General features: G+C 67.2%; 62 protein-coding genes, 1 tRNA gene, 1 other RNA gene and 1 pseudogene (3 of these 65 cut by a window edge). 44 read left to right on the plus strand and 21 right to left on the minus strand.

All coding sequences use genetic code 11. The features are described 5' to 3' along the window. Nucleotides 1–52 carry the end of a helix-turn-helix domain-containing protein gene (locus ACQPYH_RS02310; protein WP_432885845.1) on the plus strand. Its footprint begins 437 nt before the window's first position, so the window shows 52 of its 489 coding nt (coding positions 438–489); its start codon lies beyond the left edge, outside the window; its stop codon occupies nt 50–52. A gap of 24 nt (nt 53–76) precedes the next feature. After that, complete coding sequence (locus tag ACQPYH_RS02315; protein ID WP_432885847.1) at nt 77–853, plus strand: GNAT family N-acetyltransferase; 777 nt, start codon at nt 77–79, stop codon at nt 851–853. A 95-nt stretch (nt 854–948) separates the two neighbouring features. Here ACQPYH_RS02315 and ACQPYH_RS02320 read toward each other — a convergent pair whose 3' ends face one another. Further along, the gene (locus ACQPYH_RS02320; protein ID WP_432885850.1) at nt 949–1,527 is read right to left on the minus strand and encodes a TetR/AcrR family transcriptional regulator; all 579 of its coding nucleotides are present in this window, start codon (nt 1,525–1,527) and stop codon (nt 949–951) included. Between the two features lie 37 nt (nt 1,528–1,564). Between ACQPYH_RS02320 and ACQPYH_RS02325 the strand changes: the two genes are divergently transcribed. After that, nucleotides 1,565–1,945, plus strand: a complete 381-nt coding sequence (locus ACQPYH_RS02325; protein WP_432885852.1) for a nuclear transport factor 2 family protein — start codon at nt 1,565–1,567, stop codon at nt 1,943–1,945. After that, on the plus strand, nt 1,942–2,142 hold the full coding sequence (locus ACQPYH_RS02330) for a heavy-metal-associated domain-containing protein (protein ID WP_432885855.1): 201 nt from the start codon (nt 1,942–1,944) through the stop codon (nt 2,140–2,142). Before ACQPYH_RS02325 ends, ACQPYH_RS02330 begins: the two co-directional genes overlap by 4 nt. Here ACQPYH_RS02330 and ACQPYH_RS02335 read toward each other — a convergent pair. After that, complete coding sequence (locus ACQPYH_RS02335; protein ID WP_432885858.1) at nt 2,124–2,678, minus strand: dihydrofolate reductase family protein; 555 nt, start codon at nt 2,676–2,678, stop codon at nt 2,124–2,126. The genes ACQPYH_RS02330 and ACQPYH_RS02335 overlap by 19 nt on opposite strands. Nucleotides 2,679–2,736: 58 nt before the next feature. Continuing rightward, on the minus strand, nt 2,737–5,298 hold the full coding sequence (locus ACQPYH_RS02340; protein WP_432885861.1) for a Tex family protein: 2,562 nt from the start codon (nt 5,296–5,298) through the stop codon (nt 2,737–2,739). A 146-nt stretch (nt 5,299–5,444) separates the two neighbouring features. Here ACQPYH_RS02340 and ACQPYH_RS02345 point away from each other — a divergent pair, with 146 nt between their 5' ends. From ACQPYH_RS02345 to ACQPYH_RS02355, 3 genes are all read left to right on the plus strand, one after another. Beyond that, nucleotides 5,445–5,828, plus strand: a complete 384-nt coding sequence (locus ACQPYH_RS02345) for a hypothetical protein (RefSeq protein WP_432885864.1) — start codon at nt 5,445–5,447, stop codon at nt 5,826–5,828. Beyond that, nucleotides 5,825–6,394 (plus strand): hypothetical protein, encoded by a 570-nt coding sequence (locus ACQPYH_RS02350; RefSeq protein WP_432885867.1) that lies wholly within the window; start codon nt 5,825–5,827, stop codon nt 6,392–6,394. The genes ACQPYH_RS02345 and ACQPYH_RS02350 overlap by 4 nt, the downstream gene beginning before the upstream one ends. A gap of 116 nt (nt 6,395–6,510) precedes the next feature. Beyond that, complete coding sequence (locus ACQPYH_RS02355; RefSeq protein WP_432885869.1) at nt 6,511–6,891, plus strand: hypothetical protein; 381 nt, start codon at nt 6,511–6,513, stop codon at nt 6,889–6,891. Here ACQPYH_RS02355 and ACQPYH_RS02360 read toward each other — a convergent pair. Both ACQPYH_RS02360 and ACQPYH_RS02365 read right to left on the minus strand, forming a co-directional pair. After that, nucleotides 6,871–8,349, minus strand: coding sequence for an MFS transporter (locus ACQPYH_RS02360; RefSeq protein ID WP_432885871.1), 1,479 nt, complete (start codon nt 8,347–8,349; stop codon nt 6,871–6,873). The genes ACQPYH_RS02355 and ACQPYH_RS02360 overlap by 21 nt on opposite strands. A 62-nt stretch (nt 8,350–8,411) precedes the next feature. Further along, a complete protein-coding gene (locus tag ACQPYH_RS02365; RefSeq protein ID WP_432885874.1) occupies nt 8,412–9,044 on the minus strand; it encodes a DUF624 domain-containing protein in 633 nt (210 codons plus the stop codon). Between the two features lie 76 nt (nt 9,045–9,120). On the opposite strand from ACQPYH_RS02365, the gene ACQPYH_RS02370 reads away from it, so the two are divergent. The 7 genes from ACQPYH_RS02370 (at nt 9,121) to ACQPYH_RS02400 (ending at nt 15,555) form a co-directional block, all read left to right on the plus strand. After that, a complete protein-coding gene (locus ACQPYH_RS02370; RefSeq protein ID WP_432885877.1) occupies nt 9,121–10,188 on the plus strand; it encodes a substrate-binding domain-containing protein in 1,068 nt (355 codons plus the stop codon). Nucleotides 10,189–10,226: 38 nt separating this feature from the next. Continuing rightward, entirely contained in the window at nt 10,227–10,640 is a 414-nt protein-coding gene (locus ACQPYH_RS02375) for a hypothetical protein (protein WP_432885879.1), read from the plus strand. A gap of 53 nt (nt 10,641–10,693) precedes the next feature. After that, entirely contained in the window at nt 10,694–11,104 is a 411-nt protein-coding gene (locus ACQPYH_RS02380; RefSeq protein WP_432885881.1) for a hypothetical protein, read from the plus strand. Next, entirely contained in the window at nt 11,101–12,288 is a 1,188-nt protein-coding gene (locus tag ACQPYH_RS02385) for a hypothetical protein (protein ID WP_432885884.1), read from the plus strand. Before ACQPYH_RS02380 ends, ACQPYH_RS02385 begins: the two co-directional genes overlap by 4 nt. 153 nt (nt 12,289–12,441) lie before the next feature. Beyond that, the gene (locus tag ACQPYH_RS02390; protein ID WP_432885886.1) at nt 12,442–13,716 is read left to right on the plus strand and encodes an extracellular solute-binding protein; all 1,275 of its coding nucleotides are present in this window, start codon (nt 12,442–12,444) and stop codon (nt 13,714–13,716) included. Next, on the plus strand, nt 13,713–14,651 hold the full coding sequence (locus ACQPYH_RS02395; protein ID WP_432885888.1) for a carbohydrate ABC transporter permease: 939 nt from the start codon (nt 13,713–13,715) through the stop codon (nt 14,649–14,651). Before ACQPYH_RS02390 ends, ACQPYH_RS02395 begins: the two co-directional genes overlap by 4 nt. Continuing rightward, nucleotides 14,644–15,555: a carbohydrate ABC transporter permease gene (locus tag ACQPYH_RS02400; protein WP_432885890.1), complete on the plus strand. Its 912-nt coding sequence runs from the start codon at nt 14,644–14,646 to the stop codon at nt 15,553–15,555. The genes ACQPYH_RS02395 and ACQPYH_RS02400 overlap by 8 nt, the downstream gene beginning before the upstream one ends. 247 nt (nt 15,556–15,802) lie before the next feature. On the opposite strand, the gene ACQPYH_RS02405 is transcribed toward ACQPYH_RS02400, so the two are convergent. Beyond that, nucleotides 15,803–16,345 (minus strand): TetR/AcrR family transcriptional regulator, encoded by a 543-nt coding sequence (locus tag ACQPYH_RS02405; protein ID WP_432885892.1) that lies wholly within the window; start codon nt 16,343–16,345, stop codon nt 15,803–15,805. Between the two features lie 268 nt (nt 16,346–16,613). Here ACQPYH_RS02405 and ACQPYH_RS02410 point away from each other — a divergent pair, with 268 nt between their 5' ends. From ACQPYH_RS02410 to ACQPYH_RS02420, 3 genes are read left to right on the plus strand one after another with little or no spacing between them, the layout of a single operon-like run. After that, nucleotides 16,614–17,336, plus strand: a complete 723-nt coding sequence (locus ACQPYH_RS02410; RefSeq protein WP_432885894.1) for a nitroreductase/quinone reductase family protein — start codon at nt 16,614–16,616, stop codon at nt 17,334–17,336. Between the two features lie 28 nt (nt 17,337–17,364). Beyond that, complete coding sequence (locus ACQPYH_RS02415; RefSeq protein ID WP_432885896.1) at nt 17,365–18,975, plus strand: LuxR C-terminal-related transcriptional regulator; 1,611 nt, start codon at nt 17,365–17,367, stop codon at nt 18,973–18,975. 52 nt (nt 18,976–19,027) lie between these two features. After that, nucleotides 19,028–19,834: a class I SAM-dependent methyltransferase gene (locus ACQPYH_RS02420; protein ID WP_432885898.1), complete on the plus strand. Its 807-nt coding sequence runs from the start codon at nt 19,028–19,030 to the stop codon at nt 19,832–19,834. Here ACQPYH_RS02420 and ACQPYH_RS02425 read toward each other — a convergent pair. The 5 genes from ACQPYH_RS02425 to ACQPYH_RS02445 form a co-directional block, all read right to left on the minus strand. Continuing rightward, entirely contained in the window at nt 19,810–20,559 is a 750-nt protein-coding gene (locus tag ACQPYH_RS02425) for a class I SAM-dependent methyltransferase (RefSeq protein WP_432885900.1), read from the minus strand. The two genes, ACQPYH_RS02420 and ACQPYH_RS02425, sit on opposite strands and share 25 nt — an antisense overlap. Further along, nucleotides 20,537–21,025 carry a nucleotidyltransferase domain-containing protein gene (locus ACQPYH_RS02430; protein ID WP_432885902.1) on the minus strand — a complete coding sequence of 163 codons (489 nt, stop codon included), beginning with the start codon at nt 21,023–21,025 and terminating at the stop codon, nt 20,537–20,539. The genes ACQPYH_RS02425 and ACQPYH_RS02430 overlap by 23 nt, the downstream gene beginning before the upstream one ends. Further along, nucleotides 21,022–21,744, minus strand: coding sequence for a RibD family protein (locus tag ACQPYH_RS02435; RefSeq protein WP_432885904.1), 723 nt, complete (start codon nt 21,742–21,744; stop codon nt 21,022–21,024). Before ACQPYH_RS02435 ends, ACQPYH_RS02430 begins: the two co-directional genes overlap by 4 nt. 63 nt (nt 21,745–21,807) lie before the next feature. Next, nucleotides 21,808–24,135 carry an FtsX-like permease family protein gene (locus ACQPYH_RS02440; RefSeq protein WP_432885907.1) on the minus strand — a complete coding sequence of 776 codons (2,328 nt, stop codon included), beginning with the start codon at nt 24,133–24,135 and terminating at the stop codon, nt 21,808–21,810. Then, nucleotides 24,132–24,839 carry an ABC transporter ATP-binding protein gene (locus tag ACQPYH_RS02445; RefSeq protein ID WP_432885910.1) on the minus strand — a complete coding sequence of 236 codons (708 nt, stop codon included), beginning with the start codon at nt 24,837–24,839 and terminating at the stop codon, nt 24,132–24,134. Before ACQPYH_RS02445 ends, ACQPYH_RS02440 begins: the two co-directional genes overlap by 4 nt. 139 nt (nt 24,840–24,978) lie before the next feature. On the opposite strand from ACQPYH_RS02445, the gene ACQPYH_RS02450 reads away from it, so the two are divergent. The 9 genes from ACQPYH_RS02450 (at nt 24,979) to ACQPYH_RS02490 (ending at nt 31,783) form a co-directional block, all read left to right on the plus strand. Next, nucleotides 24,979–25,773: a sensor histidine kinase gene (locus ACQPYH_RS02450; RefSeq protein WP_432885913.1), complete on the plus strand. Its 795-nt coding sequence runs from the start codon at nt 24,979–24,981 to the stop codon at nt 25,771–25,773. Continuing rightward, complete coding sequence (locus ACQPYH_RS02455; protein ID WP_432885915.1) at nt 25,770–26,438, plus strand: response regulator; 669 nt, start codon at nt 25,770–25,772, stop codon at nt 26,436–26,438. Before ACQPYH_RS02450 ends, ACQPYH_RS02455 begins: the two co-directional genes overlap by 4 nt. Beyond that, a complete protein-coding gene (locus tag ACQPYH_RS02460) occupies nt 26,428–26,967 on the plus strand; it encodes an AAA family ATPase (protein ID WP_432885918.1) in 540 nt (179 codons plus the stop codon). Before ACQPYH_RS02455 ends, ACQPYH_RS02460 begins: the two co-directional genes overlap by 11 nt. A 94-nt stretch (nt 26,968–27,061) precedes the next feature. Then, nucleotides 27,062–27,496: a VOC family protein gene (locus ACQPYH_RS02465; protein ID WP_432885920.1), complete on the plus strand. Its 435-nt coding sequence runs from the start codon at nt 27,062–27,064 to the stop codon at nt 27,494–27,496. Between the two features lie 15 nt (nt 27,497–27,511). Further along, nucleotides 27,512–27,922 carry a YciI family protein gene (locus ACQPYH_RS02470; protein ID WP_432885923.1) on the plus strand — a complete coding sequence of 137 codons (411 nt, stop codon included), beginning with the start codon at nt 27,512–27,514 and terminating at the stop codon, nt 27,920–27,922. After that, the gene (locus tag ACQPYH_RS02475) at nt 27,919–29,064 is read left to right on the plus strand and encodes an RNA polymerase sigma factor (RefSeq protein WP_432885926.1); all 1,146 of its coding nucleotides are present in this window, start codon (nt 27,919–27,921) and stop codon (nt 29,062–29,064) included. Before ACQPYH_RS02470 ends, ACQPYH_RS02475 begins: the two co-directional genes overlap by 4 nt. Before the next feature lie 32 nt (nt 29,065–29,096). Further along, the gene (locus ACQPYH_RS02480; protein WP_432885929.1) at nt 29,097–29,498 is read left to right on the plus strand and encodes a VOC family protein; all 402 of its coding nucleotides are present in this window, start codon (nt 29,097–29,099) and stop codon (nt 29,496–29,498) included. A gap of 292 nt (nt 29,499–29,790) precedes the next feature. Further along, a complete protein-coding gene (locus tag ACQPYH_RS02485) occupies nt 29,791–30,756 on the plus strand; it encodes a hypothetical protein (protein ID WP_432885932.1) in 966 nt (321 codons plus the stop codon). A gap of 67 nt (nt 30,757–30,823) precedes the next feature. Continuing rightward, nucleotides 30,824–31,783, plus strand: coding sequence for a hypothetical protein (locus ACQPYH_RS02490; RefSeq protein WP_432885934.1), 960 nt, complete (start codon nt 30,824–30,826; stop codon nt 31,781–31,783). Nucleotides 31,784–31,884: 101 nt separating this feature from the next. On the opposite strand, the gene ACQPYH_RS02495 is transcribed toward ACQPYH_RS02490, so the two are convergent. Continuing rightward, the gene (locus tag ACQPYH_RS02495; protein ID WP_432885936.1) at nt 31,885–32,478 is read right to left on the minus strand and encodes a hypothetical protein; all 594 of its coding nucleotides are present in this window, start codon (nt 32,476–32,478) and stop codon (nt 31,885–31,887) included. A 134-nt stretch (nt 32,479–32,612) separates the two neighbouring features. Then, a complete protein-coding gene (locus tag ACQPYH_RS02500) occupies nt 32,613–33,026 on the minus strand; it encodes an HAD family hydrolase (RefSeq protein ID WP_432894306.1) in 414 nt (137 codons plus the stop codon). 224 nt (nt 33,027–33,250) lie between these two features. Here ACQPYH_RS02500 and ACQPYH_RS02505 point away from each other — a divergent pair, with 224 nt between their 5' ends. Next, the gene (locus ACQPYH_RS02505; protein ID WP_432885939.1) at nt 33,251–34,141 is read left to right on the plus strand and encodes a tyrosine-type recombinase/integrase; all 891 of its coding nucleotides are present in this window, start codon (nt 33,251–33,253) and stop codon (nt 34,139–34,141) included. A 29-nt stretch (nt 34,142–34,170) separates the two neighbouring features. Here ACQPYH_RS02505 and ACQPYH_RS02510 read toward each other — a convergent pair. Further along, nucleotides 34,171–34,255: transfer RNA gene (locus tag ACQPYH_RS02510), tRNA-Ser, on the minus strand. 96 nt (nt 34,256–34,351) lie between these two features. On the opposite strand from ACQPYH_RS02510, the gene ACQPYH_RS02515 reads away from it, so the two are divergent. From ACQPYH_RS02515 to ACQPYH_RS02530, 4 genes are all read left to right on the plus strand, one after another. Continuing rightward, nucleotides 34,352–34,510 carry an RNA polymerase sigma factor gene (locus ACQPYH_RS02515; protein WP_432885942.1) on the plus strand — a complete coding sequence of 53 codons (159 nt, stop codon included), beginning with the start codon at nt 34,352–34,354 and terminating at the stop codon, nt 34,508–34,510. Between the two features lie 9 nt (nt 34,511–34,519). Beyond that, the gene (locus ACQPYH_RS02520) at nt 34,520–34,870 is read left to right on the plus strand and encodes an RNA polymerase sigma factor (protein WP_432885944.1); all 351 of its coding nucleotides are present in this window, start codon (nt 34,520–34,522) and stop codon (nt 34,868–34,870) included. Continuing rightward, nucleotides 34,857–35,261, plus strand: a complete 405-nt coding sequence (locus ACQPYH_RS02525) for a hypothetical protein (RefSeq protein ID WP_432885946.1) — start codon at nt 34,857–34,859, stop codon at nt 35,259–35,261. Before ACQPYH_RS02520 ends, ACQPYH_RS02525 begins: the two co-directional genes overlap by 14 nt. A gap of 120 nt (nt 35,262–35,381) precedes the next feature. Then, nucleotides 35,382–35,906, plus strand: a complete 525-nt coding sequence (locus tag ACQPYH_RS02530; protein WP_432885948.1) for a GNAT family N-acetyltransferase — start codon at nt 35,382–35,384, stop codon at nt 35,904–35,906. Here ACQPYH_RS02530 and ACQPYH_RS02535 read toward each other — a convergent pair. After that, nucleotides 35,883–36,698 carry a TIGR03620 family F420-dependent LLM class oxidoreductase gene (locus ACQPYH_RS02535; RefSeq protein ID WP_432885951.1) on the minus strand — a complete coding sequence of 272 codons (816 nt, stop codon included), beginning with the start codon at nt 36,696–36,698 and terminating at the stop codon, nt 35,883–35,885. The genes ACQPYH_RS02530 and ACQPYH_RS02535 overlap by 24 nt on opposite strands. Nucleotides 36,699–36,804: 106 nt before the next feature. Here ACQPYH_RS02535 and ffs point away from each other — a divergent pair. Both ffs and nadE read left to right on the plus strand, forming a co-directional pair. Next, an RNA gene (ffs, locus tag ACQPYH_RS02540) (signal recognition particle sRNA small type) lies at nt 36,805–36,901 on the plus strand. 28 nt (nt 36,902–36,929) lie between these two features. After that, nucleotides 36,930–37,748 (plus strand): ammonia-dependent NAD(+) synthetase, encoded by an 819-nt coding sequence (gene nadE / locus ACQPYH_RS02545; protein WP_432885953.1) that lies wholly within the window; start codon nt 36,930–36,932, stop codon nt 37,746–37,748. Here the strand turns inward: nadE and ACQPYH_RS02550 are convergent. The 3 genes from ACQPYH_RS02550 to ACQPYH_RS02560 are packed head-to-tail and all read right to left on the minus strand — an operon-like array spanning nt 37,741 to nt 39,507. Then, complete coding sequence (locus tag ACQPYH_RS02550) at nt 37,741–38,595, minus strand: alpha/beta fold hydrolase (protein WP_432885956.1); 855 nt, start codon at nt 38,593–38,595, stop codon at nt 37,741–37,743. The genes nadE and ACQPYH_RS02550 overlap by 8 nt on opposite strands. A gap of 34 nt (nt 38,596–38,629) precedes the next feature. After that, a complete protein-coding gene (locus ACQPYH_RS02555) occupies nt 38,630–39,028 on the minus strand; it encodes an SRPBCC family protein (protein WP_130445861.1) in 399 nt (132 codons plus the stop codon). 2 nt (nt 39,029–39,030) lie between these two features. Next, nucleotides 39,031–39,507 carry a MarR family winged helix-turn-helix transcriptional regulator gene (locus tag ACQPYH_RS02560; protein WP_130445862.1) on the minus strand — a complete coding sequence of 159 codons (477 nt, stop codon included), beginning with the start codon at nt 39,505–39,507 and terminating at the stop codon, nt 39,031–39,033. Nucleotides 39,508–39,670: 163 nt separating this feature from the next. Here ACQPYH_RS02560 and ACQPYH_RS02565 point away from each other — a divergent pair, with 163 nt between their 5' ends. Continuing rightward, nucleotides 39,671–41,296 (plus strand): long-chain fatty acid--CoA ligase, encoded by a 1,626-nt coding sequence (locus ACQPYH_RS02565; RefSeq protein WP_432885961.1) that lies wholly within the window; start codon nt 39,671–39,673, stop codon nt 41,294–41,296. A gap of 77 nt (nt 41,297–41,373) precedes the next feature. Here ACQPYH_RS02565 and ACQPYH_RS02570 read toward each other — a convergent pair whose 3' ends face one another. Then, complete coding sequence (locus ACQPYH_RS02570; protein WP_432885964.1) at nt 41,374–42,189, minus strand: nucleotidyltransferase domain-containing protein; 816 nt, start codon at nt 42,187–42,189, stop codon at nt 41,374–41,376. Nucleotides 42,190–42,247: 58 nt separating this feature from the next. On the opposite strand from ACQPYH_RS02570, the gene ACQPYH_RS02575 reads away from it, so the two are divergent. The 9 genes and pseudogenes from ACQPYH_RS02575 (at nt 42,248) to ACQPYH_RS02615 (ending at nt 52,063) form a co-directional block, all read left to right on the plus strand. Further along, complete coding sequence (locus tag ACQPYH_RS02575; RefSeq protein ID WP_432885966.1) at nt 42,248–42,886, plus strand: uridine kinase; 639 nt, start codon at nt 42,248–42,250, stop codon at nt 42,884–42,886. Between the two features lie 117 nt (nt 42,887–43,003). After that, nucleotides 43,004–44,533 (plus strand): annotated as a pseudogene (locus ACQPYH_RS02580) (DNA polymerase III subunit gamma and tau); the annotation flags it as partial. 2,165 nt (nt 44,534–46,698) lie between these two features. Further along, nucleotides 46,699–47,256 (plus strand): YbaB/EbfC family nucleoid-associated protein, encoded by a 558-nt coding sequence (locus ACQPYH_RS02585; RefSeq protein ID WP_432885969.1) that lies wholly within the window; start codon nt 46,699–46,701, stop codon nt 47,254–47,256. A gap of 1 nt (nt 47,257) precedes the next feature. Beyond that, complete coding sequence (gene recR / locus ACQPYH_RS02590) at nt 47,258–47,857, plus strand: recombination mediator RecR (protein ID WP_432885972.1); 600 nt, start codon at nt 47,258–47,260, stop codon at nt 47,855–47,857. Beyond that, nucleotides 47,850–48,494 (plus strand): DUF5063 domain-containing protein, encoded by a 645-nt coding sequence (locus ACQPYH_RS02595; protein WP_432885974.1) that lies wholly within the window; start codon nt 47,850–47,852, stop codon nt 48,492–48,494. Before recR ends, ACQPYH_RS02595 begins: the two co-directional genes overlap by 8 nt. A gap of 90 nt (nt 48,495–48,584) precedes the next feature. Then, entirely contained in the window at nt 48,585–49,100 is a 516-nt protein-coding gene (locus tag ACQPYH_RS02600) for a hypothetical protein (RefSeq protein WP_432885976.1), read from the plus strand. Between the two features lie 30 nt (nt 49,101–49,130). Beyond that, nucleotides 49,131–49,790, plus strand: a complete 660-nt coding sequence (locus ACQPYH_RS02605) for a hypothetical protein (protein WP_432885979.1) — start codon at nt 49,131–49,133, stop codon at nt 49,788–49,790. 21 nt (nt 49,791–49,811) lie between these two features. Continuing rightward, nucleotides 49,812–51,419: a serine/threonine-protein kinase gene (locus tag ACQPYH_RS02610; protein ID WP_432885982.1), complete on the plus strand. Its 1,608-nt coding sequence runs from the start codon at nt 49,812–49,814 to the stop codon at nt 51,417–51,419. Further along, nucleotides 51,419–52,063, plus strand: a complete 645-nt coding sequence (locus ACQPYH_RS02615; RefSeq protein ID WP_432885985.1) for an N-acetyltransferase family protein — start codon at nt 51,419–51,421, stop codon at nt 52,061–52,063. Before ACQPYH_RS02610 ends, ACQPYH_RS02615 begins: the two co-directional genes overlap by 1 nt. Here the strand turns inward: ACQPYH_RS02615 and dinB are convergent. Beyond that, nucleotides 52,060–53,253 (minus strand): DNA polymerase IV, encoded by a 1,194-nt coding sequence (dinB, locus tag ACQPYH_RS02620; protein ID WP_432885988.1) that lies wholly within the window; start codon nt 53,251–53,253, stop codon nt 52,060–52,062. The two genes, ACQPYH_RS02615 and dinB, sit on opposite strands and share 4 nt — an antisense overlap. Before the next feature lie 88 nt (nt 53,254–53,341). Between dinB and ACQPYH_RS02625 the strand changes: the two genes are divergently transcribed. Further along, nucleotides 53,342–54,481: the 5' portion of an MFS transporter gene (locus ACQPYH_RS02625; RefSeq protein ID WP_432885990.1), read on the plus strand. 72 nt of this gene lie beyond the right edge of the window; 1,140 of the gene's 1,212 nt are visible here — the first part of the coding sequence; it begins with the start codon at nt 53,342–53,344; the stop codon falls past the right edge of the window. Next, on the minus strand, nt 54,436–54,481 hold the 3' portion of the coding sequence (locus ACQPYH_RS02630) for a dihydrofolate reductase family protein (protein WP_432885993.1). The gene runs 521 nt beyond the window's last position; the window shows 46 of its 567 coding nt (coding positions 522–567); its start codon lies off the right edge, out of view; the stop codon is at nt 54,436–54,438. The two genes, ACQPYH_RS02625 and ACQPYH_RS02630, sit on opposite strands and share 118 nt — an antisense overlap.

A 54,481-nucleotide genomic window follows, 5' to 3' on the forward strand; every position in this document is an offset into this window, starting at 1 on the left:
GAGCCGGTTCCTCGACCTGCTCCAGCTCTCGCAACCCGGTCGCGGGCTGTGATCGGCGCATCGTAGGGTCCGGGTCATGGACATCGGTGCGCGGATCGCCGCGGCTCAGTTGACCGGTTCGGCGCGCTCGAAGCGGCAGGTGATCGCCGGGCCGCTGGCCGGCATGTTGCACGACGACGACGCCTGGTACCTGTCCGGCGTACTCGCGGCCGATCCCGGGCAACCGTTCGATCCGGACGAGATCCAGTGGGCGATCGAGACGATCCGGCAGGCGTTCGCCGCCGAAGGACGATGGGTACACGCGGAGTTCGTCGACGAGGCGAACCCCGGCCTGGCCGAAGCGCTCGAGGCGCAGGGGATGACGATCGTGTCGCACCTCCCGCTGCTGGTGGTCGAGCCTGGTGAACTGATCGTGCCGTCGTTGTCGGCAGGCACGACGGTGCACGTGGTGTCGTCCCCGGAGGAGCAGGCTGTGGCGAATGCGGTCGCCGCGGAGGCGTACGAGATGGACAGTGCCGACTTCGCGTACAAGCCCGACGCTGCGGACGGCGGTGCCGTCATCGTTTACGTGGACGACGTACCAGCGGCCACCGCGGCGTGGACGGCGGTCGCCGACGAGGTCTCGGAGGTTGCCGGTGTCGGCACTATCCACAGCCACCGCCGCCGCGGCCTGGGTGCCATCGCTACCGCCTATGCAACCCAGAAGGTTTTTGAGCTAGGCGGCGCAACCCTCGCCTGGCTAACCCCGGGCGACGATGGCGCCGACCGCGTCTATCGCCGCCTCGGCTACGCGCCGCGAGCGACCGCCGTACACCTGGGCGACCCCGGCGGGCATTTGTCCGACCTGCGCTGACTCCTCGCTAACGACAGGAGGTGGCGCCGTCTTCTGCACGTCCAGCGGCCGACTTGAGCCTGCGGTCGTCGCTCGCGGTCGACTACCTCCTGTCGTTAGCGCGCGGTAGGGGCGAGTAGTCGGGTGATGGTGGTGTTGAGGGTTTTGTTGGCGGTTCTGGTGGAGAGCTGGCCAGCGGCTGTGGATTCGCCGGCGGCGTGGCCCAAGGCGATCACGGCCGTGACGAGCCAGTCGGCCGGGAGTTCGCGGGTGATTTCGCCGGCGCGCTGACCTCGGCGGATCAGCCGGGCGAAGCGCTCGGTCACCGGGTCGTGCCGGTCGTCGGGGCCGGCTGTTTGCGGTACGTGCAGGAGTAGCGGGTGCTGCTCGAAGGTCCGCCAGCTCAGGTTGATGAGCCGCAACAGCTTGTCGAGCGCGGGGCCTTCGTTCAGCTCGAGAGCGTCGATCGCCTCCAGCGTCTCCTGAGTCAGCACGTCGAGGACGGCATTCAGCAGGACGTCGCGGGACGTGAAGTGGGCGTACACGGTCTGCCTGGTCACGTGGGCCGCTTCCGCGATGCGTTCCAGGCTCGCGTCGGGCTGCTCGTCCAGCAGGACCACGGCCGCGGCGAGGATCGCTGTCCTGCTGCGATCCGCGTCGGCGCGGCGGCGTCGTACCGGCTTGTTCTCTGACACCTTGTAAAGTTTACCCGAGCTGCTTATCTTTGACGGTATGTCAGAGTTAAGCGCACGGGAGTTCGTCGCGGACTTCTTCGGCTCGTTCACCCGGGAGGTCGTCGCGGGCGGCGACGCCGCGGAGGTCGTGGACCGGTACTACACGCCCGACATCGAACAGATCGCCGACGGCATCACGCTCGACCGGCAACGGCTGATCGACCACCTCCGCCCGATCCAGAAGAACCTGGTCTCCTGCTCGTACGACGTCCACGAGGCGATCCGCACCGACGACCGGCTGGCCGCGCGGTTCACGATCCACGCCGAGCTGCGCCGCGGACGGACGATCTCCACCGAGGTCTACCTGTTCGGCGAGCTCGCGTCGGACGGCCGAATGCGACGTACGACGCAGGCCACCCGGAACGTCAGCGCATCATGACGACGTTCCGCGTACTCGGGATGACCTGCGCGCACTGCGTCGGCTTCGTCACCGAAGAACTCGAGACACTGCCCGGCGTCGACGCGGTCACGGTCGATCTCGCGACCGGGATGGTCGCCCTGACTACCGATCGCCCCATCGAGCCGGCTGCGATCCGAACCGCCGTAGAAGCCGCCGGCTACGAGGTCGCGTCGTGAGCTGTGCGGCGGTACGTCAGGAGGGCGACGCCGCTGGGGAACGACGTACTGCCGGTCAACGTCACCCTCTGCGCTGAGCCGTCGGTGAACAGGCGTTGGCCGGTCGCGACCACTGACGGGTAGACGAACAGGCGGTACTCGTCGACCAGGTCGGCCGCGATCAGCTGGTGAGTGAGGTCGATGCTGCCGGTGCAGACGATGTCTTCGCCGGCGGTCTGCTTCAGTTGGCGTACCTCGTCCAGACCGCGGAGGATCGTGGTCGGCTCCCACTCCGGATCCTGCAGCGTCGAGCTCACGACGTACTTCTGCACCTGGTTCAGGTACGCCGAGACGCCGGTCGGGTCGTCCGTCTGTGCGGGCCAGAAGCCGCGCAGCTGCTCGAACGTCACGCGACCGGTGAGGAACGCGTCCGCTCGCGCCATCTGCTCGCGCAGCGCCTCGAGCACCTCCGGGCCGCCGTCGGCGGGTCCGAACCAGTCACCCGCCTCGATAACACCGTCGACGGTGATGTTCTGGGTGACGATCAGGTCGCGCATCAGGCTCCTCCTCGCTGGATTCACCTGGTACGTCGGACCCGGGCGTCACCCTTCGACATCAGCGGACCGTGAAACCCGCATTCCGGAACGCTTCGGCGAGCGACGTCTCGTCCATCGGGGTCTCGGACTGCTTGCCGCCGCGCCCTTGACCGCCCTGACCGCCCTGACCACCCGGCCCGCGGTTGCCGCCACGACCGCCTTGTCCGCCCTGACCGCTGCGACCGCCCTGTCCGCCACGACCACCCTGTCCGCCACGACCACCCTGGCCGCCGCGTCCGCCTTGACCACTGCGACCGTCCTGACCGCCCGAGCCGCCTGGTCCGCGACCTTGATCGCCCGAGCCGCCGCGTCCTTGACCGCCCTGACCACGGCCTTGTCCGCGTCCTGGACCGCCGCCCTGGCTTCCCGCTTGGCGTGAACCACGGTCACCCGTACGTCCGCCGCCGGCGCCTGGCTCGTCGTCCAGCCGCAGCGTGAGCGAGATCCGCTGGCGCGGGATGTCGACCTCGAGCACCTTCACCTTGACGATGTCGCCGGGCTTGACCACCTCGCGTGGGTCCTTGACGAAGTTCTTCGACAGCGCGGACACGTGGGCCAACCCGTCCTGGTGCACGCCGATGTCGATGAACGCACCGAACGCGGCCACGTTGGTGACCTGACCCTCCAGCGTCATGCCCGGCTTCAGGTCGGCGATCTTGTCCACCCCGTCGGCGAACACCGCGGTCTTGAACGCCGGCCGTGGGTCGCGCCCCGGCTTCTCCAGCTCGGCCAGGATGTCCGTGACGGTCGGCAGGCCGAACATGTCGTCGACGAAGTCCGCCGCCTTCAGCCGCTTCAGCTCGGACGACCCGATCAGCGACTTCACGTCGGACCCGGTGGCGTCGAGGATCCGGCGTACGACGGGGTAGGACTCCGGGTGCACGCTCGACGTGTCGAGCGGGTCGTCGCCGTCGGGGATCCGGAGGAATCCGGCCGCCTGCTCGAACGCCTTCGGGCCGAGCCGTGCGACCTCGCGCAGCGCCGTACGTGACTTGAACGGGCCGTTGACGTCGCGGTGCTGGACGATGTTGTCCGCCAGCCCCGGCGTGATGCCGGAGACCCGGGTGAGCAGCGGCGCGGACGCGGTGTTGAGGTCGACGCCGACCGCGTTCACACAGTCCTCGACGACCGCGTCGAGCGAGCGGGACAGCGAGTTCTCCGGGAGGTCGTGCTGGTACTGGCCGACGCCGATCGACTTCGGGTCGATCTTCACCAACTCGGCGAGCGGGTCCTGCAGGCGGCGCGCGATCGAGACCGCCCCGCGGAGCGACACGTCCATCCCGGGCAGTTCCTGCGAGGCGAACGCGGACGCGGAGTACACCGACGCCCCGGCCTCGCTGACCACAGCCTTGGTGAGCTTCAGCTCCGGGTGCTTGGCGATCAGCTCGGCAGCCAGCTTGTCCGTCTCACGCGACGCCGTACCGTTGCCGATGGCAATCAGATCGACGTCGTGGGCGGCTGCGAGTGCGGCCAGGGTGGCGATCGACTTGTCCCATTGGTTCTGCGGGACGTGCGGATAGATGACGCCGGTGTTGACCACCTTGCCGGTCGCGTCGACGACCGCGACCTTCACGCCGGTCCGGAAGCCCGGGTCGAGGCCCATCGTGGCGCGAGTGCCGGCCGGGGCGGCCAGCAGCAGGTCGCGCAGGTTGGCCGCGAACACCCGGATCGCCTCGTCCTCGGCGACCTGCCGCAAGCGCATCCGCAGGTCGATGCCGAGATGCACGAGGATCTTCGTCCGCCAGGCCCAGCGGACCGTCTCGACCAGCCACTTGTCGGCCGGGCGGCCCTGGTTCTCGACGCCGACCTTGCGGGCGATGGTCGTCTCGTACTCCGTCGGTCCGTCGACCTCCACGCCTGCGGGCAGCGGCTCGACCGAGACCGTCAGCACGTCCTCCTTCTCGCCGCGGAACAGCGCGAGGATCCGGTGCGACGGCATCTTCGTGAACGGCTCGTCGAAGTCGAAGTAGTCCGAGAACTTCGCGCCGTCGGTCTCCTTGCCTTCCCGCACGGCGGACGCCAGCCGGCCCTGCTCCCAGAGGCGCTCGCGCAGTGCACCGATCAGGTCGGCGTCCTCGGCGAACCGCTCGACCAGGATCGCGCGGGCGCCGTCGAGGGCTGCCTGCGGGTCGGGGACCTCGGCGTTCACGAACACCGCGGCCGCGGCGAACGGCTCGACGTCGGGGTCGGCCATCAGGCCGTCGGCGAGCGGCTCGAGGCCGTTCTCCCGGGCGATCATCGCCTTGGTCCGGCGCTTCGGCTTGAACGGCAGGTAGATGTCCTCGAGCCGGGACTTGGTGTCCGCGGCGAGGATCTGCTCCTTCAGCGCGTCGTCGAGCTTGCCCTGGCTCTCGATCGAGTCGAGCACGGTCTGCCGGCGCTCCTCGAGCTCACGCAGATACCGCAGCCGCTCCTCGAGCGTGCGCAGCTGCGCGTCGTCGAGCTCTCCGGTGACCTCTTTCCGGTACCGCGCGATGAACGGCACGGTAGACCCCTCGTCGAGCAACGCCACCGCCGCCCGCACCTGGTTCTCACCCACCTCGAGCTCATCCGCGATCCGCCGCTCGATCGACTGCACCACTGTCCGCTTCCCCTCTACCGACAAACCCGCCGAACATTCTGCCCCGGCCGGGCTCCATATCCTTCCCCATCCCACCCCCCACCCCGAAACCCATCCACTCACCCTGTGGACAACCCCATGCGATCATCACTCCGGGGAGGAACAACATGGGGCAGTTCAGCAAGTACGTGCAGAGCTATCACCCGCCGCTGCTCAACCGGGCGCTCCAAGTGGTGATCCCGCTGTGCTTCGTCGTCAAGGCAGCCGTCAACCCCACCCTTGAGAACATCCTCTGGGCAGCAAGCCTGGTCGTACTCATGCTCCCGTACGGCATCGCTCCCGTGGCGCACTCCGCCCGCATGGCAGCCCTGGACAGACGTCCCATCCTCAGCGTCGTCTTCGGGTTCCTGGTCCTGGGCGCCGGGCTCTACGCCATTCTCGTCGAGCTCGCCGGTTTGAGTCGCCTCACCAGCATCCTCATCGCAGCACCGGTGTCCCTGGCAGCCCCAATCTCCGGCGTCCTTCGCGAACGTCGTCGCAGACCGGCATGACCCGAAACATCAATTGGCCCGGCCGCGGTCCCACCTGGATCGGCGTACCCGCGCTCGTCGCGATGCTGTTCGGTGGACTGATGCTGCTCGAGCTGGACAGCCGGGTAAGCCTGAGTCGCGAGCTGCTCGCCGGCGGTGCCGAGAGCGTTGCGAGTTCGGTCGAGGTGGAGGTCGATCCGGGGAAGGGCAGCCCGCTCATCGGTGAGGTTCGAGTCGTCTTCGCCGCCCCCGAGCGGGGCCAGGTCCGGGCCGTCCTCAAGTACTGCGAGGACGATCGGCAAGGGATGCCCGAAGGAGTCCGACCGCCTGCGCCCGGCACTCGCTACGCGAAGCCTCTGCAGGTCCTCTACCGGCCGTCCGATCCGTCGACCGCGCTGGCTGCCGTCGACGCTCGCGAGTGGATCGGGGACAGGCGCACGCCACGAATCGGCTGGGGCCTGGTTGTCGGCGGATCGGCACTGGTTCTGCTGGCAATGGTGCTGCTGACCATCGGGGCCCGCCGACGGGGTCTGTCCTGGTGGCAGTGGTACACCGAAGGCAGGCTCGCAAGGACGGGGCCACAATGATCGGTGGATCAAGCCTGGCGCGGTCTGCTGCCGCGCTCAAGCGGCGGCACGAGAGGTTCGAACGGTGGACTCGGCGACGTCCCGGTCGGACGACGCGACTCTTCGCTACAGCAGGTGTGCTGTTCACTGTGTACGGGCTGACCGAGGCGAAGAACTGGCACGACGCTGCGTCAGGAGCCTCGCTGTTGGTGCTGTTGAGCGCCGTTGTCGTCGCACCGCGAGGGCTGTACGACGGACGCGCGGCCCCCTGGGCGGTTCGGCACAAGGTGCTGTCGTGGCTCCTGATGGCGGTGTTCCTGGGCGCCGGAGGCTTCTTGGCGGTGTCGGAGTTCGTGGGCGATTGGAAGTTCGGGCTGTTCGTGCTGATCCCGGTCGCCGCAATGAGCGTCGTCAGGCTGGTAGTGGATCACCGGAGGGCGAGCATGACCGAGGGGTCGGCGTCCGGAGTGGACGGCGACCCCTCGGGTGGGTACAGATCAGGCGGCTTCGAGGAGTAGCTCTTCCTCGTCTTCGGTCTGCTGCTGGGGCTTGGGTTGGCGCATGACGACTGCTGCGATGGCTACTGAGGCGGCGACGATGGCGGCGGCTACTGCGAAGGAGAAGTGGTAGCCGTCGGTCAGGGCCTGGAGGGTCGGCTTGGTGCTGCCTGCGGTGCGAGTGGCGGAGAGGGTGGCCAGGATGGCCAGGCCCAGGGCGGCGCCTACCTCGCCCATGGTGCCGATCAGGCCGGACGCCAGACCGGCGTCCTCGGGCTTCACGTCTGACATCGACAGGCCCATCAGTGCCGGGAAGCAGATGCCGCCGCCCAGGCCCAGCAGGACCAGCACCGGTAGTACGTGGACGAAGTAGCTGCCACCGACCGGAGCCAGGGTGAAGAGCGCCAGTCCGACGACGATCAGGGACAGTCCGGCGATCAGCGGACGGCGCGGCCCGAAGCGCATGACCAGCTTCTCGGAGTACTTCACCGACAGCAGCCCCATCACCACAGTGGTCGGCAGGAAGGCCAGTCCGATCTCCAGAGCGTCGTACCCGAGCACCCGCTGCAGGTACAGCGAGCCCAGGAAGAAGATGCCGAACATCCCCGAGCTGGACAGCGCCTGGATGAGGTTCGCACCGGTCAGCGTCCTGGAGCGGAAGATCCGCAGCGGCACCAGCGGGTTGGCCGCGGTCGCCTCACGGGCGATGAAGCCGGCCAGCAGTACCAGCGTCGCCGCAGCCAGCGCCAGCGTCCGCGGTGCGGTCCAGCCGAGCTCAGCGGCCGGCTTGACGATGGTGAAGACGCCGACCATCAGCGCCGCGGTGATCAGCACCGCACCCGGTACGTCGGTGCCCTTGCCGATCCCCAGGCCCTTGTCCTTCTCGATCAGCTTCACCGCGAGTACTGCGGTCAGTACGCCGAGCGGGAGGTTCACGAAGAAGATCCAATGCCAGCTGATCGCCTGCGTCAGGACGCCACCGGCCAGCAGACCGATCGACCCACCGGCGGACGCGACGAACGCGTACACGCCGATCGCCTTGGCCTGCTCCCGCGGCTCGGGGAACAGCGTCACGATCATGCCGAGGATCACTGCGGAGGTCAGCGCACCGCCGACGCCCTGGATGAACCGGGCGATGACGAGCATCTCCTGCGTCTGCGCCAGCCCACACAGCACAGAGGCGGCGGTGAAGACGACCAGTCCGGCGGTGAAGATGTTCCGCCTGCCGAGCAGGTCGCCCAGCCGGCCGGCCAGCAGGAGCAGGCCGCCGAAGGCGATCAGGTAGGCGTTCACTACCCACGCCAGTGAGGAGCTGGTGAAGCCGAGGTCGTCCTGGATGGCCGGCAGCGCCACGTTCACCACGGTCACGTCGAGCACGATCATCAACATGCCCGCGCAGAGGGTGTAGAGAGCCAGCCAGCGCGAGCGGCCGCCCTGCGTGGCCGGCGTAGTCGCCAGGGTGTCGGTCGTCGCGTACATCTCGAGGTCTCCTTGCAGTTCGTCGTTTTGGGCCTTACACCCATACGTCGAACTGGAGGAGCTCAGATTGACACGTCTTGAGAAGTTTTTTCGCGACGCTGCCGAGCCAGTGCGTACGCCGTGAGCGCCGGGACCAGTCCGGACCCGACGACGAGCAGTGTGGGCACCTGTGACGCCAGAGCGAACCAGGTGAGCAGTACGACGACCCCACCGGCCACCGGCAGCGGCCGACGCAGCAGGAACAGGTTGGCGGACCTGAACACCGTCTTCATGGTGGCGTCGTCGCCCGCCTGAGGCAGGACAGCCAGTCCGCACAGGTAGAGCCCGAGGATCATCCCGGTGAGCGGAATCAGCACTACCAGCGCGAACACGCGCGCCGGTCCGGACGCGAATGCCCAGAACGAGAGGCCGAACGCGAGCAGCACCGCACCGGCGTACAGACCGAATCCGGACAGCCAGAAGCGCTTCATCGCCCAGCGGAACTCCCCGAAGTATCGCCGCAGTAGCTTCGGCTTGTCCTGGCTGATCGCGTCCGCCAGCACCCGCTGCATCGCGAACGCGGCCGGGAAGAGCGTGATGATGCCCAGGCTGAGCACGATGAACACCAGCTGCAGCATGAGCAGGTCTCCGACGACCGACAGCTTGCCCAGCGCCGTGCTGGTACGGCTGGCGCCTCCGTCAGGGGGAACAGCCACCGATCGCCTCCTCGTTCCGTCCGAGCGTCCCTTGATCGTATGATCACGAACAATCACGCGAAGATCAGGGGACCGCATGCTTGCACAGGAGCGCCACGAGCTGATCCTGCGGAGCCTGCGGCGGCACGGCCGGCTCCGGGTGGCCGATCTGGTGGCCGAGCTGGGCGTCTCCGCGATCACAGTACGCCGGGACCTGGCCGAACTGGACTCCGCCGGCCTGCTGCGCCGCGTGCACGGCGGCGCGATCGGCACCGGCACGGCCGACCAGGGCACTCGCGGGAGTCAGCTGACGATCGGCATCATCGTGCCGAGCGCGGCGTCGTACTACTCCGACGTGATCCGCGGCGCCGAGGCGATGGCCGACCGGTACGGCGCGCGGCTGGTCCTCGGCGTCTCCGGGTACGACGTGACGATGGAGCGCGACCGGATCGACAAGGTGCTCGGGATCGGGGTCGCCGGCCTGCTGATCAGCACCGCGCTCGGCGACGGCGACGCGCACCGGCTCGACTCGAGACTCGACGACATCGACGTACCGGTGGTGCTGATGGAGCGGGCGTTCGGGTTCCCGCACGTGAACCGCGAGTACGACCACGTCCGCACCGACCACGCGTACGGCGCGATGCTGGCGCTCCGGCATTTCGTCGCGCTCGGCCATCGGCGGATCGCGATCAACCTGCAGGCCACGGTCACGGCGTACTGGCTCCGCAGCGGCATCGAAACCGCCGCGAAAGCGCTCGGCGTCGAGGTCTTCCTCTCACCCGTCGACCTCCCGATGCGCGGCGACGACCCCGGCGCCATCACCCAACTGGACGCCTTCCTCGCCGAATGCGAATCCTTCGGCACCCGCGCCGTCCTCGTCCACTCCGACGAACACGGCGCCCGCCTGGTAGAACGCGCCATGGAACGAGGCCTCCGCGTCCCCGAGGACCTGGCCGTCATCGCCTACAACGACGTGACTGCCTCGCTAGCCGTAGTACCCCTCACCGCAATCTCCCCCGCCCGCCGAGCCCTAGGCGAGACCGCCTGCGACCTCCTCCTCCGCAAACTCCAGTCGCCCACAACCCCCACCCAACACCTAAGCCTCCTCCCCACCCTCAACATCCGCACTTCCTGCGGCGCCCCCGGCGTCCTGGTCGCAGGGTAAATTCGGAGGACTGCACCGGAATCCTGGGGAGAGTCACGATGGAGTACGCCGAGTTCGAGGTCGAGTACAAGCGGGTCTTCGAGGTGATCCTCAACGGTCGCGGAGACCGGGACCTGACCGCAGATATCGCGCGGCTGCATGCGCTGGCCGAACAGATCGACGACGAGGACGACCGCGACGACGCTCTGCTGGAGGTAACGGGCATCGAGGACGTCATCGCCCACGGCCCCGGCGAACCTCCGACCGAGGTCATCCAGCAGGCCCGCGCGGCGTACGCCGAAGCGGTCCGGGACGACGGCACGACAGCCGAGCGCCTGGCCCGAGCCGAGGAGGGCATGCGAGCCCTGGAGCGCATCGCAACCAACGCGACTCCGGACGAATGCCAGGCCATCGGAGACCACGAACACGTACTCCACATGCAGATCGGCGCGCTGAGGCTCACCGTTCAATGAACAGGCGAAACAGGTAAATTCAGAGGTCTGAACCGGATTGCGGGGAGTCCAAGATGGAGTACGCCGAGTTCGAGCTCGAGTACAAGCGGGTGTCCGAGGGCATCATCGAGGGTCGGCGCGACACCGACCTGACCGCGGAGATCCCGCGTCTCCGTGCGCTGGCCGAACAGATCGACGACGAGGACGACCGGCGCCTGGCCGACTCCGTTATCGCCGGAATCGAGGACATCGCCGCCCAGGAACCGGACGAACCTCCGTCCGAGGTCATCCTGCGCGCACGCCAGGTGTTCTCCGAAGCCAAGCGGGACGACGGCACGACAGCCGAGCGCCTGGCCCGTGCTGAGGAGGGTGTCCGAGCCCTGTCGCGTATCTCGGACACAACCCCTGACGAGGAACAAGCGATCGGCGCCCTGTCGCACTCGCTCGACATGATGATCGGCGCCTTGCGGCTCGAACTGCGATGAAGGTCACCAGCTTCCGGGAGTTGATGCGCGAGCAGGCGAAAGCCGCCGTCCAGGTCTCGGGCGCCCATCACTCTTCCTGGAACGAGCGGTTCGGGCCGCCCATCCCCGAGCAGAGCAAGACCGGCGGGACTGCGAACTGGGACAACTCGATCTCGTACAACCCTCGCCATGTCGACGAGCGGCTCCAGGAGATGTTCCGCAACGCGCGGGTGCACAACCAGGATCCCGCCGAGCTTCGCGGGTACCGCGACGCGCTGCGAGTCGTTCTGCACGAGAACGTCCACATGCTGGCGTCGGAGGGCCGGGAGCATTCGCAGGGGCAGGCTGCGTTCAACCACAGCCCGGGTGTACACGCGCTCGAGGAAGGGGTGACCGAGCTCTACTCGCATCAGAAGCTCGATGAGTACATCGACGACCTCGGTATGGAACAGGTCGCGCCGGGGATCAAGGGCGTCAAGAGCGCAAAGGTGTACAAGGAGTACACGCCCGCGGTCGAGGGCTTCGCCGACACGATCGAGCGGCAGACCGGAGTTGACCGCGACGAGCTGATCGGCCGACTCGCGGTCGTACCTGCTGACCAGAAGTTCAAGGTGGCCGCCGAGGCCATGTACGACAACAGCCGACTGCCTGAGCTGCTACCGCCGGACCAGCGTGAGCAAGCCGTCGGGGAGATCGCGAAGGCGATGGGATCCGAGTTCGGCCGGGTAGAGAACCTCCCCGAGAACGCGGATGCCAAAGCGCGCCGTGCCGTCGGTGTTGACGCTGCCGCCGAGGGGTCCAAGGTGATCAGCCGGTTGAAGAGGCAGTGGCAGATGCCGGCACCGGGGCAGCAGGTGCAGCGTGGTGTGGGTGCCGAGCAAGGGCGGACTGGTCAGCCCGAGCGCGGCGACGCGCCCCAATCTCAGTCGGCGACCGGGGCGTCCCCGGCATCCTCGGCGGCCGCGGCAGCACCTGCGTCTCCGGCTGCCTCGGCCGCCGCGGCGTCCTCACCGGCCCTACCTGCTCCGGCGTTGCCGCCGGACATTGCGGCGGCGGCTCGGGCTGGGTTGTCTGGGCCTCCGTTGGGGTCGGCTAGTCGGTTGAGTGCTGATCGGCAGGGGGCGCGTGGTGCGGGGGCGTCTGCGCCGGCGGCTCAGCGGCAGGGGCCTGCTGGGCAGCGGCCGGGGCCGGAGACTCAGCGCTGAGCGGACGGAACTCTGATCGGTCAGGTTCCGATGTTGATCGAATGTGATCATTCGAGCGCTCAGGTATTGACGAGGAAAGCCCTTTCCCATACTTTCGCTGCACTTGAGGGGTCGCGGGCCCCCGGCTGAAACAGGCAGCGAAGGAGTTCCCCTGTGAGACGAGGTGTGGGACTGACCGTGCTGGCGGCTGCGCTCAGCGTGGTGGTCAGCGGTTGTGGCAGCGGGGTGATCGACAAGAGCACGGACGGCATAGCGCCGGCCGAGGCGACCGGGACGTTGCGGGTGCTGATCCCGTCGTTCCCGCCCAGTACGAAGGGGCGGGAGGCGTTCCAGAACGTCGTCGACGAGTTCCACAAGACCTATCCGAAGATGAAGGTCGAGCCGGACTTCGCGACGTACAACAACCTGAACGAGAAGCTGGCCACCTCGATCGCGGCCGGGATCCCGTACGACGTGATGGTCACGGGTGTCGGCTGGGTCCAGCCGTTCGCCTCCAAGAACATCTTCGAGGACCTGGGCAGGTACGGCGTGACGCCGGACTACATCAAGGAGAAGAGCACCCCGGCGCTGATCCCGGCGGTGACGTACGACAAGAAGTTGTACGCCTACCCGCTGCTCGCCGACGCCCGGGCGGTCGCGCTCCGCAAGAGCGCGTTCGTCGAGGCGGGGCTCGACCCGGACAAACCGCCGACGTCGCTGGCCGAGATCAAGACCGCGGCCGAGAAGCTGACCAAGCGGGACAAGAACGGCAACATCACCCGCAGCGGCTTCGACCTGGCCTCCGCGACCGGCTTCCGGCAGTCGTTCACCACTTTCCTGGCCTCGACCGGTACGCCGCTGTACGTCGGCGGCGAGCCGAACTTCGACAACAAGGCCGGCCTGGACACGCTGCTGTGGATCAAGTCGATGATCAACAACGTCCAGCCGTACGGGCAGACCAACGCGGCCCAGCAGCCACTGGTGCTGACTGGTGAGGCCGCGATGGGCATCGTCAACGGCGCCGTCGACTGCTCCGACAAGGGCATCGGCAAGAAGAACTGCGACGACCTGAAGTTCTTCCGCTTCGACAGCGGCAAGCAGATCGAGTACGTCGGTGGCGACCTGGCGTCGATCGGGTCCCGCAGCCGCCACAAGGACGCGGCCTGGGCCTTCATCCAGACGATGGTCAACAAGCCGACGCTGGACGCGATCGCCAAGCTGAACAAGAAGATCCCGGCGTACAAGGACGCCGGCAACTCGCCGCAGGCGGAGTCGAACCCGTTGAGCAACTTCACCGCGAACGGTCTGCAGTACGCCGCGAACGAGAACGAAGTGCCGTCGAACTGGCTCGAGATGCGCGGCAACTTCGACATCCAGCTCACCCAGGCGGTCCTCGGACAGAAGGATCCCGCCAAAGTGCTGCACAACCTGGCAGGACAGTCACGATGAGCACAACTCTTGAACGTCCAGCACTGGACACCCCGCGCAAGGTACCCACGTCCAAGGACACCGGCACGCTGCTCAAGGGCCAGAAGCGCGCCGGTTGGGCCCTACTGACGCCGGCCCTGCTGCACTCCGCCGTCTTCATCGTCATCCCGGTGGTCGCGGTCCTGGTTCTCAGCCTGACCAACTACAGCTTCGGTGACACCTGGTCCTGGGTCGGGCTCGGCAACTACGCGGACCTGGCGCGCGACGTCGACTTCCTGGCTTCGCTGTGGCACACGGTCCTGTACGCGATCGTGGTGATCCCGATCTCGATGGCGATCGCCCTCGCGGTCGCGGTCGGCCTGAACCAGAAGATCCGCGGCCTAGGCTTCTTCCGGACCGCGTTCTACATCCCGACGGTGACCGCGACCGTGGCCATCGCGACCATCTGGCTGTGGATCTACAACCCGGGCTCCGGCCTGGCCAACGGCTTCCTCGGCCTGTTCGGGTTCGCCCCGAACCGCTGGCTGGCCGACCCGGCGACCGCGCTGCCGTCGCTGATGGTGGTCGGCATCTGGCAGGGCCTCGGCACCAAGATCATCATCTACCTGGCCGCGCTGCAGGGTGTCTCCCGCGACCTGCTCGAGTCGGCCGACCTGGACGGCGCCAGCCGCTGGCAGCGTTTCGTCAACGTCACCTGGCCGTCGCTCGGCCCGGTGCAGTTCTTCGTGCTGATCACGTCGATCGTCGGCACCTTCCAGGTGTTCGACCTGGTGTACGTGATGACGCGCGGCGGACCCGGTAGTGATACCCGCGTGCTGGTGCTCGACATCTACCAGAACGCGTTCCAGGACCTGAAACTCGGCTACGCGTCCGCGGAGACCGTGATCATGATGATCGTGATCGCAGCCTTCATCGGAGTCGGACGCCTGCTCCAGAGGGCGGACACCAATGACTAGCGCTGCATTGCCTTCGACCGGTACGAGCGTGAGCCGCCGGCCGTCGTCGCTCCGGCCGGGGCGGATCGCGTTGTACGTCGTACTCATCGTCGGCGCGCTGCTGATGATCGTGCCGTTCCTGTGGATGCTGCTGACCTCGTTCAAGAGCGACCTCGAGGTGCAGCAGTTCAACTGGCTGCCTGGTGAGCTGCGTTGGCACAACTTCGTCGAGGCGATGCAGAGCGCGCCGTTCCTGCGGTACTTCCGCAACAGCCTGTTCATCGCGGTCGGCGAGACCGCGTTCACGCTCGTCGTCTGCACGATGGCCGGGTATGCCCTGGCCAAGGCGCCGATCCGGGGCGGCAAGTCGCTGCTGAACTACTTCATCGTGCTGCTGCTGGTGCCGTTCCAGATCATCCTGGTGCCGCTGTTCATGATCGTGAAGTCGATCCCGCTGTTCGGGGGCAACAACATCCTCGGCCACGGCGGTATCGGCTGGCTGAACTCCTGGTGGGGGCTGATCATCCCGCTGGGCGCGGCGCCGCTGTTCACGTTCCTGGCCCGGCAGTTCTACGTATCGCTGCCGGACGAGCTCGCGCAGGCCGCCCGGGTGGACGGGCTCAGCGAGTTCGGGATTTTTCTGCGGATCATGACCCCGCTGATCAAGCCGGCCCTGATCACGATCGCGGTGTTCCAGATCGAGGCCGCCTGGAACGGGTTCCTCTGGCCGCTGATGATCACCACGTCGGACGAGATGCGTCCGCTGCAGCTCGGGCTGGCGATCTTCTCGCAGAACCCGGCCGAGATCCAGTGGCCGTACCTGATGGCCGGTACGGCGCTGGCGACGCTGCCGATGATCGTGCTGTTCGTGTTCGCCCAGAAGCGCTTCGTCGAAGGAATGGCGAACGTCGGGATCAAGGGCTAGATCCTCGAACAGGTGCTCACCCCGCCCCGGGTGAGCACCTGCGAGGCCCCCTCCACATGCGGTGGTCCCGAAGAAACACCGGAGCTTCCCACGTAGTCCCCCCACTGGGTCACTCGTCCCGTTTATCGGCGCAGTGTGCCCGCCGTTACAGCATTCATGAGGTTTTTTCGCTAGTTCCCGAAATGATTTGCCGAACTGCGCGCGATGTACGACGTTTCGCATCCATGCGACGACGTTCGGTAAGGGATCAGGCGGTGTGCGCGCGGACGACGTACCGGATCATCGGGGCGAGGTCGGTGGTGCCGAGGAGTTCCAAGGCGTTGGTCGCGCGGAGGGTGGCCAGGCCGTGGAGATTTGTCCACAGGGCGGTGGCGCGGAGCTCGGCCTCGGCAGGATGAAGTTCGGCGACGAGGTCAACGAAGGTCTGGAACAGGGGGAGCGACGTCGCGCGGAGGTTGCCGCCGGCCCCGTCCAGCAGGTCGTGGCGGAAGAGCAGGTCGAACATGCCGGGGCGTTCGGCGGCGAACTCGAGGTAGCGGCGGCCCGCGTCGACCAGTTGGTCCTCAGCTGATCCGTCGGTCGGGGTGAGCAGGTCCGCCAGGTCCGCCAGCCCGGTCGCCGCGATCGCGGCCAGGAGCGCATTGTGGGTGGGGAAGTAGCGCCGCGGTGCGCCGTGCGAGACGCCGGTACGGCGGGCGATCGCGCGCAGGGTGAGATTGGCGAGGCCCTCCTGCTCGAGGAGGTCGACCCCGGCCTGGACGAGCCGATCGGGCAGTGACACCTGGGACACGTAGACATTGTCTCCTGGTTGGGTTGGCCTGCCCGCTTGGGTACGATCACGGCGTGACTGCCGGGTCGGCTGCTTCCAGCCATTCACGAGTTGGGGTCCCGGCTGCGTTCTGAACGCCGCGCGGGCTCCACCGGGCGTTTCTCTCCCCGTCTGCATTTCCTTTCACGAGACACGAGAGAAGCGAATCCTGAACGATTTCACTGCACAGCTCATTGACGAGTTCCGGGCGAACGCCGGCCAGGTCGGCGGTCCCTTCGAGAACTCCAGGTTGTTGCTCCTGACAACAACTGGCGCACGCTCCGGGCAGCCGCGCACCGCGATCCTCGGGTACTACCCGGACCGCGACCGGGTCCTCGTCGTCGGCTCGGCCGGCGGCAGCCCCAAACACCCGGCCTGGTACCACAATCTGCTCGCCGAGCCCGAGGTCACCGTCGACCTCGGCCTCTTCACCTATCCGGCGACGGCAGTCGTACTGCGTGGTGCCGAGCGCAACGAGGTCTTCGCGCGCCTGGTCGAGGCTGATCCGGGGTGGGGCGATTACCAGGCCGGCACCACTCGGACCATCCCGGTCGTCGCGCTGGTCCAACGGCCCGGTCCTCCACCCGTCGGCACTTCGTTTGCTGAAGCTTTGACGACCATCCATGCGGCCTTCCGGCGCGAGCTCTCGCTGATTCGGGCCGAGGTCGCGAAGTCCGGCACGCTGGGCGCCCAGCTCCGGATCAACTGCCTGACTGCCTGCCAGGGTCTGCAGTATCACCACACCGGCGAGTCGACCGGCCTCTTCCCGGCGCTGGTCCAGCAGCACCCCGAGCTGGCCGACGTCATCGCCGTACTGCAGACCGAGCACGACAAGATCGCCGTACTGCTGGAGGAGTTGGAGCGGCTGGCCGCGAGTCCCGTCGCGGAGATCCTGCCCCAGGTTGATGAGCTGATCGCTCAGCTCAACGCGCATCTGGATCGCGAGGAGGCGGAGCTTCTGCCGTACCTCTGAGGCTCACGCCGGGTCTACGGTCGGGATCATGACCGAGGACTTCCTGGCGGCCGGCCGGGCTGCGTTGACTCGCGGAGCCTGGTCGGCCGCTCGCGGCCAGTTCGAGCGGGCGCTCGAGACCGCGACGACAGCTGAGGCTCTCGAAGGATTGAGCTGGGCGACGTGGTGGCTGGAGGATGTGCCGGCGTGTCTAGACGCTCGGGAACAGGCGTATCGCCTGTATCGGAAGGCTGATGACGCGCGGGCTGCGGCGCGGATGGCGTTGTGGCTCGGGGACGATCACAACGAGTTTCGCGGAGCCGGTGCGGTGGCCGAGGGCTGGTTCAACCGGGCCGCTCGGCTGCTGGAGGAGCTTGAGGCCTGCCCGGAGCTCGGGTGGCTCCGGGTGTTCGAGGCTCACGCTGCGCTCGGTCGGCATGACACCGGTCGGGCGCGCGAACTCGCCGTACAGGCTCAGGAACTGGGCCGTCGGCATCGGGCGGTTGATCTGGAGATGTTCAGTCTGGCCACCGAGGGTCTTGCGCTGGTGGAGGAAGGCGATGTTGAGCAGGGGATGCGGTGTTTGGATGAGGCGACGGCGGCGGCGCTGGCTGGGGAGTACGAGAATCTGGCGCCGGCTGCTTGGACGTGTTGTCGGTTGATCTCGGCGTGCGAGGAGATCCGGGATTATGAGCGCGGGGCGCAGTGGTGCCGGCAGGTGGAGGAGTTCAGCCGGCGGATGGAGGCGCGGTTCGTCACGGGCGTGTGCCGGGCGCACTACGCGGCGATCCTCGGCTGGCACGGCGACTGGAGCGCGGCCGAGCGGGAGCTGACGAAGGCTCACGAGGATCTCACGGCCAAGCGCCCGTACTGGCGTGCCGAGGCCGTCGTACGTCTGGGTGAGCTGCGTCGCCGGCAAGGACAGGTCGAGCAGGCGGAGGCCTTGTTCAACGAGGTTTCGTCGCATCCGTTGGCCAAGCGCGGGTTGGCGGAGCTCAGCCTCGACCGGGGCGATCCGGCTGCGGCACGCGACGTACTGGAGCGGATGTTGCGGCGGATCCCGGCCGGTTCGGTCAGTCGGGCTTGGCCGCTTGAGCTGATGGTTCGGGCCTCCGTGGCGTTGGGGGACCACGAGGCGGCGGCGGTCCATCTGGCCGAGTTCTGCTTGATCGCTGAGTTGTTGGGGACCCGGCCGCTTCGTGCGGCCGCGCGGTTTGCGTCGGGCATCTGTGCGGCGGCGCGCGGCTCAGATGAGGAGGCTTGCGCCTGTTTGGAGGAGGCGGTTGACCTGTATGACGGCCTAGCTCCCTTCGAGGCCGCGCATGCCCGGTTGGAACTGGCCCGCAGTCTGCTGACGCTCGGCCGGACCGAGGCTGCCCGCCGCGAGGCTCGTACTGCGCTCTCGGCAATCCCCGTGCCGCGGCGAGACGAGGCGGAGTTGCTGGTGACGCTCGGACTGGTCGGCCCGCCTGTCCTGAGCGCCCGTCAGCTCGACGTACTGCGGCTGGTCGCCGACGGACTGGGTGACCGGGAGATCGCTGGGCAGCTGGTGATCAGTGAGCACACCGTGCATCGGCATGTGGCGAACATCTTCACCCGGCTGGACTGCTCAACCCGTGCCGCGGCGGTGTCGCGCGCGACAGGGCTCGGGTTGCTCTAATGGCCTGTTCGGGTGACGCGGCCGGGGATGCGTTTGGTTGATGGTGGTTGGCATGCAGAGGTTGGCGCAGTACAAGGATTCGGTCCGGACGACGTGGGCCACCGGCGACTACGACGCGATGATGCGGCAGGAGGGGCTGTACGAGGTCGGTCAGCGGCTGGTCGACGCGTTGGCCGTTCGCGCTGGCGAGGACGTACTGGATGTGGCTTGCGGGACGGGGAACGCGGCGATGCCGGCCGCGCGGACCGGTGCTCGCGTCACCGGGCTCGATCTCACGCCGGCCATGCTGGCGAAGGCTCGCGAGCGCGGAACGGGGCTCGGGATCGAGTGGGTTGAAGGTGATGCCGAGGAGTTGCCGTTCCCGGACGACAGCTTCGACGTGGTGCTGTCGAGCTTCGGTTGCATGTTCGCGCCGCGCCACACGGTCGTCGCCGGCGAGATGACTCGCGTACTGCGGCCGGGCGGCCGGCTCGGAGTCTGCGCATGGACGCCGGAGGGGGTGATCGGGGAGTTCTTCCGCGTGGTGGGTGGGTATCTGCCGCCCGCGCCGGAGTACGTCGATCCGCCGCTGGCCTGGGGATCTGAGGACTCCGTGCGGTCTTTCTTTGAGGGGTTTGACCTGTCGTTCACGCGTGAGGTTGGCATGATCCATCACCCGTCGGTCGTCGAGGGGGTGGACTGCTACGCCACGCAGTTCGGACCGGTGGTGCTCGCTCGCGAGGCGCTCGGCTCTCAGTGGCCGGCGCTTCGGGAGGACCTGGTCGAGCTCTTCGAGCGGAACAACACCTCAGGGTCCAGTCTGGTGCTGCCGGCTGAGTACCTGGTGATCCGCGGTCAGCGGCGGGCCAGCAACGCGTAGGAGTTGGGGAGGCGGCCGGACCACGCGGCGGCCTTCGTGTCGTCCTGCGGTCGCCAGAACGGTTCGGCGTACTCCTCGAGGGTTTCGAGGTGCAGACCGGCCGCGGTGATCGCGGTGACGATCTGGCCGAGATTCCACTGCCATTCACGAGCGCCGTTACCGGGGAACGTGTCGTTGACGTGCGACGCGGCGAAATAGCTACGGTCCGGCCGGATCCGCGGTTCGTCCTCGTCCCACGTCCACAGCGGCACGGCCGGGTGCGCTTCGTACACGAACAGGTGCCCGCCTGGCCGCAGTACTCGCGCAATGTCCTGCGCCCACGCGTCGAGGTCCCGCATCCAGATCAAGGCGCCCTTGCCGGTGTAGACGAGATCCGCACACGCATCCTTCACCGGTGCGCCGGGCACCTCCGCCACCAGGTAGTGACACGCCATACCCAGCTCTCGAGCACGCCGCTGCGCCGCACCTGCAGCCACCGAGCTGTAGTCGATCCCAATGACTTGTTGCGCACCTGCTTTGACGAGCCCGACGTCATCCAGCCCATGCCCACTCTGCAGATGCACCACTACCGGCCGCTGCGCCAGCACCGGCCCAAGCAACCCAAGCTCCCGCTCCAACAGCAGCCCGTCTCCCCGAGCCGCCTCCAGCAGTTCGTCGTACTCCCGAACATGCTTCGCCGAAGCCTGCTCCCAAACCACTCGATTACCCGCCACCACCTCGTCCATGTGCCAAGTCAATCTCATCCAGCAACTGCATATCGTGGACATCCTGCGGTCTGAACTCGTACCCCTGATGCGAGCGCCGCTGCGCACTAGCCGGCATGCATCGCACTGGCTGCCCACCGATTCGCCCGTCGACGGCAGGTGGAATGAAGTACGTGTTGCCGTCGAAGTCGAGCTGTTCGGTTCCTCCGCCCGGCATCGGCGTACTCGGATGGAGATCTATTCGGTGCCCGTCCACGTCGGTCAGCTGCACCGTGACCTGCAGGTAGCGTGCGTCCGTTATGTCGTACCCCAGCCCACCCAACACCTCCACCACCCGATCCAACTCGGGCCGAGCGACGCCCAGATCCAGATCGCCATGCGTTCGCGTCTGCCGCCCGACCAGTGCGTCCACGCCCCAGCCGCCGTCGACCCACACATCCAAGCCGGCCAAGGCGTCCAGGACGTTCAGCACGCGGTCCGGCGTCATCGGATCACCTCGTAGCGAAGGCTCACCACGCCGTCGGCTGTGGTGCTACTGGACAGAAGCCGGAGTCGGGTTGGGAGCTCTCCGGGCTCCAGCTCAGGTCCATCGAACACCGTCGGCACACCCGCACCTCCGATAGCAGCAGGGAACAGAATCAGATGCAGCTCGTCGACCAGATCCTCGCGCAGTAAGGCGCCGTTCAGCCCGCCGCCAGCCTCAGACACGACGCAGCTCACCCCAAGCCGCTCCTGCATCCGGCGCAGCGCAAGCTCCAGCTCCACGTGCTCCTCGCCGACGACGAGGTACGGGATGTTCTCGCGTTGCAGATAGGCGAGGTACGCCGTCGGGGTAGCGCGGGACGTGAGGACCAAGAGGTCGATCCCGGCCCCGCCTTTCTCCGTCCACAGGACCCGCCCGCGACTATCCACAACTGTGAACCATTTGCGATGCGCCGGATGATTCACCACCTCGTCCGGCAGGAAGTCGTCGTACGAAATGGTTGCCTCGGGCAACTCCAACGGACCGGTGTCCGCGGTGACGAACGTTCCGCTGCCTTCGAGGATCGCTGTCGGCGCGTACAGCTCCTCCAGCAACGCAGTACGCGCGTCATTCACGGTCGTAAACCCTTCCGGCCAGAACGATCGCCACAGCTGCCGGGCCTCGTCGGACAGCAAGAGACGGTCCCGGACGACGGTTACACGTCCGTCGACCGAGGCCGTCACTGATACCACCACTCGCGGTCTGTCTCCCATGAAAGCCTTCCTATCAAGGCCTTCCGACAGTTTTCATTCGTTGTGCAGGACCTTGGCGATCGTGGTCTGGGCTGCCGTGCGGGCCGGGAAGTAGGCGCCGGCGGCGGCGATGAAGATGCCGGCGAGGATCAGGAGGGCCAGCAGAGACCATGGATAGACGTGGAGCATGAAGGACGGGATCTCGACCTGGGCGGCGTTCGCCATCGCGGGGACGACCAGTCGGTGGGCGATGATGCCGAGCGGGATGCCCAGTAGGCCGCCGATTGCGCCCAAGGCGGCCATCGAGGTGACGACCATGCCGGTCACTTGTAACGGGGTCATGCCGATCGACTTGAGCATGCCGAGGTCGCGGCGGCGCTCACGGGTATTGAGGATGACCGTGTTGAAGACGCCCAACGCAGCCACGGTCCCCAGCATCAGAGTGAGCAGGATGACGGTCGCCAGCACGATCGCCACGAAGCTGCCTGCGCTCTGCCCATCGGTCTCGATCAGACCAGGGTCTCCCTTCTGCACCGCCTGTACGAACGCATCCAGGTTGGTGCCGGGCTTGACGTTGATCTCGTACAGCGAGGCCCGCAGCTTCGGAGCGACCAGCACCAGCGTCTGCCAGTTGGACAGCACCTCGTCGCCCGAGTTGTACATCGCCTTCCCGACGATCGTCGCCCGGACGGTCTTCCCCTGCGACTGCAGCGAGATGGTGTCACCGACAGCCAGTCCCCGCTGCCGCAGGAACCGCTCGGACACGACCACCTCGCCCGGACCGTCGAACCAGCGCCCGTCGAGGATCCGATACCCAACCTGCTCGAAATCCCCACGGTAGAAGGACACCTGCAGGTCAGTACTGGTGCCGGCCAGCCGCATCGGAAGGTTCGCACTTGCCGTCACCGACTCTGCGCCCGCGGTAGACCGCACCAGCGCCTCGTCCGCCGCGTCGCTCAGTTTGGGTGTTGGTGGTGCATCAGGGTCACCGGGCGGTGGTCCGTCGCCCGTCGGTTGAGCGAACAGCGCCAGGTCAACCGCCCCCGCCCGACTCGATACAGTCTGGTACTCCGTCAGCGACTTCCCCAGCCCCACTGCCAGCGTCACGCTGGTCACCCCGAGGACGACGGCCGCCAGCGTCAACGCCGTACGGGCGGGCCGTGCGAACGGAAGCCCCAGCCCAAGAGACACGGACCGCGGCAGCCGGGTGCCGCTGAGCCATCCCTGTACCCGCAGCCCCCGTCCGGCCCGCGGTGCACTGCCCGCACTGATCGCCTCGGCCGCTGACAGACTCCGTGCGCGCAGCGAAGGCAGAAGAGCAGACAGCGCCACCAGCACCGGTACGCCGAGCACGACGACCACGTCCACCCAGAGCGGGACGGTGATGCCTTCGGCGCCGTAGTTCTCGAATGCCCTTGTCAGCAAGGACTCTGCGAGCACATTGCCCAGCACAGTCCCGCCGGCACATCCGACGATCGCTGGGATGGAGATCATCGTCAGGTACACCGCCATCACCTGCGTCGGCGTGAACCCGAGCGACTTGAGTACGCCGATGTGCTTGAAGCCGGAGACCACAGCGCCACTGACCACGTTGGCGACGATCAGTACCGCCACTGCCAGCCCCAGCCAGCCGAACACCATCAAGAACGGTACGAACGTGTTTGGCTCACCAGTGGCGAGTGCGCGCAGCCCGAGGTACGACTGACTGCCGACCAACGCACCGGAGGGCAGTCCGGACGTCACCGCGGCCTGACCGGCAGACACTTGCTCGTTCGTCGCCGCCTGAGCGAAGCGGTACAGCATCTGCGTGGCTGTCGGCTTCAACGACGTCATCTGCGCCGGTGCGACCCACGCATCCGCAGACTGACTCACGCTGTATGCGAACCCGACGATCGTCAGCGTCTGACCGGCCACGCTCATGGTCGATGTGAGAGTTGGTGCTCCATGGCCCTCGGACTCAGTGGGGTTGCGGTTCAGGACGATCTCACCAGGCTTGGTCGCCCAGCGCCCCTTCCACAGGTTCAGCCGGTCGACCGCTCCGCCCGGGTCCGCGCGTCCGACCGTCACCAGAGACTGCGGTATGCCGCTGATCCTGGAGCTCACGTCGAGCGTCGCCATCGCGAAGGGTCCGGCTGACGCCTTGGCAGCCGACGCAGCCTTCGTCAACTGGCTGTCGGTGACCTTCGCCGGGTCGTACGACGCCACCAGGTGCGCACCGCTCTGCCGCGAGTACGCCTGGTCGAACGGACCGCTCGAAGCGGCCAGCAACCCCAGTGCGACGACGATCATCGTGGTGGATAGCAGTACGACGACGCCGATCACCACGGTCTGCACACGGCGTCGGCGTACCGCTGCGCGCGACACCGGCCAGACGGCACTCACGACGTACGCTCCAGACTGCGCTCGCCGGCGATCTGCCCGTCGACGAAGTCGATGACCCGGCTGGCGCACCGCGTGGCGAGCTGCTGGTCGTGGGTGACCAGTAGCAGCGTCTGACCGATCTGGTTGAGGTCCAGAAGAAGGTCCATCACCTGCTCGCCGGCACGGGTGTCCAGCGCGCCTGTGGGTTCGTCAGCCAGCAGAATCGCTGGACGGTTCATCAATGCGCGAGCGACCGCGACACGCTGTCGCTCACCGCCACTCAGCTGCGCCGGGTACGTGTTGCGGCGGTCACCGATGCCCAGCTCCTCGAAGAGCTCGAGCGCACGCTTCCGTGCATGCGCGGCCGACGTACCGGTGAGCTGCGCGGCCAGTGCGACGTTGTCGAGCGCGGACAGGTCGTCCAGCAGGTTGAAGAACTGGAAGATCATGCCGATTCGACGGCGCCGGAACAGCGCCAGCCCCTTCTCGTTCAGCGAGCCCAGGTCGTCGCCGTGCACCACGACGGCTCCTGAGGTCGGCCGGTCCAGTCCGGCCACCATGCTGAGCAGTGTCGACTTGCCGCTGCCGGACGGTCCCATGACCGCGACCGCCTCACCGGCGTGGATCTCCAGCGTCACACCGTCGAGCGCGACCGATTCGCCGTACTCCTTGCGTACGGCGGTGAGCCGTACGACCGCCTGTTCGTTGCCTAGGTCCTCCGTCATGCTGCTCACGCTAGGGCCGCTCGGCCGCCACTGACGTCACCCTGCCGACGTAATCTCCGCGGGCCGTCATCCTGCAGATGTACGGCGTGAGCCGAGCGGATGATGCGCTTTGCCGAACAGCTTTGGGACAGTGGATGCTGTGACCCTCCTGTGGCTGCTCGTCGCGGTACTGGCCGTGCTGGCCGGTGTGCTTGCGTTAGCGCTCTTCCGGGCGCGGCGTGCCCACACCCGGGCGCTGGAGGAGCGCGGGTGGTTGCTGGAGCGCGAACGGGAGACGGCGGCCCGCAGCGCAGTCGACGCGGAGCGGGCGCGGATAGCGCATGACCTGCACGACATCGTGAGCCACAACGTCAGCGTGATGGTCATCCAGACCGGTGCGGCGCGGCAGGTTCTGGCAACCTCGCCGGGTGATGCGGAGGCGGCTCTGCTCGCAGTAGAGGCGGCAGGGCGCGACACGATGGCTGAGTTGCGCCACCTACTCGGTCTGCTCGCGCCGAAGGCCTCAGGTGAGGACGACGAGGCCCTGTCGCCGCAGCCGAGTCTGAGCCGGCTCAGCGAGCTGATCGATCGGATCGCCTTTGCTGGACTACCTGTCGAAGTGCGGGTGTCCGGTGAGCCTCGTCCACTTCCGACGGGCCTCGACGTCACGGCGTACCGGATCATCCAGGAGGCGCTGACGAACGCACTGAGGCACGGCGACGGTGTGAAGGCTGAGGTGACAGTCCGGTACGCGCCTCATGCTCTGCGGGTGGAGATCCTCAATAGCGGGCCCAGCATCCTGACCGGCGGTCGGCCGCCCACTCCGGAAGGCGGCGGCCGCGGTCTGCTCGGTCTGAAGCAGCGGGTGGCCGTGTACGGCGGTGACCTGGACGCCCGGCGTCGTCTTGGCGGCGGCTTCCGGGTCCGCGCCAAGCTGCCGCTGGAGCGCCCATGACTACCCGAGTGGTGATCGCGGACGACCAGGCGCTGGTGCGGACTGGCTTCCAGATGATCCTCAAAGCCCGCGGCATCGAGGTCGTCGGCGAGGCCGCGGACGGCGCCGAGGCGGTGGACGCCGTACGACGGCTGCGCCCGGACGTCGTACTGATGGACATCCGCATGCCGGTCATGGACGGCCTCGAGGCCACCCGCCGGATCCTCGCCGGCCCGACCGACTGCCGCGTGCTGATCCTCACGACCTTCGACCTCGACCGCTACGTGTACGCCGCCCTTGCCGCCGGGGCCAGCGGCTTCTTGTTGAAGGACGTCACGCCGGAGCACCTGGCTGCCGCCGTACGCCTGGTCACCACCGGCGACGCGCTCCTGGCCCCGTCCATCACTCGCCGCCTGGTAGAACGGTTCGCCGTACCGGCCGCTGCGCAACCAGCCATCCACCGCGACCTGACCAGCCTGACGCCGCGCGAACTGGAGGTCCTCACCCTGATGGGCCAAGGCCTCTCCAACGCCGAGCTCGCCACGGAACTCGCCCTGAGCGAGGCAACCGTGAAGACCCACGTCGCCCGCATCTTCGCCAAACTGACTCTCCGCGACCGAGCCCAAGCCGTGGTCCTCGCCTACGAAACCGGCCTGATCTCCCCGGGGAGCCGCGATGAGCGCTAGCTGCATCCTGGTGACCGGCATGCCCGGCGCCGGCAAGTCGACCGTCACCAGACTGGTCGCCGAGCAGCTGCCACGATCGGCCCGACTCGGCGGCGACGAGTTCAACCAGCTGATCGTGAACGGCTTCGTCTGGGCCCTCGGCGAGCCCGCCGACGAAGCAGCCCGCCAGGTGGAACTCCTGCACCGCAACCTGTGCGCAGTCACAAACAACTTCATCGACGCCGGCTTCACCGCACTGATCGACGCGATGGTCCCGTCCCGCGAGAAGCTCGACTTCTTCCTCGACCTGCTCGCACCCCGTCAGGTCCTCTTCGTCGTCCTGTCCCCAGGAATCGACACCTGCCGCCACCGCAACACCATCCGGGACCCAGCCGACCGCTTCGACTTCGACGACTACGAAACCCTCGAAGCCACCATGAAACACGACTTCGGCACCACCGGCTGGTGGCTCGACACCTCCTCCCAAACCCCCACCCAAACCGCCCACCACATCCTCACCCACTCCCACCACCGCGCCCGCGTGAACTAATTCCAGAAATCTTCGGGTGAGGATGTCGAGAACGTGGGGCGTGGCTCCGTCCCGGGGGTGTAAGAGGTCGCGAGAGGCTAGGAGAGTCACCGTCATGATCCAGATGGATAACGTCGGCATTGTTGTTGAGGACATGGATGCCGCCGTCGCCTTCTTCGTCGAGCTCGGGCTGGAGTTGGAGGGGCGGACGCAGGTGGAGGGGCCGTGGGCGGACAAGACGGTCGGGATCGACGGCATCCGCTGCGAGATCGCGATGATGCGGATTCCCGGCAGGCACGGGCGGCTCGAGTTGTCGCAGTACCTGACGCCCGTGGCGAGTCCCGCCGTACCGGAGAACGCGCCGTACCACAGCGTCGCCATGCACCGCGTCATGTACCGCGTCGACAACATCGAGGAGCTCCTGCCCCGCCTGCGCAAACACGGCGCCGAGCTCGTCGCTGAAGTCGTGCAGTACGGCGACAGCTATCGGCTCTGCTACGTCCGCGCCCTCGGCGGAATCATCGTCGGCCTCGCCGAACAGCTCAACTGATCCAGGGAGAATCTGATGGCCAAGTATTTGCTACTCAAGCACTACCAGGGCGGCCCGGCCCCCGTTGTGGACGTCGGTCCGATGGACCAGTGGACGCCGGACGAGGTCAACGCACACGTGCAGTTCATGAGCGATTTCGGTGCCCGGCTGGAGGAGACGGGCGAGTTCGTCGACATGCAGGCGCTGACGCCCGAGGGTGCCTTCGTGCGGTACGGCGGGGAGGGGCAGCCGCCCGTGACCGACGGACCGTTCGCGGAGACCAAGGACCTGATCGCCGGCTGGTACGTCATCGACGTGGAGTCGTGGGATCGCGCGGTGGAGTTGGCGAGTGAGCTGTCGGCGGCCCCCGGCCCCGGTGGCAAGCCGCTCCACGAATGGCTCGAGGTGCGGCCGTTCTGGGGCGAGCCGCCCACGGTCACCGAGTGAACGAGCAACTGCTGCGGGACCTCGTGCCCGCGGTGATCGGTGTCCTCGTACGGCGCGGCGCTGACTTCGCGCCGGCCGAGGACGCCGTACAAGACGCCCTGGTCGAGGCCGTCCGCGTCTGGCCGGACGACCCACCGCGGGATCCCAAGGGCTGGCTGGTGACTGTTGCCTGGCGCAAGTTCCTCGACGCCACCCGCGCCGAGAACTCGCGTCGGCACCGCGAGGAACGGGTCGAGTCCGAGCCGACACCCGGCCCGGGCGGGGCGTTGGATGACACGCTCCAGCTGTACTTCCTGTGCGCCCATCCGTCCCTGACCCCGGCATCGTCGGTCGCACTGACGCTGCGCGCGGTCGGGGGCCTGACCACACGTCAGATCGCGCAGGCGTATTTGGTGCCCGAGGCAACGATGGCGCAACGCATCAGCCGGGCCAAGCGGACCGTCTCGAGCGTCCGCTTCAACCAGCCCGGTGACGTCGCCACGGTGGTCCGTGTGCTCTACCTGGTCTTCAACGAGGGGTACTCCGGCGACGTAGACCTTGCCGCCGAGGCAATCCGACTCACCTGGCAGTTGGCGGCCATGACCAACCACGAGGAGGTCGCCGGCCTGCTCGCACTGATGCTGCTCCACCACGCCAGGCGCCCAGCCCGGACCCGCGCCGACGGCAGCCTCGTACCGCTCGCAGAGCAGGACCGCAGCCTGTGGGACACCAGTCTGATCGCCGAGGGCGTCGACGTACTTCAGACTGCCCTAGCCCGCGACCGCCTGGGCGAGTTCCAGGCCCAGGCCGCCATCGCTGCCCTCCACGCCGACGCTCAGACCGCCGGGGAGACCGACTGGGTGCAGATCGTCGAGTGGTACGACGAGTTGGTGCGCCTCACCGACAACCCGGTAGCCCGCCTCAACCGCGCCGTCGCACTAGGTGAGGCAGACGGCCCACACGCCGGCCTAGCCGCCCTGGCCGACCTGGACCCCGCCTTACCTCGGTGGACCGCCGCCGCGGCCTACCTCCACGAACGCGCAGGCGACCCAGCCACCGCAGCCCGCCTGTACGCCGAGGCCGCCCGCACAGCCCCCAACCTCCCCGAACGCGACCACCTAACCCGCCAGGCCGCCCGCCTCAACACCCAAATACGCAGCTGAGGGCCGCGCGGCAACAGGCGTACCGTCGCGGCATGACGCAACCGCGAATGCGAATCGGGGCCGTCACGATCACGGCAGCACCGGCTCCTCATGCCGGGGAGCTGGCCAGGTTCTACGAGCGCCTACTCAGCTGGCAGATCGTCGACGAGGGCCCAAAGGGCGGCTGGGCCCAGCTCCACCCACCCGAGGGCGAGCCCGACGGGACCCTCCTCGGCATCAACATCGAGTCCGATCAGGAGCACAAGCCACCGACCTGGCCAAGCAAGCCCGGCCATCAGAACGCGACGATGCACCTCGACATCAACGTAGACAACCTAGACGAGGCCGTCGCCTGGGCCCTCCAAGCAGGCGCAACCCTCGCCGACCACCAGCCCCAGCCCCACGTCCGAGTAATGCTCGACCCCCACGGCAACCCCTTCTGCCTGTGCCTCTAGAACATGCAGAGGGGCCGGACGCTGAGCGTCCGCCCCTCTGTCGTTCTCGCCTCAAAGAGATTGGCGGAGGATACGAGATTCGAACTCGTGAGGGGTTGCCCCAACACGCCTTCCAAGACCGCATCGCGACGTTCAGCGCGGTCCGGGACGAGCTCACAAGTCTGGATCGAGTGGGCCACGTCCTGTGGCGAACGGTCATGGACGATGGCGGATGAGGCCCACTTTGAGACCTTTTCGCTGGCGGTCGACGCCTCCCGTCACGTCCCTCGGGCAGCCCGAGTACATTGCTGCGATGGCAGCAACGAAGAGTGGGCTGGTCCTTCCCGAGAACCGATGGTTGGTCAGAGAACCGAGCCCGGACGTGCAAGCGCGTGGGACCATGGGCTACACCGAGTTTGTTTCGCCAGTAGGTCACTGGGAATTGAGGTCTGGTCTCAAGGTAGAGGCGACCGCAGGTGCGTTGTTGAGCATCGACTTCTCGGCGATGTCAGATGCCATGGTGCGAGAGCGGGTTGAGAGCGGGCGCTACTTCCCGGCCGTCATCGAAGCTGTCAAAAAGCGCGTACAGATAATCAATGCGCTTGCGTTGTGTTTGCATTCAGCCACTGTCGAAGAGGCGAACATAACCTACGGTGGATTCCGCGTTACGCATCAGGATCTAGTGCACTTCAGTGAATCAGATTCCGGCATGAGTTGGTCAGGGCCGAACCTACCGACGGTCCCTGGGCATGGTTTCGTTATCCGGCATCGAAATGGCGTTTGTTCTGACTCGATGATTGCCGCAGCTTGCAATCTCCTTGACGATGTGTTGTTAAATGAGCATGAGAAAGTGCTGGATCTTGTGGTGTTGATGAACCACGCTCTGGTTGCCTGTAAAGGCCATGACTTTGACCTGGCTGTCGCTACGGCATGGACCGTTTGTGAGTCTCTGATTGATTCATGGTGGAGGGAGTATGCTGAGACTCAGGCGTCACGCCTCTCGCTATCCGTGGATAGGAAGCGTCGCGATCTCTGGGCAGGGCGGGACTTCACTGCGTCCATAATTGTGGAGACCATGACGCTGGCTGGAGTGATACCCGCTGATCTCAGCAAAGTGATCGGTGAGGTGCGTGGCAAGAGAAACAAGTGGATCCACGGTGTCGCTGCACCAACGTACGAAGATGCTGTGAAGGCTGTCACGCTCACGCACGACCTGCTAGAGAAGGTGGTCGGACTGAACATCCGGCTTGCGCCATCCATTGGCGTCAGCGGCATCTGAAGGGTCCTCGGACCGATCCGGTGCGTGCGAACTGGCAGACTTGCCTTGCGAGATGGAGGGACTCCCAGTGACTCAGAATTTCGAGCGTGGTCGCATCGTCGCGCACGGACCGTCTACGCGCGTTGTGCAACTCACGACCGGTGAGCGGGTCGCATTCGCTCCGGAGGCGTTGGAGGGCATGGCTCGGCAGGCTCGCGAATCCTTCATCGCGATGAATATCGAACATCTCAACATGCTCCCGCCGGTCGGCAGATGGTCGGACGGTGAGGTCAAAACTTTGGAAGACGGTGAGCAGCAGCTCCTGCTCTATGGAGAGTTCTTGCAGCAGTACGTCGCCAAGGTTGATTTTGATGACCCCTTCCGGCCCGAGGTGCTGGCCGAGCATGGCGCGCCCGAGATACTGACCGTGTCGATCAGCGCGGAGGCCCGGAACTTCGACCCGGAAGTGTGGCGGGATGCAGTCGACGAAAGTCCCCTGCCCGTTTGGAAGTCGCACAAGTGGGCTGATCTACCGCCTCTTGAGTGGGTCCTGGTCGTGCCGGTGGCGTGGGGAGCCGCCAAGTTCATGGGCAGCTTCCTGGAACGCCTTGGCCAGGCGGCAGCTGAGGCGGTTGTCGCCTGGTTCAAGCGAACGTCGCGCAAGGCGCGAGATGCAGACCGGGACCCGTACGTGACAATATCCTTCGAGTTAGACGACGACAGGCGGGTCAGCGGATTTATCCCATTCGCTGCAGGTGATGATGACATAAGCGAGGTTCAGGCTGCGCTCGACTCAGCCGGAATGCTGGCAGAGGTTGCAGGTGCGCTCAATGAGGGAGCCTCCCCGGGAACGCATCAGATTGCTTATCTATTTGATGGCAGCACGTGGCAGTTGGCGTGGTTCGTCAATGATGAGGGTGTATTCCTCACGAAATATTTCACGGAGCACCGGCCAGACCCTGAACGGTTCCTTGGGCGTCCGATGTTTCCCGAGTTGCCGACTGACGATTCGGCTGACGGATCGGGCAGTCCCGATAAGGTTCAATAGCGTCGTTGGTGTCGAATAGTTGTGGTTCGCCGGCGGTTTCACACCTGGTGCTTTGGTGCTGTTCTCGATCGGGCCTGCGGTGGGGCGGCCCGCAGTCGGAGTTACCTGCGATTGACGAGCCAATCTCTGAGTTCGTTCGTCACATCGATCGTGAGTTGGAGGACTTCCTTGGCCCGGCGCGCAGTTTCGCGTTGGACCGCCTCCAAGACCGCGGTATCACCCTCGGTCTTGGATTGGCCATCGGCAGCTAGCTGCGCGAACCCCGAGATCGTCTCTCCCATCGCTTCGACGGCGGCCATGAGGTCATTGGCCTTGTGTGACAGCGAGTTAGCGAAGCTTTTGTCGACTGCCTTGATCGATGTCGTGTGGGTACTGAGGATTGCCAGGAGGTCATATCGCAGCAGCGTAAGATCCGATCCCATGCGCTCCAGCCGATCCTTGCCCTTGCGGTCGGTTGAGGCCCAAGCCTGCAGTTCTCTCGGTAGCCTTGACGTGACGGTGAGAATTTCCCGGGCAGCTGCGCGGGCCTCCACATCCGTCGCTAGTCGCCGGTCGGCACGATGAGTTAGCCGCACAACAATGTATGCGGTGATCGCGGCGACGACGCCACTCACCACAGCACTGCCCAAACCCTGCAGAAGGTTGGTCCACCCGCCGATTGACCCGAACATCCCCGATGCGCTTGCACGAATCATTAGGCGAGCATAGCGGTCGAGGCCGTTAGGGTCTGAACAGATAGCGCGTCATCCGCTGCTAGGCGGTAGCATATTTCAAACGCATATATGGGTCGGGGTGCCTGGGAGAGAGCGCACTCCTTGTTCGACCTCGGTCAGCGCATCGCCGCTGCTATTTCCATCATCGTCGCCACCACAACATCGGCCTCGGCAACGGCCAGCGCGTCAGCCTTACCGGGCTTGTTGGCGTAGCCGATCGTGTGTGCGTCAGCGCTCCGCCCAGCTGCAATGTCACTGGTTTGGTCACCAATGAAGACGCAAGGCGCTGCCTGCACACCGAGGGCTCCCGCTGCGTTCTTGATCAGATGTGGGCTGGGCTTTATCAGCGTCGGGTCGGAGGGGTCGCGTCCCTCGACGTGGGCCACCAGTCCCGCCAGTCCATTGCGGGCGAGGTAGCGCGTAACGGCCTCGGCGTAGTTGTTGCTCACGATCGCTACCAGCTTCCCGGTGCTCTGGCAGGCGGCGAGAGACTCTGCCGCGCCTGGAGTAGCCAGGGCCGATTTCCACAGCTCTCAGCTCGGCGGTCTGTAGAGCCTTCTCAAGCCGGGCAGCGAGCCGTGGATCATCCGCGGCTGCCAGCAGCAGCTCGTGAGGTCCCGCGGCCTGGCGCAGAGCCTCGCCAATGTCGTGTCGAATCGCGCCGGGCACAGCTCATCAGGCGCACCGGACCATTCGAAGAGCACTGGGAGAAGCCGAGAAACGGGGTGCGCTGACGGCGAACAACCCGGCCGAATTGGCGATTCCGCCCCGGCTGGACTTGGAGGAAGAGGACGAGATCGAGCCGTACACCGTGGCCGAGATCAAGACGATCTTGGCTGAGGCGAACAAGCACCGGAACAGTGCGCGGTGGGCAATCGCCTTGGCGCTCGGATTGCGTCAGGGAGAAGCGCTGGGACTGAAGTGGTCGGATGTCGACATGAAGACTGGGGTTCTGCGGGTGCGACGGAGCCTGAACCGGCCGAAGTACAAGCACGGCTGCGACGAGGAACCGTGCGGCCGCAAACCCGGGTTCTGTCCGAAGCGTCAGCAGGCTCGGCCGGACACAGCGCCGACGAAGTCGCGGGCGTGTCGCCGGACGATCGGGCTACCGAAGGAGCTGACGAAGGTTCTGCAGGCGCATTGGAAGGAGCAGGTCGCCGAAAGGGCACGTGCCCGGCAGCTCTGGAAGGACGAGGGTTGGGTGTTCGCCAAGCGAACCGGGGAGGCGCTCAGCCCGAACATGGACTACCGGGAGTGGAAAGCGATGCTGGCGACTGCCGGGATCCGTGACGGTCGACTGCACGATGCCCGCCACACGGCCGCGACGGTTCTGCTGCTGCTCGGCGTGCCAGAGCGGGCAGTCATGGACGTGATGGGTTGGTCCTCGTCAGCCATGGTCAAGCGGTACCAGCACGTCACCGCGCCGGTCCGCATGGACATTGCCGAACGCGTCGGCGGACTGCTCTGGGCAGACACCGAGGCGGGGGAGGAGGACGACCGGACGAGGCAGCGGGTGGGGTTCTCGTGCCTGCCTGAGAGTCCTGTTGAGACCTTCGTTGAGACCCCGGGACATGAAGAGGGGCCGGACGCTGAGCGTCCGGCCCCTCTGTCGTGCATGCCTCTGGGGTCCGAAACCGGGCCTTGACCTGCGGTTTCTTCAGTCCGGGAGACTCGCGGAGGATACGAGATTCGAACTCGTGAGGGGTTGCCCCCAACACGCTTTCCAAGCGTGCGCCCTAGGCCTCTAGGCGAATCCTCCAAGCGGAGAGGATACCGAAGGGGGCGGGGGAATCTGAAATCGGGGCGTGAACCTTGGAGGTGGGTCGGGCGACTGTGGGAGGGAAGGAGGTGGCGGGTGGAGCGGAGTTGGGTGGCGGTGGTGGTGCGGGCTCAGCTGGGGGACCGGGAGGCGGTCGCTGAGCTGGTGCAGGGGTGGCACCGGCCGGTCTGGGGGTATGTGCGGCAGATGCTGGGCCGCGATGACGTGGCCGACGACGTGTCGCAAGAGGTCTGACTGGCCGTCGTGCGCGGGCTGCCGCGCCTCAAAGAGCCGGACCGGTTCGCCGCCTGGCTCTTCACGATCGCCCGTCGCAGCGTGGTCAACCAACTGCGTGAGAAGTACGCCGACCAGCCGCGGCTCACGCAGGACGACGAACCCGATCCGGCGGACCACGTGGTCGACCGGCTCGACGTACGGCGGCTTGTGGGCGGCGTGTCTGTGTTGGAACGGGAGGTGCTCGTGTTGTTCCACCTGGAGGACCTGAGCCTGGAGGAGTGCGCCGAGGTGCTCGCCGTACCGGTGGGGACCGTGAAATCACGTCTGCACCGGGCGCGCCGGTTACTGCGGGAGGAGGTGGATCGTGATCTCAGCTGAAGACACCATCGCCGGCCTGCAGGACGCACTGTCGCTCCGGCTGCGAGTCCGCTCGCTGGTGCAGCTCTGTGGCGCCGCGGTCGTCGTACTGGTCACTGCGCTCTGGCTGACCGACGACGGACTCCCACAAAGGACGCAGCTCGATTTCGCGGCCGTCGTCCTCGTAGGGCTAGTAGTGATGGTCAGAGCGGCTCAGGTACTCCGCCGACGCGGTCGCCTGTTCGCCAAGGACAGGGTGATCGCCACCTGCATCGCCTTCGGTTTCGCGGTGCTGCTCGCGGCCGGACTGGCGCTCGCTGGTCACGGTGCGCTCGGCGTCCCGTTCGTCCTTGTGACGCTGGCAGCTGTCCTCTACACACACGTGGCGAAGAAACGGTTGGAGCGACGATGAAACCCATCGGACCGTTGGCGATAGCCCTCAGACGCTTCGGGAGCAAACGAGCCGGCGTAGCGATCGCAGGGCTGCTAATTGTGCTGCTGGTGGTCGGTCTGCTCATCTAGGGTCGGCCGCATGGACGAGCTGGTACTGCGGCCGATCGGCCCGGGAGACGTGGACGCGCTGCAGGAGCTGATCGAGTCCGATCCCGGGTACACCGAGCGCATCACCGGCTACCCGCCTGGGCCGGCCGACGCGCAGAGCCTGCTGCTGATGCGGCCGGAGGACCTCCCGGAGGAGTCAAAGGTCGTTCTGGGCGCCTTCGCCGCGGACCAGCTGGTTGCAGTCGTCGACCTGCTCAGGGGCTTCCCAAACGACCACACTGCCTTCATCGGTCTGCTCGAGGTCCACGCCAAGCACCAAGGCCTTGGCTACGGCACGACGACGTACAACCTCGTCGAGCTGTACGTCGCGACCACGTGGCCCGAGAGCCGCATGCTGCGCCTCGCCGTCGTCGACACCAACGCTCAGGTCGCCACGGGGTTCTGGCAGCGGCAAGGATTCGAGCCGACCGGTGAGGAGCGCCCGTACCGCTACGACAAGCTCGAGTCGATCGCCCGCCTCTACGAGAAGCCGCTACCCGAGCAGAGTGGGAGCTAGCGTCCGCCACTGCTCGATCGGCTGCGGACCGGTCACACCTGTGAGCACGTTGACTGCGACATGGTCGGCACCGGCGTCCAGGTGCTCGGTCAGCTTGGACTTGATGTCGGCCGGACTACCCCACGCCGTCAGCGCGTCGACCATGTGGTCGGGCAGCTCAGCCTGATCTCTCTCACCGAACCCCTGCCGCTTCAGCGACGCGATGTACCCCGGGATGCTCGTGAAGAAGCTGATCGTGTCCCGAGCGATGGCCCGTGCACGGTCCGCGTCCGGTTCGAGTACGACGAGGTGGCTGACGGCCAGGAGCTTGTCCGGGCCCAGCACCTTCCGCGCCTCGGCGGAGTACGCCGCACTGGTCAGGAACGGGTACGCACCGGCAGTCCGCTCGCCGGCCAACGCCAGCATCTTCGGACCGAGCGCAGCGAGCAGCCGACGCTCCACAGGTACGTCCAGCTCGTCCAGATACGCGTTGAGCGTGGCGATCGGCTTGGGACCGTGCGCCCCACCAAGACCAGCGGTGAACCGTCCCGGCGCAGTCGATTCCAGTGCGGCGTAGGTCGCATCCACCTCGGCTGCGCTGTACTTCGACACCGCCAGGATCCCGCTGACGAACTTGATCGCCGTCGTCGCTCCGACCAGATCGGTGATCGTCTGCAGCCCGGGCAGCGGACCGCCGGACAGCCAGATCGCCGGATACCCGAGCTCCTCCGCCGCCTGTGCCGCGGCAATCGACTCAGCACTGCTGTCAAGCCCGGTCGTGATCCCGAAGGGGCCGAATTGATGATCCGTCACTCATCCAGAGTGAACCTGGATCGGGTCAGGCGGCCAGGCTGTTCGCTCAGAGCGTGTGCGGTGGAGTCCGATTCCCGGTTGGCGAGAGGGATCCCGTACACTCATGGCTGGTTCCCCGCGTGGCGGTATCTCGCCCAAACCCCCCAGGGCCGGAAGGCAGCAAGGGTAAGTGAGCTCTTCCGGGTGCGCGGGGAATCCTTATGTCCGGGGCCTGGCGTCGTGAGGAGTCCGATGAATCCCGAGAGCCGTTATCTGCAGGAACTGATCATCGCCGAGCTCGGCGTGCCCGCGACGTTCGACGTGGACAACGAGATCGAGCAGCGGGTGGAGTTCCTGGCCGACCGGCTCCGGGCGACCGGCGCGGCGGGCTACGTGCTCGCCATCAGCGGCGGCGTCGACTCCGCTGTCGGAGGGCGGCTCGGGCAGCTCGCGGTCGAGCGGATCAGGTCCGAGGGCGGTCAGGCGACGTTCGTTGCGATGCGGCTGCCGTACGGCGTGCAGGCCGACGAGGCGGACGCGCAGCGCGCGCTGCAGTTCATCAAGCCGGACGAGACGCTGGACGTGAACATCAAGCCGGCCACCGACGCGATGGTCGAGTCGGTGCGGCACTCCGGGCTCGGCGACCGTGAGGACTTCCACGTCGGCAACATCAAGGCACGCCAGCGCATGGTCTCGCAGTACGTCGTGGCCGGTGCCCGCGGCGCGCTGGTGATCGGCACGGACCACGCGGCGGAGGCCGTGATGGGCTTCTTCACCAAGTACGGCGATGGCGCATGCGACCTGACGCCGCTGTCCGGTCTGAACAAGCGCCGCGTCCGTGCGGTCGGTGAGCGGCTCGGTGCGGAGCCGCAGACCACTGGCAAGGTGCCGACGGCCGACCTGGAGACGAACAACCCCGGAGTGCCCGACGAGGCCGTGCTGGGCGTGACGTACGACGAGATCGACGACTTCCTCGAGGGTCTCGACGTCGACGAGAAGGCGGCGAGCACGATCATCGCTACTCACCGCCGGACCGCTCACAAGCGCGCAGTACCGCTCGCGTTCAGCTGAGCAAGAACTCCGTCACCAGCTCGGCGTAGAGGTCCGGCTGCTCGGCATGCGTGAAGTGGCCAGTGCCGGCCGCGTAGTAATAGGTGCCGTTTGGTACGTCGGACCGGAACAGCTCGATCTCCTGCTGGCTGGTGGCCGGGTCGTACTCGCCCTTGATCAGTAGAGCGGGCGGGATCAGCTGAGCGAAGTACTGCAGGACTGGCTCGCCGAAGCTGGCCGATCTGGTGATCTGGTCGTGGAAGTGACCGGAGCGCGAGTGGTACTCGTCGGAGATCTCGGTGTCCGCCGGCAGCTGGAGGTCCCGGGCGTCCGGTCCGGTGTAGATCTCCATCCTGCGATCGCCGAGCTGAGCGAGCACTGCGATCCGCTCGTCCCACATGGCCTTCGTTGCCGGTCCGGTGTGAGGCGGCGGCGCCTCCACGCCGGGGAGCAGCGGGAGCGCGGCGCGAAGGAGAGTGTCGCTCGCGAGGACCATGTCCCAGCCCGGGTTCTCGAAGACGACCTTGGTCACGGCGTCCGGGTGAGCGATGGCGTACCGCAGCGCCAGGCGACCGCCGTACGAGTGGCCGAGGATCGACCATTGCTCCACTCCGAGCTTCTCGCGGAGTGCCTCGAAGTCGGCGATCAGATCCTGCTCGCTCACCGGTCCGGTCAGCGGGTCGGACTGCTGTACTCCGCGCTGGTCCACCGCGATCAGCCGGAATCTCCGGCCGAGCCGATCGCCCTGGAACGCCAGAAAGTCGTACGAGCCCGCGCCGGGGCCTCCGTGGATGAACAGCAGCGGGGGCGCATCCTCAGGTCCGCGCTGGTCGACGTACAGCCTGGTGCCGCGGATCTCCATCAGCATGGCACGGAGCGTACGGCCCGAGCGGGTCGACCCGTCAGGCAGCGTGGCTGAACTGGCGGACGCGGTTGGCGAGGCGGGCCAGGCGGATGGTGGCGATGTTTCGGTACGCCGGGCGCAGGACGTTCGCCAGCGGACCGGACTGCTCGAACGTGTGGGTGACGCGGCTGTCCGGACCGATCGTCCACGTCCCGACCTCGCGGAACCCGGGCACCTGCCAGCTGATCTCGATCCGGTCTGGCTCAACCACTGTGTACTGCAGCTCGCCGGCGAAACCAGGCCGGACCCGCAGCGCATAGCTGCTGCTCAGATCCGCCTCGGCAGGTCCGTCGATGGCCAGGAACGCCTCGTTCCACTCCGGGAGCGCGAGCGCGTCGAGCAGGACGTGGCGGATCGCCGCGGGACCGGCGTGGATGATTTCGGTGGCCTGTTCCATGACTAGTTCTCCTGAGTGGCGAGTTCGGGATCCCGGCGACGGGCCAGGGCCGCGCCGGCCGGGAAGGCGCCGGCGAGCGTGCGGAGCGTGCTGATGGTCTCGTCGAGGGCCTGTCCGGCGACGAGGTCGTCCATGGTGCGGTGCAGCCGGTTTTCCGCGGTGACGATGCGGCGGTGCAGGGCCCGGCCCTGCGTGGTGAGGCTGAGCGTCAGGTAACGCCGGTCGACCTTGTCGATACCGCGTTTCACCAGTCCTTGGGCGACGAGGCGATCGACGAGGCGGCTCGGGCTGTTGCCGGTCTCGCAGACCAGCAGCCCGCCGAGAGCGTTGAGCGTGAGCGGACCGTGGTCCCGCAGGACGCGCAGAACCTCTGCCTGGGAAGGCGTTATGCCCAGCGGGCGCAGCTCGGCAGCGAGCAGCCGATTGCCCTCGCGCTGGATCGCCAGCACGAGATAGCGAAGCTCCTCGACAACCTTCATGACCAATATGTTACACGACACGTGTGTCATGACATCTATCGGATGCGAGTGTTGCGGAATCGGTCGATAGCTGTTGCCTCAGGCGACGGGTTCCGGAAGAGTGCCGGAGAAAGTCCGGTTGAGGTCATGGCCAAGGCGACGTGGCGGCTGGCACAGTGTCTGCATGAAGGGTCTGATGCAGAACTACCAACTGTCCCTGGACACGATCTTCCGCCGGGCCGAGCAGTTCTACCCGGACAAGACCGTCTACACCGGCGGTCCGGCGCCGACCAAGAGGACGTACGCCGAGTGGGCGGAGCGGACCAGACGTCTGGGCGGCGTCCTGGACACGCTCGGGATCACCGCCGACGGTCGCGTCGGGACGTTCGCCTGGAACTCAGGGCGCCACCTCGAGCTGTACTTCGCCGCGCCCTGCACCGGTCGGGTGCTCCACACGCTCAACATCAGGCTCTTCCCGGACCAGATCGTCTACATCGCGAATCACGCCGAGGACGAGGTCGTCTTCGTCGACCGCTCGCTGCTGGGGGCGTTCCTGCCACTGCTCGAGCGGCTCCCGGAGGTCAGGCACGTGGTCGTGATGGACGACCTGCCGCCTGGGGCGCCGGGTGCCGAGGTCCCGGACGACCCGCGGTTCCACGACTACGAGGAGCTGCTGGCCGCGGCGGAGCCGGTCGAGTTCCACGTCGAGGACGAGAACCAGGCCGCCGCGATGTGCTACACGAGCGGTACGACGGGACACCCGAAGGGCGTCGTCTATTCGCATCGGTCCACCTGGCTGCACTCGATCGGCGTACTGACGAACTCCGGGATCGGGCTGACCGAGACGGACACGGTGATGCCGGTCGTGCCGATGTTCCATGCGAACGCCTGGGGTCTGGCACACGCCGCGCCGATGGCCGGCGCATCGCTGGTGTTCCCGGGGCCGGACATGACCCCGGCGGGGATCCTCAAGCTGCTCCAGGAGCAAGAGGTCACGCTGTCGGCCGGGGTGCCGACGATCTGGCAGGGGCTGTTGCCGTTGCTCGACGGCGTCGAGTTGCCGAAGCTGCGGCGCATCCCGTGCGGCGGTTCCGCCGTGCCCCTGGCGTTGTCGGAGGCGTTCCGGCAGAAGCTCGGCCGGCCGATCCTGCAGGCGTGGGGGATGACCGAGACGAGTCCGGTCGCGACCGCGTCCCACGTTCCCGCGCGGTACGCCGACCTTCCCGAGGAAGAGCAGGCGCACCTGCGCGCCCGGGCCGGTCTGCCGCTGCCAGGAGTCGAGGTGCGCATCGTCGAGCCCGGTTCGATCGAGGCGCTGCCGTGGGACGACGAGGCCACCGGCGAGTTGCAGGTTCGCGGTCCGTGGATCGCCGCCGAGTACTACCGACCTGACGATGGTGCTCAGCTGAACACCGAGGACGGCTGGATGAAGACGGGCGACGTCGCCGCGATCGACCAGTACGGTTCGGTCCGCATCGTCGACCGGACGAAGGACCTGGTGAAGTCCGGTGGCGAGTGGATCAGCTCGGTCGAGCTCGAGAACCTGCTGATGGCCCATCCGGCAGTGCGAGAAGCCGCAGTCATCGGTGTGCCACATCCCAAGTGGGACGAGCGACCGCTTGCGTGCATCGTCGTCCAGGAGGGTGCGACCGTGACCGGCGAGGACATCCTCGAGTACCTGCGTCCGCTCGTCGCGAAGTGGTGGGTCCCGGATGCGGTCGAGTTCATCGACGAGGTCCCGAAGACCTCAGTCGGCAAGTTCTCCAAGAAGGACCTCCGCACGCGGTTTGCCAACTACCACCTGCAGTGACTCGGCGCCGGATCCCGGGTTGATTGCCGTAGGCATGCGAGGTGTATGCCTACGGCAACCATCAGGAGTTGCTTGGGTCAGGCGAAGTCGACCTGGAAGTGGTTGCGGAGGTGGGTCAGGGTTGCGTCGACGAACTCAGCCGGCCATGGGTTGTCGGTCAGCTTGGCCAGTGCGGTGCCGCGGGTGATGAACTGGCGGCAGATGTACTGATTCGCCGCGATGATGTCGGCGGGATCGGTGCTGGCTTTAGGGATGGCTTCGAGAGCGACGCGTTGCTCGTCGGAGAGTAGGGCGTTGAGGCGCTTGAGCCCGGTGGTTCGGCGTACGCCGCGTTCGGCCAGCATGAGCGCGACGAGCTGGTCGCGGATGGCGCCGACGCCCTGGTTTCCGACGATGCGCTCGTCGCGGCCGAGGACTGTGACCAGGTTCCCGAGGAAGTAGAAGAAGAGGTTGACGTTCGGCGCCGGCCAGTACGGTTCGCCGGGCTGACCGCCCTTCGCAGCGATATCGCCGTCCGGAAACAGTGACCCGTCCCGGTCGAACAGCACCCGCACGCCGTCGTACTGATCCCGTTCGAACGACGCCAACGGGTGCACGAACAGATCCACGTGCAACCAATCCGGCGTGATCCCCAGTCCGCCGATCAAACCCGGGACGCCGTCCGTCAGCACGGTCGGCCCGGTCAGCTCCCGCAGTACGTCGTCCCAGTGCTCCTTGAACCACTCAAGGCTGTCATCCGTCACCACGAGATGCAGGTCGACATCGCTGAAGCGGTCGGCCGCGCCCGTCGCATAGCTCCCGATCAGGTACACCCCGAGCACCCGCTCGTCCCCGGGCAGAACCTCTTGAGCCCGCGCGATAACCCCTTGCTGCCGTTCATCCCCAGTCACCATCACGCCACGTTAGACCGTGTCTGGCGTTTCCTCAGGTCGGGGCACTACGGTCGCAAGGGTGACGACCCGGCAGGCCGTGCTGACTCAGTTGGTCGAGGTCATCGACGGCATTTCCCGCGATCGTCCGGTACGGGTTGCGGTCGACGGGCCCGATACGGCCGGCAAGACGACGCTGGCCGACGAACTCGCCGTCGCGTTGTCCGGCATCCGTCCAGCGATCCGGGTCAGCGTCGACGACTACATCCGGCCGGTCGAGGAGCGCCCGGAGTCTCCAGGCGTGGCAGCAGCCGGCTATTTCGATGACAACTTCGACCTGGCTGCATTGATCGCCGGACTACTGATCCCGCTAGGGCCGGGTGGTGATCGGGGGTATCGGGACGCGTACGGCGCGACCGGCACCGCGCCGTACGACGCAGTGTTGCTTGTCGATGGCGTGTTCCTGTTGCAGACCGCGCTACGCCCGTACTGGGATGTCGGCATCTGCCTGGACATCGGCGAGGACGAGATGCTTCGGCGCGGCCTGCTCCGCGACCGCGACCGGTACGGCGGGGAGGACGCCGCTCGGGAGGTGTTCGAGACGCAGTTCATCCCGGGCTGGCGTGCGTACCAGGCGCAGTGCGATCCGGCCGTTGCCGCCACCGTCGTCATCGAGCACCACGACCCGGCTCACCCGGCGATCCAGGTCCGAAGTACCTGATCCGGCCGCGGGTGCTGGGGCCGCCGCGGTTGTGCGATTGTGATCGTTGGACGCGACCAGTCGGGCGGCGGGGTGCGTGGGCGAGGAAATGTCAGACGGCAGCGCTAGGGTTGCCGGGTGGAAGCGCCCCTTGCCTTGTATCGCCGGTATCGCCCGGAGACCTTCGCGGAGGTGATCGGGCAGGATCATGTCACGGCGCCGTTGCGTAACGCGTTGAGCAACAACCGGGTCAATCACGCCTACCTGTTCTCCGGACCGCGCGGGTGTGGAAAGACCACCAGCGCCCGGATCCTCGCCCGCGCGATCAATTGCGAGAAGGGCCCGATCGCCGAGCCGTGCGGTGTGTGCAAGTCGTGCACCGACCTGGCGCGCGGCGGTCCCGGCAGCATCGACGTGATCGAGATCGACGCGGCGTCGCACGGTGGTGTGGACGACGCGCGTGATCTCCGCGAGCGTGCGTTCTTCGCGCCGGTCGAGAGGCGCTACAAGATCTACATCATCGACGAGGCGCACATGGTGACCACGCAGGGCTTCAACGCCCTGCTGAAGCTGGTCGAGGAGCCGCCGCCGCACCTCAAGTTCATCTTCGCCACCACCGAGCCCGACAAGGTCATCGGGACGATCCGGTCGCGTACGCACCACTACCCGTTCCGCCTGGTGCCGCCGAAGGTGCTGGCCGACTACATGGCCACGCTGTGCGTGTCCGAGGGCGTGGCGATCGAGCCGGCCGCGCTGCCTCTGGTTGTGCGCGCCGGTGCGGGCTCGGTGCGTGACTCGCTGAGCGTGCTGGATCAGTTGATCGGTGGGGCCGGGCCGGGCGGGGTGACGTACGAGCTGGCGGTCGCGCTGCTCGGGTTCACTCCCGACTCGTTGCTCGATGCGTGTGTGGACGGGTTCGCGGCGCATGACAGTGCGGCGGTGTTCGAGACGATCGAGAAGGTCATCGAGACCGGTCAGGATCCGAAGCGGTTCGCCGAGGATCTACTCCGGCGGTTGCGCGATCTGGTCGTGCTGTCCGCCGTACCGAGTGCTGTCGCGTCCGGTCTGATCGAGGCGGCCGAGGACCAGGGCGAGCGCCTGCAGACGCAGGCCGCCGGGATCGGTCCGGCCGAGCTGACGCGCGCGGCGGACATCGTCGCCGCCGGCCTGTTGGAGATGCGCGGCGCGACCGCCCCTCGCCTTCAACTCGAACTGATCTGCGCCAAGGTCCTCCTCCCCGGCGCCGACGACTCCACAAACGGCATCCAGGCCCGCCTGGACCGGATGGAACGCCGCCTAGCCATAGGCGCCCCAGCCGGTACGCCGGACGCCGCGCACCAAGCCGCCACAGGACCTGTGTCCACGGGCCAGCCGCTCGCGTCCGGTGGAGGTACGCCGGGCGCCGGCCCTCCAGGTAGTGCGTCGGACTACGCGGCATCAGGCGCATCCGGAGCAGACGCAGTAGCAAGCCGGGCGGCAGCACGAGCCGCTGCAGCCGCAGGCGGGTCCCGAGCAACCACCGCTGGTGGCGACGGGGACGCCGACCCTGCCGGAGCATCAGCTGCTGGAGCTGCTGGAGCTGCTGGAGCCGGTGGAGCCGGTGGACCTGCTGGAGCCGGTGGAGCCGGTGGAGCTGCTGGGGCCGGTGCGGCGGGTGGAGCCGGTGGAGCTGCTGGGGCCGGTGCGGCGGGTGGAGCCGGTGGAGCTGCTGGAGCCGATGGAGCGGGTGCGGCCGGTGCAGGTGCTGGAGCTGGTGGTCCGGGTGCCGCCGGGGGACCTGGTGCGGTGGACGCGTCTGGCGGGGCGGGTGCAGCTGGCGCGGTCAGTGGAGCAGGAGCAGCTGGCGCAGGTGACGGGGCCGGTGGAGCCAGTGGAGCTGCGGCTGGGGGTGGTGGAGCCGGTGCGGGTGGCGCAGGTGCTGGGTTTGCTCCGGCGGGCGCAGAGCCGGCTGGCGCCGCGAGTGCAGCTCCTAGCAGCCCGTCTGCTGGTGGTGTGGGTTCGGGTGGTGGCGGTGGGCGAACAGGTGCTTGGGGGGATGGTCCCGACACTTCGACTAGCAGTGCGGCGCCGAGTGGCGTAGCTGCTGGTGGTGCAGTTCCCGCGGGGAGCGGTGCTGCGGGCGGTGCTGCGTCCGGTGGGGCGTCCGGTGGGCCGGTTGGGTTGGCGGATATTCGGCGGTTGTGGCCTGAGGTTTTGGAGGCTGTGAAGAGCAAGCGGCGGTTTGCTTGGATCATGCTGAGCCAGAACGCGCAGGTGATCGCGATCGACGATCAGACCTTGACGCTCGGGCTGGTGAACGCGGGGGCTCGGGAGAGCTTTGCGCGGTCCGGCAGTGACGAGATTCTTCGGCAGGCGATGAACGACACGATCGGCGTCGACCGCCGCGTGGAAGCCGTCGTCGACCCGTCCAGCGACCCGGGCGCCGGTGGTTCTGGCGGTTCCGGTGGTGCCGGGGGCTCCGGTGGTCGACCTAGCGGCGGTCACGGTGGTGCGCCAGGGACCGGCGGTGGTGCGCAGGGCGGACCTAGCGGAGCCGGTCAGGGCGGACCGGGTGGTGGTGCCCAGGGCGCACCCGGTGGTGCGCCGGGCGGCGGAGGCACGCCGGGTGGCGGTGGTACTGGAGGCTCGGGGGCAGGTGGCTTCGGGCCGGGTGGCTCAGATGCGGCTGCGGCTGCAGGCATCGGTGGTCCGGGTGCAGGTAGCTCGGGTGCCGCGGGTCCGGGTGGAGGTGGCCTGGGGCTGGCTGGATCGGGTGCGGGTGGCGCGGACGGTTCGAGTGCGCGTGGTGCCGGTGGGGATGCTGCTGGTGGCGTAGTCGGCCACGGGCCGGGTGCTGGGGACGGCGCTGACGGGGCCGGGATGGCTGGTGGCGCTGACGGGGCTGGGGGCGCTGGCGGGTTTGGAGCTGGTGGGCACGGGCAGTCGGGAGCTGGTGCGGTGGATGGCATCGGTGGCTTCGGCGGTGGTCCAGGCACGGATGGTGATTCTGCGGGTGGAGTAGGAACGGCCGCGCCGGGTGGGGCTGGCGAGCGTGGTGCTGGGTCGGGTGGGGCTGGACGAGCTGGCTCCGGTGGAGCCGGAGGGCCTGGTGCCGGTCAGCCTGGCGGCGGTGGCGCAGGAGGGCCTGGGGTTGCTGGGGCTGGCAGTGGTGGCGCAGGTGGGGTGAGGGCCGGCGCGGGTGGCACCCGTACGGGTGGCGCTGGGGCGGCCGGTGGCCAGAGTGGGGCATGGGCGGACGCGGGGAGTGTTGCGCTGCAGGAGCCGCCGGATTCGGAGTACGAGGTGCCTCCGGAGTCGGATGCCTGGGAAGCTCCTGCTGCTGTTCAGCAGGCCCCGGTGGATCGGCGGGAGCAGGCGGCCAGTAAGCGGCGGGCGGCGGAGGCTGCGGTGGCGGCTGAGCAGGCTCGGGCTGCGGCGCGGGCGCCGGTTGTGCCCGAGGTGCCGCTGACGCCGGAGGAGGAAGCTGCGTCGATCGGCGAGGACGATGTGGTGCTGGATGACGATCCGCGGACGCATACCGATCTGCTGAGGGAGACCCTTGGCGCCCAGATGATCACCGAAGAGCCCAGCTGAGTTCAGCTGAAAGTCACTCGCACAGGCTCGTCCACAGCTGTGGCGATAGCGTCGCGCTGGGTGTCCACATGATCCACAACCCTGTGGGAAAAGCTGTCCACACGGCTGTGGATAACTTTGGGGAGACTGGTCGGTTTCTGGGTGTTCGCTGGGTTGTCCGACCGACCGGCTAGTGTTGAGTCTCCGGTCGTCGGACGCGTGTCGGGGGCCGGGTAGGCAAGCTCGGGGCTCGGGAGAGCGGTTCGGACGAGGAGATCGCAGTGTTCGACGGTGGCGGTGCTGGGGGCTTCGACATGTCCAACCTGCTCGCGCAGGCGCAGGCGATGCAGAACCAGCTGATGGAAGCGCAGGCAGACCTCGAAGGTCAGGAGATCGAGGGGTCGGCCGGTGGCGGTCTGGTGACTGCTCTGGTGTCGGGCACGGGCGAGCTGCTCAGCCTGGACATCAAGAAGGAGGCCGTGGACCCGGACGACACCGAGACGCTGGCCGACCTGGTCGTCGCCGCGGTCCGCGACGCCTCTGAGAACGCGAAGCAGGCTGCTGCCGCCGCGATGGGTCCGCTGGCCGGTGGGCTCGGCGGCGCGTTCGGTGGCGAGGGCGGGATCCCCGGCTTCGGCGGTGGCGCTCCGGCCGGACAGTCGGCGCCGGCAGGTTTCGGCCTGCCCAGTGCGCCCCCGGCGGTCGAGTCAGGGTCAGGCGATGACTCTGAGAGCGGCACGGACGAGAGCCGGGGCCAAGCGCAGGACGAGACTCGTGGCGGCGTCGGGTTCGTGAACCCGGGAAGCGAGGCCGGCGCGTCCGGTCAGAACCCGGTCTGACGTGTACGAGGGCGCCGTTCAGGATCTGATCGACGAGCTGGGGCGGTTGCCCGGAGTGGGTCCGAAGTCCGCGCAGCGGATCGCGTTCCACCTGCTCGCGGCCGACGAGACCGACGTACGGCGGCTTGCGCACGTGCTGATCCAGGTCAAGGAGAAGGTCAAGTTCTGCGAGATCTGCGGCAATGTCGCGGAGGAAGCGCAGTGCCGGATCTGCCGTGACCCGCGCCGGGACCTGAGTCTGATCTGTGTGGTCGAAGAGGCCAAGGACGTTGTCGCGGTCGAGCGCACCCGCGAGTTCCGCGGCCGGTACCACGTGCTCGGCGGGGCGATCTCGCCGATCGAGGGGATCGGGCCGGACGAGCTGCGGATCAAGGAACTGATGCAACGGCTGGCCAGCGGTGAAGTGATGGAGATCATCCTGGCCACCGATCCGAACCTGGAGGGTGAGGCGACGGCCACCTACCTGAGCCGCCTGCTGCGGCCCATGGGGTTGCGCGTCACCCGTTTGGCTAGTGGACTTCCTGTAGGCGGTGACCTCGAGTACGCCGACGAGGTCACACTCGGACGGGCGTTTGAAGGGCGACGATCAATCGATGACTGAACCAACCGATATTGCAGAGCGCGCATTGGCCACGGACTCCGAGGACCTCACCGAGTTCGCCGAACAGATCGCTGACCAGGTCCGGAGCTTCCTGATCTCGGTGCGCGACATCGCCGCGCAGCCGGACGAGGACGGCATCGACGAGGGCCTCGCCTCGCTGCCGTACCTGCTGCTCGAGGTGAGCCAGCTGCTGCTCGCCGGCGGCCGGCTCGGTGCGTTCGAGGACTTCGTCCCGGAGGAGCGGTTCGAGAGCGACGCCGGCCCGGACCCGGACCTCGACGCGATGCGCGACCGGCTCGCGGTGCTGTTCGAGGGCCTGGACGAGTACGCCGAGGTCTTCGATCCGTACGCCGCTCCGCCGGAGATCACCGTGAACCGGCTCTCCGACGACCTCACCGCGATCGCGACCGACCTCGTGCACGGCCTCGCGCACTACGAGGACGGCAGGGTCGTCGAGGCGCTGTGGTGGTGGCAGTTCTCGTACGTCTCCACCTGGGGCGCTGCTGCGAGCGCCGTACTGCGGGCCATCCAGTCGCTGATTGCGCACGACCGGCTCGAGCCGGCGCACGACGCGGAGACCGAGGCGACCGATCGCGAGCTCGTCGAGGTCGCCGAAGAGGCCGTCCAGCGCCGCTGATCCCAGAGTTATCCACAGGTTGCTCCTGATCGGCCCACGCGGGGGTCCTCAGCCCATACGGTGAGGACTCGATACCGGTCAGGAGGCCCGATGCAACAGCAGCAGCAACTGGACGGCGCGATGTTCACCACGACGCGTAGGCGCCAGACCATCGTTGCCGTGATCAGCACGCTCTGCCTGCTGGCTCTCGTGCCGCACAACCTCGACTTCGTGAGAGATCCGGTCGGCTGGATTCCGGTGGCGCTGTTGTGGCTGATCTTCCTGGTTGTCGCGGTCCGCAACTGGTTGTACGTTCTGCGCAAGCCCATCCAGCTGCACATGACTCCGACCGACCTGAGGGTGTCGTCCGGCGGGCGTCAGGCGACGATCCCTTGGTACGAGGTGGCCGACATTCGCATCGACGGCAAGCCGAAGCGGCCGTGGATCGTGGCGCGACTGACGCCCGCTGTCGACCCGGCTGAGGTGCCCGTGTCCCGGCGTCGGGACGGCTCGTACAAACTGTTCCCGATCGCCCATGGGCAGTCGACCAAGCGGCGACTGGTGAGCCGCCAGCATCTCCGCACCGCGATCATGGCGAACGGCCGACGCTATCTCGACCCGGTCTGACGGTGGCGTCTGGACCTGGCGGTCGGTTGAATGGCGCGGGTGTCTGTTCATGAGGTGATTCGGCGGTTGCCGGATGTTGGGACGGTTCGGCGGGTTAGTCGGGCGTTGGCGGTGCTCGATCTGGTGCTCAACGAGGATGCGAGCACCAGGTATTACGACTTCGACGCGCGGTGGTCCGAGACCGAAGAGGCCGGGTTGATGCGGGACGGGTCGGGAGGCGAGTACTCGATCGTGTTCTCGCCGGACGGCGCGTTCGCGTACGGGTTCGACCACGAGTCGCCGATGTCGCCGTACGCGAACGGTCACAAGCTCTGGCCCGGGCTGCTCGACGGCGTACCGGAGGTGTTCCACGCGGCGCGGGACGACAAGGCGTTCAGCGATGACGGTGTGCCGCGCGCGACCGTGTGTTTCTGGCGTACGACGGATGACCCGGTCTGGAGCTCCGGCCCGGTGGAGAACGCGGACCGCGACGGCGCTGACTGGCTGTTCGAACTGGTCGCAGACGGCCGGCCCGAGGCGTACCTGACGTTCGCCGAGGAGTACTACGAAGTCGCGCTCGACCTCGACGCGGTCCGGCACGTGTACGCGCTGATGCCGCTGACGGAGTACGTCGTCACCTCGCTGAACAGGCAGCGACGATTGAGCGATCTCTCCGAAGGGATCGCCGAGATCGGTTACCCGCGGTCCTGAAGCGCGTTAGCGTGTCGCCCGATGACAACGCATCCACACGATCCGGCCGTGGTCGGATCGTTCGCGATCCAGGGCCGGCTCGGCCGTGGGGCGATGGGTGCGGTCTACCTCGCTCGTTCGCCGGGCGGGCGGTTGGTCGCGGTGAAGGTGGTGCGCGACGAGCTCGCCGGTGACTCGGGCTTCCGGGCGCGGTTCGCCCGCGAGATCGACGCTGCACGGAAGGTGAGTGGCGCGTTTACGGCCGCCGTCGTCGACGCCGATCCGGATGCGGATCGCCCGTGGCTCGCGACGGAGTACTTGCCGGGACCTACGCTGCAGAAGGCGATCGAGACGTCCGGGCCGTTGTCGCCGGCCGGAGTGCAGTCGCTCGCGAGTGGTTTGGCCGAGGCGTTGATGGCAATCCATGCGAGCGGTGTCGTGCATCGCGATCTGAAGCCGTCGAACATCGTCCTGACCGACAACGGCCCGCGCGTGATCGACTTCGGTATCGCGCGGGCGTTGGAGGAGGCGAGTCTGACGGCGACCGGGATGGTGATCGGTACGCCGGGTTACCTGTCGCCGGAGCAGATCACCGGGACCGGAATCGGGCCGGCGAGCGATGTGTTCGCGCTCGGTGCGGTGCTGGTGTTCGCGGCGTCGGGGCGCGGTCCGTTCGCGACAGGCAATCCGGCGTCGATGTTGCACCGGATCGTCAACGAGCATCCACACATCCCACCGCTCCCGGGTCCGCTGCACGACGTCGTACGCCGGTGTCTGGCGCGCGATCCCGCACAACGCCCGACACCGCTGGAAATCCTGCAGCTCCTCGGACCGCCCGTCCCGACAGCCCTTCTCAACCCACCCACGATCGTCCTGCCACCCGCCACAAGGGTCCTACCGCCAACAGCAGGACGGGGCTTGCCGCCATTACCCACGCCCCTGCCGCCGCCAACCGGAACATTCGCCCAAGGCCCGACGCCGAGCGGCCCGCCAGACCTGGCCGGCGCAGCGGGGCCGGCTGGTGTGGCGGGGCCGCCTGCTGTGGTGGGGCCGGGTGGTGTGGTGTGGCCAGCCGGCTCGGCGGGTCTCGCTGGTGTGGCGGGGCAGGCCGGTGTGGTGGGCCCCGGTGGGGTGGTGGGGGCGGGTGTGGTTGGGGCGAGTTTTGGGACGAGTCGGGTTCGGGCGGTGGTGTTTGCGGTGGTCAGCACGGTTCTCTGTCTCGCGTTTGCGCCGCGGGATTCGCAGCTGCAGGTTTTGCATCCGGTCGTCTCGACGTTTCTTGGTCTGGTCTCGTTGACCTTTCTGTACTTCGCGATCCGCAAGTGGATCCTGGTGCTCAGGCCTAAAGTCGTGCTTCGGCTGTCTCCGCAGGGCTTGACGATCAATCGGGCCTACCGCGAAGCGACGATTCCCTGGTACGGGGTGACGCGGTTACATGTCGGCGGGGACAGCAAGCGTCCCTGGCTGATTGCATGGCTCGAACCGCAGTACCAGAACCAGCTGCCGGTCTCTCACCGTCGTCACCATGGCGGCCTGCGGATCTACCCGATCGCGCACGGCGCCACGCAGTCACGGCGTCAGACGCAGGTCAACGAGCTCCGCGCTGCGCTCAACTGGTACGCGGGCCGGATCCACGACAATTCCTACTGATGAAGATCCGACCAGCGACCACCGCCGACGGCCCGAGAATCAGCGAGCTGCTCATCACGTCGTGGGGTAGTCATATCGCGGGTGCTCACGGCGTCGCGTACGACGCCACCACGCTGCCGGCGATCGTGGCCGAAGAGGACGACCGGATCGTCGGCCTGCTCACGTACAACCTGCAGGACCAGGAGCTGGAGGTCGTCACGATCGACGCTCCGGCGCAGCACCGTGGCGTCGGTACTGCCTTGCTGGAAGCCGCCGCCGAAGTAGCAAGAGCAGCTGGCGCCCGCAGGGTCTGGCTGATCACCACCAACGACAACCTCGACGCCCTCCGCTTCTACCAGCGCCGCGGCATGCGCATCGTCGACGTCAGACCCGGCGCAGTCGACGAGTCCCGCAAACTCAAACCCACGATCCCGCCCATCGGCTCGTACGACATTCCCCTCCACGACGAGCTGGTCCTCGAACTCCGCCTTACCGACCAGCGCAGCACCAGCCAGGCCGACACCGACGACCCAAGCACCGACGACCCAAGCACCGACGACCCAAGCACCAGCCAGCACCCCACCAGCCAGCCCGGCACCGATAAGCCGAGCGCCGACAAGCCGAGCGCCGACAAGCCTTGCGCTGACAAGCCGAGCGCCGATTAGTCGGGGAGCATCGGCATCTCCAGGCCCTGGCGTTTGCCTAGCAGGATGCCGCGGGTGATTGCGTCGGTGCCGAACTTGTCCTTGACCTGATCGAGCGCCGAGTCGAGTTCGTTGTTCGCGGCCTTGTCGAACGGCAGGGCAAGCTGCAGCGCCGCCTCGTTCTCCAGGTTGCCGACGGAGATGCCGATCATCGTGATGCCCTGCGCGGTGATCAGCGGATGCGCGGCCCGGAGCAAGGCCCGCGCCGTGACCAGAATCGCCCGCGTCTGATCAGTTGCCTGAGGCAACGTATGCGATCGGGTAGCCCGCGTGAAGTCGTCGAACCGCAGCCGCAACGTGACCGTCCGACCCGAGCGTCCCGCGTTACGCATCCGACGACTAACGCGGTCAACCAAGCCGGCCAGTACGGCGTCGAGCGTCGCTGGCGACTTCGGCGACCGACCCAGCGCCCGCTGCGAACCGATCGACCGCCGTCGTCGCCCGACCTCGATCGGTCGCGGATCCCGGTTGTGCGCCAAAGCATGCAGGTGCCGCCCGGAGGCCCGCCCGAGCATCGCGACGAGCGCAGCCTCGGGCAGGATCGCGACATCGCCGACCTTCGTGAGCCCACGGTTGCGCAGCTTCTCCGCCGTCACCTCGCCGACGCCCCACAGCCGCGAAACATCCAACGGATGCAGGAACTCCAGCTCCCGGTCCGGCGCGACCTCGAGCAGCCCGTCGGGCTTCGCGACCCCGCTCGCCACCTTCGCCAGGAACTTCGTCCGCGCCACCCCGACTGTGATCGGCAGCCCGACGCGCGACAGCACCTCGGCCCGCAGCCGCCGCGCGATCTCCACCGGAGTCCCGCGGATCTTCCGCAGCCCGCCCACATCCAGGAATGCCTCGTCGATCGACAGTCCCTCGACCAGCGGCGTCGTGTCCTCGAAGACCTTGAACACGGCCTTGCTGGCCTCGGAGTACGCCGACATGCGCGGCTCGACGATGATCGCGCCGGGGCAGCGGCGCAGCGCCTGCCCGCCGTTCATCGCCGTACGCACGCCGTACGCCTTGGCCTCGTAGCTGCAGGCGAGCACCACGCCGGCGCCGACGATCACCGGGCGGCCGCGTAGGCGCGCGTCGTCCCGCTGCTCGACCGAGGCGTAGAACGCGTCGAGGTCGGCATGCAGGATGTTCGCACCACCCAGGGACACGAACACATGTTCGCATATACCACCGACAAAATGAGATAGGGAGAATTCCCGAAGCGGTGGCCGACGATGTCAGGAAAGAATGCAGCTTATGGACCTGTCGGCGTACCGCGATCTCTGGAAGACCCACGGCGTGGTGGCGCTCCTGGCCTCGGCGCTGGTCGCACGGATGCCGGTGCTGGCGACGATGGTCCCGTTGGCGTTCCTGGCGAAGGACGCCGCCGGCAACTTCGGCTGGGCCGGTGTGGTCGCAGGCGCCTACTCGGTCGGTACTGCGGTCGCCAGCGTGGTCTGGTCACGCATGGCGGACCGCAGGGGCGCACGGAAGGTCGTCATCGGCACTGGGATGGCCTGGGGGCTGTGGATGGCAGTGCTCGCCCTGATGCCCTACAGCTGGTACCGGCTGCTCCCGATCGCCGCCGTGCTGGCCGGTGTGTTCGTCTCGCCGGTCACCTCGGCGCTGCGCGCCAACTGGCCGCGGATTGTGCACGGTTCTCGTCTACGGGCCGTCTACTCGCTGGATGCGACCGCGCAGGAGCTCCTGTTCGTCTTCGGCCCGATGCTCGGCGCACTGATGGTCAGCTTCGCCAGTCCACGCGCCGGCCTGCTGGCGTGTGCGATCACGGCCGCAGCCGCTATCTGGTGGTTCGGCATGAACCAGCGGACCGACGTACCGCATGACGAGTCAGCCGGGCCGCGTCCTACTGCCTGGCAGCTGATCTTTCACTCGCACCGCACGCCGATCCTGATCGCCTGGGCCTGTCTGGTGATGGGCTTCGCTTCGATGTCGCTCGGAATGGTCGCCGTGGCCGATGAGCACGGCAACCGTTTGATTGCAGGCATTCTCGAGACTGTGGCGGCGGTGGGGAGTGTGACCGGCGGAGTGATCAACGGTGCGCTTCCCGGCGGCCGTACGTCGGCAGTGTGGCGGCGGATGCTGGTGTTCTCCGCACTGGTCGCGGTCTGCATCTTCGCCACGTCGTCAGTCCTCGCATTGGCGGTGGCGATGTTCGCGACGGGCTGCATGATCGCTCCGACGGTCGCAGCCCTCTACGAGCGCGTCGGCGCACTCACGCCGACGGCCGCGCACACTGAGATCTTCGGCTGGACCCAGAGCGGCGGCATGGTCGGGTCAGCGATCGGCTCCGCTGTCGCCGGTGCCGTGGTCGAGGCGTTCGGCGTTCGTTACGCGTGGGTCCTGACGGCCGGCCTCGGCGTACTGGCGACCCTG

It is taken from the genome of Kribbella sp. CA-245084 (genome assembly GCF_050942355.1).
Lineage (GTDB): Bacteria > Actinomycetota > Actinomycetes > Propionibacteriales > Kribbellaceae > Kribbella.

Coding starts and splice junctions, on each gene's coding strand:
- ACQPYH_RS02315 (WP_432885847.1), top strand. CDS start 77: ATGGACATCGGTGCGCGGATCGCCGCGGCTCAGTTGACCGGTTCGGCG.
- ACQPYH_RS02325 (WP_432885852.1), top strand. CDS start 1,565: ATGTCAGAGTTAAGCGCACGGGAGTTCGTCGCGGACTTCTTCGGCTCG.
- ACQPYH_RS02330 (WP_432885855.1), top strand. CDS start 1,942: ATGACGACGTTCCGCGTACTCGGGATGACCTGCGCGCACTGCGTCGGC.
- ACQPYH_RS02335 (WP_432885858.1), bottom strand. CDS start 2,678: ATGCGCGACCTGATCGTCACCCAGAACATCACCGTCGACGGTGTTATC.
- ACQPYH_RS02345 (WP_432885864.1), top strand. CDS start 5,445: ATGGGGCAGTTCAGCAAGTACGTGCAGAGCTATCACCCGCCGCTGCTC.
- ACQPYH_RS02350 (WP_432885867.1), top strand. CDS start 5,825: ATGACCCGAAACATCAATTGGCCCGGCCGCGGTCCCACCTGGATCGGC.
- ACQPYH_RS02360 (WP_432885871.1), bottom strand. CDS start 8,349: ATGTACGCGACGACCGACACCCTGGCGACTACGCCGGCCACGCAGGGC.
- ACQPYH_RS02370 (WP_432885877.1), top strand. CDS start 9,121: ATGCTTGCACAGGAGCGCCACGAGCTGATCCTGCGGAGCCTGCGGCGG.
- ACQPYH_RS02375 (WP_432885879.1), top strand. CDS start 10,227: ATGGAGTACGCCGAGTTCGAGGTCGAGTACAAGCGGGTCTTCGAGGTG.
- ACQPYH_RS02380 (WP_432885881.1), top strand. CDS start 10,694: ATGGAGTACGCCGAGTTCGAGCTCGAGTACAAGCGGGTGTCCGAGGGC.
- ACQPYH_RS02385 (WP_432885884.1), top strand. CDS start 11,101: ATGAAGGTCACCAGCTTCCGGGAGTTGATGCGCGAGCAGGCGAAAGCC.
- ACQPYH_RS02395 (WP_432885888.1), top strand. CDS start 13,713: ATGAGCACAACTCTTGAACGTCCAGCACTGGACACCCCGCGCAAGGTA.
- ACQPYH_RS02400 (WP_432885890.1), top strand. CDS start 14,644: ATGACTAGCGCTGCATTGCCTTCGACCGGTACGAGCGTGAGCCGCCGG.
- ACQPYH_RS02415 (WP_432885896.1), top strand. CDS start 17,365: ATGACCGAGGACTTCCTGGCGGCCGGCCGGGCTGCGTTGACTCGCGGA.
- ACQPYH_RS02420 (WP_432885898.1), top strand. CDS start 19,028: ATGCAGAGGTTGGCGCAGTACAAGGATTCGGTCCGGACGACGTGGGCC.
- ACQPYH_RS02425 (WP_432885900.1), bottom strand. CDS start 20,559: ATGGACGAGGTGGTGGCGGGTAATCGAGTGGTTTGGGAGCAGGCTTCG.
- ACQPYH_RS02430 (WP_432885902.1), bottom strand. CDS start 21,025: ATGACGCCGGACCGCGTGCTGAACGTCCTGGACGCCTTGGCCGGCTTG.
- ACQPYH_RS02445 (WP_432885910.1), bottom strand. CDS start 24,839: ATGACGGAGGACCTAGGCAACGAACAGGCGGTCGTACGGCTCACCGCC.
- ACQPYH_RS02455 (WP_432885915.1), top strand. CDS start 25,770: ATGACTACCCGAGTGGTGATCGCGGACGACCAGGCGCTGGTGCGGACT.
- ACQPYH_RS02460 (WP_432885918.1), top strand. CDS start 26,428: ATGAGCGCTAGCTGCATCCTGGTGACCGGCATGCCCGGCGCCGGCAAG.
- ACQPYH_RS02465 (WP_432885920.1), top strand. CDS start 27,062: ATGATCCAGATGGATAACGTCGGCATTGTTGTTGAGGACATGGATGCC.
- ACQPYH_RS02470 (WP_432885923.1), top strand. CDS start 27,512: ATGGCCAAGTATTTGCTACTCAAGCACTACCAGGGCGGCCCGGCCCCC.
- ACQPYH_RS02480 (WP_432885929.1), top strand. CDS start 29,097: ATGACGCAACCGCGAATGCGAATCGGGGCCGTCACGATCACGGCAGCA.
- ACQPYH_RS02485 (WP_432885932.1), top strand. CDS start 29,791: ATGGCAGCAACGAAGAGTGGGCTGGTCCTTCCCGAGAACCGATGGTTG.
- ACQPYH_RS02495 (WP_432885936.1), bottom strand. CDS start 32,478: ATGATTCGTGCAAGCGCATCGGGGATGTTCGGGTCAATCGGCGGGTGG.
- ACQPYH_RS02530 (WP_432885948.1), top strand. CDS start 35,382: ATGGACGAGCTGGTACTGCGGCCGATCGGCCCGGGAGACGTGGACGCG.
- nadE (WP_432885953.1), top strand. CDS start 36,930: ATGAATCCCGAGAGCCGTTATCTGCAGGAACTGATCATCGCCGAGCTC.
- ACQPYH_RS02550 (WP_432885956.1), bottom strand. CDS start 38,595: ATGCTGATGGAGATCCGCGGCACCAGGCTGTACGTCGACCAGCGCGGA.
- ACQPYH_RS02555 (WP_130445861.1), bottom strand. CDS start 39,028: ATGGAACAGGCCACCGAAATCATCCACGCCGGTCCCGCGGCGATCCGC.
- ACQPYH_RS02560 (WP_130445862.1), bottom strand. CDS start 39,507: ATGAAGGTTGTCGAGGAGCTTCGCTATCTCGTGCTGGCGATCCAGCGC.
- ACQPYH_RS02565 (WP_432885961.1), top strand. CDS start 39,671: ATGAAGGGTCTGATGCAGAACTACCAACTGTCCCTGGACACGATCTTC.
- ACQPYH_RS02570 (WP_432885964.1), bottom strand. CDS start 42,189: ATGGTGACTGGGGATGAACGGCAGCAAGGGGTTATCGCGCGGGCTCAA.
- ACQPYH_RS02595 (WP_432885974.1), top strand. CDS start 47,850: ATGACTGAACCAACCGATATTGCAGAGCGCGCATTGGCCACGGACTCC.
- ACQPYH_RS02600 (WP_432885976.1), top strand. CDS start 48,585: ATGCAACAGCAGCAGCAACTGGACGGCGCGATGTTCACCACGACGCGT.
- ACQPYH_RS02605 (WP_432885979.1), top strand. CDS start 49,131: ATGGCGCGGGTGTCTGTTCATGAGGTGATTCGGCGGTTGCCGGATGTT.
- ACQPYH_RS02610 (WP_432885982.1), top strand. CDS start 49,812: ATGACAACGCATCCACACGATCCGGCCGTGGTCGGATCGTTCGCGATC.
- ACQPYH_RS02615 (WP_432885985.1), top strand. CDS start 51,419: ATGAAGATCCGACCAGCGACCACCGCCGACGGCCCGAGAATCAGCGAG.